This is a genomic window from Krasilnikovia sp. MM14-A1259 (genome assembly GCF_047159535.1).
GTDB lineage: Bacteria > Actinomycetota > Actinomycetes > Mycobacteriales > Micromonosporaceae > Actinoplanes.
This window is the reverse complement of record NZ_BAAGAJ010000004.1, coordinates 54,989-108,969: the sequence shown is the minus strand read 5'-3', so window position 1 is coordinate 108,969 and position 53,981 is coordinate 54,989. Positions and strand designations below refer to the sequence as shown.

Genomic DNA, 53,981 nt, shown 5'->3' with positions numbered 1-53,981 from the left:
TGTGCTTGACCCACAGGGTCATGGCCAGCAGCAGGATCAGGCCCAGCAGGCCGGCAGCGACCAGCAGCGGCACGGCGTAGTCGAACAGGAACGTCGTCAGGTCCGCCCAGCTCACCGGGCATCGCCTCCCTCGACCGGGTCCGATGACGCGGCCAGTTGTGCCGCCTTCTGGCGCTCGTCGCGCAGCTGCGCCAGGTACGCCGGCAGCTGGTCACGGTTGCTGATCGCCAGCAGCAGCAACGCGTCGATCAGCTCGTGCTTCTTGATCTTCGCCTTGCGGTCCAGCCACTCCCGGTCGACTACGTCGTCGAACCGCTTCTCCATGTCGGCACCGTGGTACAGCGTGTTGCGCTTCATCTCGGGAAAGGCTGAGTTCGTGTCTGTGACCGGCGCGCTCATCGCAACTCCCCCGGGGCTCGATGACGTCATCATGATCGCGGAAGCGTATAACACGTAGGACACGGCGTACGGGTACAACACGTGTTACGCGACCGCCTTCGCGAAGTCCCTGGCCAGGGCGTACGCCTTGGTTCAACGCGGGCCTGGTGCTGATGGAGACCCCCCTCCGTCTGGGCAGCTGCCGGAACAGGTCGGGGCTTCTGTGCGAGGCGCGGGCCCTCGTCCGCAGGTCAGCCGGACGGGCGCTCGAGCGCGGCGGTGCGCTGCTGGCGCAAGCTGGCCAGGCGCTGCTGCAGCGGCCTTGCCTGCTCGGCGATACCGTCCACCCGACACTCGGCGAGGGCATCGACGGCATAGCCCAGCAGCACGAACGTGTCCTTGCCGTACCGGTCCTCTCGAAGGTCGCGGCGGACTTCGGACAGTTCGTCAGCGGTCTCGTCGTCCACGACGTCGTAGAAGGCGACCACGTCGCCGGCCAGCTGCAGGACGTCGTCGCGCGCCGCGGCCAGCCACTCTGCCTCCGCGTCGCCCTCGCCGCGGCCGGCGGCGCGGTCGGCCCGGGCGAGTTTCTCGTCGGGCCGGCCGGACCCGGCGTCGGCCAGCAGGGCGTGCAGGCGATCCGCGCGATCTCGGAACCCTTGCCGCGACCGCATTCCGAACATGGCGCCGAAGTCGCGGTGCGCTACGCCGAGCCGGTCCGCCGCGTTGAGCAGCCACCTTTCCCGGTCTGCGGCCTGCCACCACAGGTAGACATGCAGGACCGCGGCGTCGAACAGGTCGTCGACCCGCACTCCCTCGGGGAGGCCGGAGCCGTGTTTGCGCAGGTAGGACAGCACCTCGGCAGGCTCGGAGCCCAGCTCGCCACGGTGCGGATCGTCCACACGGCGATGACGCTCATGAATCGCTTGGACGGCCTGCGCCGCCCGCTCGGCCGTCACGCGCGGAGGGGTCGCCATCCTGTCAGCAAAACACTGACGGATGATCACCTCAACCGACCGCGCTTTACCGGGTCTTCGGGCCCCTCTCAGGCGGCGGCCGGAACCCCCCTCTCCCCCAATCCCCCCTTCACCCCGCGGCGGCCCAGCGGGAAGTCCCGTCGGGGGGGGGCGCTGGGGTTGGGGGGCGCGTCACAGCCCCCCTCTCCCCCCTGTTGAGCGACGCTGGCAGCGGGGGGCCCACGCGCGCAACGGGCGGGGGTGGGCTCTGTGGCTTAGCAGGTGCGTTAACCGATGGATGCAAATGCGTCATGTGTCGCGTGTGCACCTAGGTCGCCGCAGTTGTCCTAGCGCGTGTCTCCTACCTGGGGTTGGTGTCTCGTCACAACGCTTGTCACAACGCGTGTCTTAGGTCGCGTAACAGCCGACGTCCCACGGGCGGTGATCACTGCTGGCAGACCCTGCGGTTGAATGCGCAGTGCGTCATGTGCACAGGCAGGGGCGCTTGTGGTACGGAGACAGCACACAGTAGTGACTACGCCCGTGAAGGGGGCCCGGAAGATCATGCTCGCCCGGATAGACGCGCCCGTGCCGTACAGCAAGGGTGCATGGCTACGCTCGGTCGGACTCAATCCGGTCGACCTGGCCGGCAAGGTCTTCACCAGCGCCTCGTACAAGGGCGGCATCGGCAAGACGCTGATCGCCTACGAGCTGGCGTTCCTCATTGATGGCATCTTGGTCGATCTCGACTGGGACAAGGGCGGCGCCACGGTCAAGTGGGGCTACGACCCGGACCTGCGCGTCAACGCGCCGTTGGTCGACCTGGTGGAGAAGGGAAGGATCCCGAAGCCACTGAGCGGGCAGCTGTGGCGTCCCGACTTGGTGCCGTGTACCCCGGACCTGAAGTACGTGGTCCCGCCGGCGAAGAAGTTCACCGACATCCTCGTCAAGCTGGCGCAGGAGCTGGGTGAGAAGTATCAGAAAGCGGTGGTCTTCGACACTCATCCTGGCGGCGGGCCGGAGGCGTTCGCTCCGATGGCAACCTCGAACGTCGTGCTGGGTGTGGTGGAGCTCGGTCAGCAGGAGATGAGCGCCGGCGAGCAGATGGTCGACGAGCTCAAGGCGTACCCGCTGCTGCTGGTGCCGAACCGGGTCACCGGAACGGCCCAGGAGGACCGGTATCTCGACTGGCTGGACCGGGTGACGGAGGAGGCGGGCGTGCCGGTCGCCCCGCCGATTACGGACATGCGCCACTGGGTGAAGGTCCGCAAGTCACGGATGGCGATTACCGCGAACAGGCCCACGGCGAGGTTTGAGCGGCTCCGCCAGGATCTGCAGGCGGTCGCAGGAGCGGCGGTGAGCTATGTCCGCGCCGCTGCCTGACGCGACGGAGGGCGGCGGCCTGTCGGAGCAGGTGGACGGCCGGGCCATTGCTCGAGCGAACCGCGAGGCACGCAAGGCCGCGGCCGTCGCCAGGAAGGCCGCAGCGCAGGCCAAGAAGGCCGGCGCCGAGGAGGAGCCGGACGACCCGTCGCAACGAGGCGGGGAGACGGCGTCGAGACGGCAGCAGAACATGCCGCACCCGCGTAACCCTCGGCCGGCACTCTCGGGGCCGGCGGCGAAGTCGGCAGCAGCGCCGGCGGCTGAGTCCGTCTCCACAGCAGAGGCCAGCCGCGGCACGACCGCCGCAGCGGCGACGTCTGCTCCTGCGGCTATCGAGGTGTCCCTCGGAGCCGACCGCGACACAGGACCTGTCTTAGGTCATGACACAACCGTTGTCACAACGACTGACACAACTGCCGAGGAGCCTCTGACCTCCGTGAACGTGCAGGTGGACGAGCCGGCCGAGGTGCTGGCGCCGTCCGAGCCGCGACCTGTGCCGGCCGACGATGACCCTGCCGCGTTGCTGCCGGTGGTGGTGCAGTTCAACATCGCCGATGGGACCGTGATGGCCCGGTTCCGCCGCGCCACGGACCGCAAGGGCGTGACCTTCACCGGCCTGGTGTTGGACGCTCTCCGCAAACACCAGCACGAACTGGCCGACCTGGTCGCACGTCGACGCCCACACGCCGATCCGAACGATCTGTTTCCCCATCGGGCAACACCGCGGGGTGGGCCGTCAGTGCCCGGCGGAGGCGTGATCCGAATCCGTCCGACGGTCGGGGAGCTAAAGATCATCGACGCTCTGGTGGACGACACGAGCAAGAAGATCGTTCGTGGACGGCTTGGGGTCAAGGCAGTGTCGCGTTCGGAGCTGGTGACGGCGGCGCTCGACGGATATCTGCCGAAGCCCAAGAAGGGCGAGGTCGCGAAGTAGGCGTGGGGGGACTGGTCCCCGCTGGCCCTCGCCCCCTCGCCTCTCGACTGACCGGGTGCCCTCAGGCGCGCCGGCGTCCGGCCTCGGCACGTTCCGCGCGTTCGCGTTGGGCGGTGGTCTCGGCGCGCTGCTCGGCGAGTTGCTCACGCAGCTGGGTGACCTCGCCGGCCTGGTGCTCGACCTGCTTGCGAGCGGCGTCGCGATCGGCGGCGGCCGCGGCCGCGCGCTCTCCGGCCTTGGCCAGGTCGGTACGCAGGCCAGCGGCCTGCTCGCGGAGAGCGTCGCGGTCGACGGTCGTGCTGTCACGGTCGGCGGTGACGGCGCGCACCGCGGCGCGCAGCTCGGCGAGTTGCTCACGCAGCTGGGTGACCTCGCCGGCCTGGTGCTCGACCTGCTTGCGAGCGGCGTCGCGATCGGCGGCGGCCGCGGCCGCGCGCTCTCCGGCCTTGGCCAGGTCGGTACGCAGGCCAGCGGCCTGCTCCCGCAGGGTTTCCCGGCCGGTCTCGGCGGTCTGCAGCTGGGCGCGCACTGCGGTGAGCTGCTCGGACAGGCCGGCGACCGTGCGCTGCTCGGCGGTCAGCTGCTCGCGTAGCTGAACGGCCTCGGCGGCCTGACGCTCGACCAGCTTGCGGGCGGCGTCGCGATCGGCGGCGACCGTGGTCAGTTCCTTGCCCTGCAGCGCGAGCTGTTTGTCGAGGTCGCGGTTGCGGGCGACCGTTGCGCGGGTCTCCTTCACGGCGGCCTGGCGTTCCTCGATCGCGTGGGTGGCCGCGAGGGTCTGCGCGCGGGCCTCGCGCTCAGCCTTCTCCCGCTCCTGGTCGTGCTGGTCGCGCTCACGCTCGGCGGCGCGGATCCGGTCGGCGGCTTCCTTCTCCGCATCGCGGGCCATCCGCTCGGCGACGCGCCGGGCCTCGTCAGCCTGCTTGTGGGCGGCCACGGCGTCACGGCCGCTCTTCTGCGCCTTGTCTCGGGCGTCGGTCTCGGCCTCGGCGCGGGCGATCGCCTGCCGCATCTCCTCCTCAGCGGCCGCGGCCCGCTCCAGGGCGGCGCGCTCGACATCGCGGCGCGAGAGGTAGCCGGTCAGCAGGCCAGCCAGGGCCTCGATCGCGGGCTCGATCTGAGCGGAGTCCTCCTGCATGACCTCCATGGGCTGTTCCAGGCCGGCGGCCCGCAGCGCCAGCCGGCGGGCCTTAGCCCGGCCCTGACAGGTTCGCGGCGCCTCCGGCCAGGTCCGCTTGCAGTATTTGCTCCGCCGATTCGCCGTGCGCGGCTCGGTGAACGTGTCGCCGCAGTATTCGCAGGTCACCTCCGCCATGAGCACGTCGCTGCCGCTTCTGCCGGGCACTGGCTCCACGCTCTCCGTCGTCATACGAACATGATACCATAGAATCTAGTTTCCGGGAACAGTTACTATCTTTCTGTTTCCGGAAACTAGCTTTAGGTTGGTCGACATGGCTATTGTCTTCGAGAATTCGGCCTGTATGGCTCTCAGAGCCAGTAGATTTGAGTGGCGGATACAATCCCCAAGCGCCTGACGTCAAACCTTGGCTTGTAGGCCATCTGAGCGGGTCAGATTTGCCCTGTTGCGAGGGGGCGTCGCTGAATCTGCGCGGCGTCTCAGTGGATCTCTGATCCAGGCTTAGCGGCTCTATCTCTCCAGGTCAGCGGGGAGAGGCCGTCGCCGGGCTGGCGCGTGGCCGGCCACTCGCACTCGTCCACCTCGACCGGCGCCCGCGCCGCGAGTTCGGCCCGGGCCTGGGCCATGCGCTCGGCGTCGACGGGGCCGCCGTGGCGGCGGTTCGGGCGGGACGCGGTGCGGCTGCCGGCGGCCGCGGCTGCAGCGGCGGCCGCCCGGGCGGCGTGCCGCCCGGGCTGGTCGCCGGTGCGGTCGGCGGCCGCCGCGGCGTCGCGCTGGTCTCGCTCGGCGCGCAGCGCCGCGGTGCTGGCGGCCGCGGCCGCCAGCTCGGCGGCCAGGACCTGACGTTCGTAGCCCTTGCGGACCGGGGAGTGGTGGGGCACGACCGCGTCCGGGCTGGTCAGCGCGCGGTCCAAGGTCCGGGCGAGGTAGCTCAGCGGGGAGTGGGCGTCGCCGGCGGCGATCACCGTGCGGACCTCGGCATAGCGGCCGGTGAGCCCGTGCCGCTCGACCAGGCGGACCACGTCGGCGGCGGTCCAGCCCGGGCCGAGCCGGGCGCCGAGGGTGGCCGCGATCTGCCGCAGCGCCAGGCCACGCGCCCGGGCGGCCTGGCGCTCGTCACGACCGCCGGCGGCGGCATCGCTGATGAACCGCTGCAGGAACTCCCACCGTCCGGACAAGGCCCGGGCCAGGGGTTTCGCCCATGACATGACCTCTGAGCGGCGTAGACTGCCCGGTGATGTGGCGGACAACCGGTTGGCCGTCCTAGGACGGCTAGACCCTGTGGGCTGAGCCGCTCCCTTGGTCGGTGCTGGGCGCGAAGCGCCGCCGTTGTGCCCTTCACCCCGGCCGTCAGGCCGCTGGGTACCGGCTATGGGTGACGTTGGCCGAGAAGAAAAGGTCAAACCCCTGAAACCGGAAGAAGATCGCCTCCTAGACCCCGTTCGGGGAGGGTCGTAAAAATTCGTCATGCGTGAAGCGACCTCGAACGCGGTCTCCACGCTGGCCAGCCCCGCCCGCAGCGCCGCCATCCGGTCGCTGTCCTGGGCGGACCTCACCGTGTACGCAGCCCTGACCAGCCGGGTCGCCCGCTCTCGTACGGCCCGCGCGGCCTTGGCCGCCTTGTAGGCGTCGTCGGCGAAGTCATCGCTCACCTGCGCCTGCAGTTGCAGATCCTCGGCGGTCCGTTCCGCCACGACCGCCTCCGCCTCGAGCACCGCCGCCTCCGCGGCCGTCGCCGCCCGCTGCGCCTCGGCGAGCACGGCCTGGCGCTCGTCGACGAGCTCCACCGCGCGCTGCAGCAGCCGGGCCACGATGGTCGCCGCCTTCGGCAGGAACGGCGTCAGGTCGAACGGCGACTCCTCCAGCGGGGCGAAGTGGTACACGCTGCGCCGGCGCCGCAGGCCGGTCTCCTCGCGCTCGGCCAGGCCGCATGTACGGCCCACCTCGTCGCGCACCGTCGCGCCGACCTGCACGCTGTACGCCCAGGACGTGGTTACCGTCTTGGTCACCACGCCGGCGAACAGCGCCGTCGGGCCGAGCCCGGCCATCGACCGCTGCCCGGCCGCGGGGTCGGCGGCGATCGCCATCACCGCCACCACCAGCGGGTGCTGCGGCGGCCGGCCCCGGCTGCTCAGCCCACGGGTAGCCCGCTCGTCGGCCATCCGGGCCAGGAAGTCGGCGACCAGCCACACCGCACGCGCCTGCCCACCCGGACCCTGCCGCATCTGCAGCCGGCCCCGCGGACCGGTCTTCGTCAGCCGCGGCATCGCCTCGACCACCCCGCCGACCCGGTCCCGCCAGCGCTGCACGTAACCCAGCCGCTTCAGCGCCCGCGCCACGCGCCGCATCGCGGCCCGGTGCACCACACGCAGCTCGTTGACGCGCGCCGCCTCCGCGCCGGCCTGCGCCTGGTCGTCGTCGTGGACCGCCCGGGCCGACGCGATCCAGGCCGCGTCCGCGCACTGCCAACATCCCGTACGCCGCGGCGGCGCCGGCCGCCGCGACCGGTCCCGGCCCCGAGCCTGCTGCAGTCGCCGCCAACGCCGGCGCTCCTGCACCGCAGACGGCGGCAGGTCCGGTGTGGTGGGCGGCTGCGGCCGGCACGCCTCACAGGCCAGCTGCTCGGCCAGCTCCGCCACCCAGCCGGCTTCCTCCGGCGTCAGCGAGCCGCGCCGCGGCGCGCTACGCTGCCGGCGCCCCCAGCAGGACAGGCACAGCGCAGGCGAACCCGGCCCGTCGCGCGACACACCACGCCGGTCCAGGCCCGCGGCCGCGCACGGACCGCACGGCTCCTGCTGCCCCGTGTCGTACAGCGCCCGCAGCGACGGCGGCACCGGGTCGACGTCCAGCATCGACAGCTGCCCGGGCAGCACCGGCCGCGGCGCCAGCAGCCGCACATGCGTACGGCAGGCCGAGCCCGCCACCGGATCCACCGCCGGCACCTGCAGGCCCGCCGCGTAGCACGGCACGCACCAGCCGATGCCCTGCAGCGCTGCCGGCACCGTCCGCACAGTGGCCAGCCGCCCGCCAGCGGTGGGCTTGAACGAAGACGTCGACACCGCGGCGGTCACGACCGACCGCCCCACCGCGCCACCACTGGCAGCCGCGGACACGACACCGACCACTCAGCAGCCACGCGCGCATCGCGCCCGGCCGCCAAGATTTCTTCCCCCACATACTCACCAAGCGCATTTGGGGTCGCCTGGAGTACAACCTGCAGGTCAGAGCCGGTGCAGGAGAGCCGCGCCCGGACTCGGCGCCAGCCGGGCAAGCTCGGGCTCCTCTGCAGGGGCAGCGAACTCAGTGCGCACCAGACCGCGCCAGCCCGCGACACGCGGGCGATCGCCCGACTGGACGAAATTCGGCCATAGCCAGGACAGGCAAACCAGGCCGAACCACGGCAAGGCCCACAGGGGCGCCCGCAGAGCGGGAAGACAGGGAAAACCGCACGTCGCGCCCAGCGACGCTCGGAAACCTGAGTCGAGAAAGGGGCGGTCTCAACCAACCGCGAAAGCGTGCCCAAGCACGCGGGCCGTGCACCTGCAGAGCGCCACGAGAGGCGATTTGAAGGCAGCACTCGGCCCGCCCACCGGGCAAGTGCTAGCCTGATGGCAAGCCTCCGGTGTGCAAGCCGGGGCACAACCAAAGACCCTTGGGTTGGCAGCCTGTAGGGGGTCTCGGTTGAACACCGGTCACGAACGGTATGTAGTTATCTGGGCAACGCCCCGGCTCTGAGCCGGGGCGTTTCTCGTTACCGAACCATCACGTCACTTCCTAAGCAGCGTTCTGCTGACCGGGACTCAGCTCGAATCGGAGCTGCTCGTTTGCCGTCGACTCCGGGCTCGGCCACAGCGGGCAGCCCTGGTCGTCGATGGGCAGGAACCGGATAGCCCGGCGAATGACCTCAGCCACGCTGATGCCGGCCGCCTCGGCTGCCCGGAGCAGCTTCATCGCCTCATCCGGATTGTCGAACTTCGCCCCCGTGAAGTACGGCTTGCCCGACGTCGGGTCGTACGTCGGCGTGTAGCCGCCATATCTCGTCCCGGGCTTCGGTCCCCGCTTCCGTGGCGATCCGTTCATGCGGATCATCATGGCAGACACGGCTCATATCTCATTAACTGTTTATCGGCGTGTCGGCAGAGGGTCTCACGAGGACGGTTGTTCGCCGTAACCCATGCTGTGCCCGCGGCACGGTGCGATTGGCGCCGAACCGGCATCAGCCGCGTACGGTGACGAGCATGGGCGAGCGGTTGGAACCTGCGCAGTGGTACGCGAGTTTGCCGAGCTTCCTGGCGTCCGCCTGCATGCTCATCACCGACCCAGGTGGGGCAGTGCTCGCCGTGAAACCGAACTACCGGCCGTGGTGGAACGTGCCCGGCGGAATTCTGGAGGCCGACGAGCCGCCGCACGAGTGCTGCGCCCGAGAAGTCGCTGAGGAGCTCGGCATCCAGCGGGAGGTAGGCCGGCTGCTCGTCGTTGACTGGGTTCCTCCGAACGCACAGCGGCGGGCGTGGTTCGGCTACGTCTTCGACGGCGGCGTACTCGACGACGCGTCCGCGATCACGCTGCAGTCCGACGAACTGGATGCGTTCACGTTCTTCCAGGCCGGCGAGCTGCGCGAGCACCTGACGGCCAACACCGCCGATCGGATCGAGGCCGCGCTCGAGGCCAGGGCCCTCGGAGGAGTGGTGTATCTGCACAACGGCGTCCGAGTCGACCCCGTCAGCTCCGTGTCGGGCCGACGGTAGACGCCCACGTCGATCGTTCACGCGGCCGCCGCCAACAGCTCTCTCGCTTCGTCCTGCCACGCCTGCACGACCGGCGCGGTTCGGTGAGCCGCTAGGCCGCCGTGGTATTCACGGATTCGCTCGCGCAGCCGACGGGAGCGAATCCGGGCGGCTGCGTGCAGTGCCGTCCGGGCTGTATCGCAGGAGTGCTCGACGTCGCCGAGACTGGCCTGGACTCGGGCCAGCAGGATCTGGTGCAGCGCGCGGGCGCGGACGTTGTCGGTGGGCAGGTCGAGCGCGGCGGAGCCGTAACGAGCGGCCTCGGCGAACCGGCCGAGGTCGTACAAGCAGTGCATGGTGGACCCGGCGTGGTGCGCCGGGCTCGACGCGCCCAACCACTCGGGCGCTTGCTGGGTGGCGGCGCGATCGAGAGCCTGCGCCGCGCGGTCGAGGGCAGCGCGCACCTCGCCGGTCTCCCCAGCAAGGGCGTGGCCACGAGCCTCGGTGGTGTGCAGCCGGGCCAGCAGCGCTGCCGGCGCGTTCTGCGAGGACATCCATCCAGCCCGGGCTACCTGTGCCGCCTTCGGCCCTTCGCCGAGGTAGACCAGTTGGGCGGCCATGTTGCTCATCACGTAGGAGCCGAACGCGGCGTCGCCCGCCTGCTTGGCCAGGGCAAGGGCCTGGATGCTGAAGCGCTGCGAGAGGCCGTGGTCTCCGTCATCGAAGGCCATGTAGCTGACCGTCTCGGTGAGCACCGCAGCGGCGGCGAACAGTGCGCGGCCGACGCTGTCGCGGTAGGAGCCGTGCAGGAGCGGCGCCACCTCGCGATCGAGGTAGTCGGTCAACCAGGCCCGCGCGTGTCCGCGCCGTGCCGGCGGTCGAGGTCGGCGAAGTCCTGCCTGGCCGCCAGCAGCCGCTCAACGTCCGCCATCCCCACCCGACTGCTGCCGGTGGCGGTGACCTGCGCGGTCGTTGGGGCGAAGGCCCATCGCCAGCCCGCTTCGAGGCCAGCGCCGGCCATGAAGGAGTAGGTCAGGAAGTCACGGCGGTGCACGGTCTGCCTCCACAGGGCGGTAGCCGAGTCGGCTGCGGCGGACGCGCTGGTCGGGAACTCCAGGAAGGCGTCCCCGGCCCCGAACACCTCAGCGGCGGTGACCCGCCGGTTGAGGCGGCGGGTCAGCACCTCGGCGATCAGTGCCGGGGTCGGCGCATCGGGTATTGCTCCCCGAAGCCAGCGGTTCACGGAGCTGGAGTCGTACCGCAGGTGTAGTTCGCCGTGCCTGGGCTGCGCACCGAGTTGGTTGACGTGCCGGGCCAGTGCCGCATTGGACAAGCCCGCCTCGCCAATCAACGCCGCGAGGTACGTGTTGCTGGTCGTACGACTGCCCACGGTCAACCTCCCTCCCGACGGGCCGCAGCTCAGCGAACTCCCATGGTCGACATGGTGTCCGTCACGCTAGTGGCCCGCGTCTGTCTGTGGTGGGTTCGGTACGCAGTGCACAACCCGGCACAACCTCGCACCCGGGCACGCATCTGCCGATCTTGGTCATCCTGATCGTTTCCTCAAAGGACGGCACGGTTCTTTGAGAATTCAATGCAAAACGTCACGTAGCACCCGTCGCGCCGCGGTAGGCGGCTGGGCGCTCGAAGCAGGCGGCGGACGGGGTGAAGTGGTTCGGCACGATCCTGACGAGGCGGAAGCCCCGGTTCAGGTAGTACCGGTGGAGCTCCCGGTTGGTGGTCCAAGCATCGAGGCGGACCCATGGCAGGCCGTCCGTCTCGGCTTGTGCACCCGCGAAGTCGAGCAGCTGCGCGCCGATGCCGCGGCCCGCGGCGGCCCGGTTGATGGTCAGCCGGTGTACGAACAGTGCGCTCGCTTCCTCCTCCGGGCTCCATAGGCCGCGGTGGGTTCCCCGGTTGATCGTGATGGCCGCGAGGACGTCGCCCGTGCGCTCGGCCCGGGCGAACCAGGTGGAGCCGTCCTGCAGATCTCGCCGAAACCCGTCGATCATGGTGTCGGTGTCGGGGAAGTCCTGCGACCACTGGTCTTGACCATGGGCTTGCAGCCATGCGGTTGTGTCGCGCCTGAGCGCGATGACGGTGGCGAGGCTCTCGGGGGTGGGGGCCGCCTGCATGATCCTCACCGTGTCTCGCTGAGGTTCAGGGCGTATTTGGCGGTGAGGTCGCCGGACTCGTACAGGACGACATTGCGGTCCGCGGGGAGCAGCTCTTTCGTCAGTCGCACCGGCCGCTGGTCTGTCCACCCCACACGCTGGTAAACGATCATGCTGGCGTCCTGGCTGATGCCGAAGGTCCGCGCCTCCTCCACGGTCGCCGGCCGACAGGAGACCTCATCGGCCCAGCCGATCTCCCGGAATCCGTGGGCGGCCAGCCGCCGGACAGTGCCCTCCTTGATGTCGTGGGGCGTGTCCAGGCCGGCCGCCGAGGCCACCTCGTACGGGTAGAAGCTCACCTGGCATGACCACGGCACGCCGTCGACGTAACGGAGCAGGTCGCGAACCACGACCAGGTCATCGACCTGGACTTGCAGGCGATTCGCCACAGCCGGAACTGCAGGGATGATCCGGAAGCTGAAGTCGTGGCTGGGTGTCCGGCCGGACCGGGTTACTTCCGAGTGCCAGGAGTCGGCCGTTCCCTTACGGTCCGGATGTTCGGTGTGAGCACTGTGCTCCAACACGCGGAGGCGACGCACGAAGGTGCCGTTGCGGCCGCGGGTCTCGATCAGCCCCTCAACGGTCAGCGACTGGAGCGCTTGGCGAACGGTGCCTCGTGAGCACTCGAAGTGGCCGCCGAGCTCGGGCTCAGTGGGGAGGCGCGCTCCCTCGCTCAGCCTGGTGCCGAGCAGCTCCTGTTCGCCGAGGATTGCGTCCCGCAGCTCGTCGGCAATCTCGCGGTAGCGCGGCGTGGTTCCCACCCGTCACCCCTTCCGTCATTTCGTCTATACGAATCTAACGCAAAAGCTTGACTCCGCAGTACCGAAGGTCCATCGTTTGATTCGTACAGACGAATCAAACCATCTAGTTGATCTGGAGGCAAGAAACAGCGAGGCCCGGTGCGGTCACACCGGGCCTCGCCTTCAAACAAGGTCGTCCTGCCCTCGGAAAGGAAGTAACGACCCCATGTCCATGCTCGCAGTTGAGAACCGGACCGGCGACGCCGGACCCCGGGGGCGGGTATCCCCGCCGGTCCCAGCCAGCAACTCCAATCCGCGGACTCTGATTGCCGCCATCGAGCACCACCGCCGTGAAGGCCGCCGACTCGCCGCAGAAGCCAAGCATCACCGCACCAAACTGCGCACGCTCTTGCAGCAGCGCAATCACCACATCACAGAGTTGCGCACCACCGCTGGTTGGAGCCTGACCCGCATAGGCACCTTGTACGAGCTGACCGCCGAGCGGATCGGCCAGATCACCGAAGCGCTCCGGCCCAGCGCCGCCCGCGATGACGTGACCGGCGTGAAGGCAGGTTCCGCCTCGGCAAACTCGGTCCTCGCTGGAACAGCCACCAGGACTGCTGCCATCACCCCTGCGACACGGGGGGTGACCGCATGATCCCCGAAATCCTGACCGCCGCGATGGTCGGCTCCGCCATCACGGCCGCCTCGGCTGCGGTTCTGCTGCGGCGGACGCGTGCCGAGCTCCGCGTGGCGCGATATGACGCAACGCATGACCGGTTGACCGGCCTACTGGGCCGCGCCGGTGTGGACGCCGCGCTGGAGGAGCGGGCCGACAGCCGCCGCGCATGGTCGATGATCATGTTCGATCTCGACGACTTCAAGCAGGTGAACGACAACTTCGGACATGACGTCGGCGACGAGGTGCTCGTCAAGGCGTCGCACCGGCTGTTCATGGCGTTCGACCAGCCGGGCGATGTGGTCGGCCGGCTGGGTGGTGACGAGTTCGTGGTCTTAACCGACAACGGCCCGTACCTGCCGTTGCTCACCTGGCTGCGGGCTCTGAACGGGTTGATCGCGGTCCGTGAGGCGATGGGGCTGGCGTCGGGTGACGAGGTCACGGTGACGGCGAGCGTCGGTGTGGTGTCGGTGCTGCCGGGTGCCGAGCTGCCGCGGGTGCGGCGCTCGGCTGACATCGCGACGTACCGAGCCAAGGCTCGCGGCGGCAACCAGGTCGTCGAGTACGGCTTGCCGGGCGAGCTGGCCACGGTGCACTCGCGGCGGCCGAACCCGCGGCTGCGCGACATGGCCACGGCCGCCCGGTCCCTGCGGACGGTGACGCGATGACCACGTTCGCCGTTCCCCCGGCCGGTGCGCCGGCTTGGCGTGAGATCTACCTGACGCCGCCGGATGTGGGGCTCGACATGCCGGCCGGGACGCGGTGCCCGATCGACGGCACGGCCCTGCGGCCGCGTCTGGACGGTTGGGCCTGCCCGATGTGCGGCGCAGCCTGGGACTTCCGAGGGTTGGGCGGGCGTTGGCTGCCCGACACCGCTGTGGTGGCCGCGATCGAGCCGACGTTGCGCCGGCGGGTGTCGCCGGTGGCCGTGGCGTTCGTGCTGGCTGTGGTGGCCGGTTGCGCGTTGGCCGCCGCCGGGCTGGTCTCCGTCATGAACGAGTTCGACAAGCGTCTGCTGTGGTGGCTGGCCGCTCTGGTCGGCGCAGCCGCTGTTGCGGTCGTGCTCGGCGCGTTCGCCGGCCGGTTCCGCGACTGGCTGCGCTACCGGCACAACCGGGTGGTGCGCGTGCTCGGCGAGCGCGTGGCTGACGGGGACGTGGTCCGGTGAGCATTGAGCTGCAGGTCAACGTGACAGTTCAGTGGCGCGACCCGGTCCACTACGACGCGGAGCATTCGCTGCCTTGCCGGGTGTGCAAAACGCCGACGCACATGCGTGACAACACGGATCTGGCGTGCCACCCGCGTTGCGCGGGCGACGAGCTCGCCCGGGAGATCTTCCGGTTCGGTCAGCGGCTGGCTGACGAACGGTTCCGGAGTTCGGTAGCCCGTCGGGCCGCGCTGGCGCAGACCGCGGCGCCGACGGCGCCGCGAGTCGCCGACGAGCGGTTCGACGGCGGGCTGCAGCCCGGCCAGGTGTCAGCGGGGGTTGCGCGATGAGCATCGATTTCGAGGCCGAGCTGGTGGCGTGGCCTGCCGCGCCGCAGTTCGTACGACGTGACGGCGGGCTGCTGGTGCCGGACGACCTGGGCACAGGGACGGTGCTGGCCCCCTATGAGGCGGTGCCGGGCTGCGAGCTGCAGCCGCCGACGGCGGAGCTGGAGCCGGTCGTGGAGACCAAGCTGGTCGAGCTGGACGCCGACGGTGACAGCTCGGACCCCGATGGTGTGGACCGGGTACAGGTCCGGCGTGCGTGGTGGCGCCGGCGGCCGGTGGTCACGGCCAAGTCCGCGGATGTGCTGTACGAGCGGCTCGAAGCGGCCCGGGCGGTTGTCGAGGTCGGCCGCGATGACGAGCTGGCCCGGCGCATTTCCGCGGCTGAGCACCAGATGGCGCTCGACGGCGTGGACGAGCAGGTCGCCGCGGTACACCGCGGCCGCCAGGAGCGGGGCCGCGACGCGATTGAGGCGGAGAAGCTGGCGGCGCTGTACCGGCACACGGCCAGCGCCGGCGAGCGGGCCCGGATCGCGGCCGAACTGGCCCGGACCGGGGAGATGCGGGCGCTGCGGATCGCCAAGGTGCAGCGGGTCTCGCTGTGGATCGCCCTGCTCGGGCTGATCGGTTTCGGAGCCTGGTCGACCGCGGGCGTGCACGCCGGGCTGGTCAGGCTGCTGCACCTGGAGCAGGCATCGGCGTTGTGGTGGGCCGGCTGGGCCCTGGAGCCGCTGGTGATCGCCATCGTGGCCGGACTGATCGTGCTGCGCCCGATCCTGCGGATGTCCGGCGGCGACACCGACGGGCGGGCCCGGCGGGCGGAGGTCGTCGCGCTGGGCGGCTCGGTCGCGCTGAACCTGTTCGGCGGTTGGGAGCCCAACGCGGGCGGCTGGACCGTCTCGCTGGCCCAGGCGCTCGCCCACTCGTTCGGCGCGTTCGGTGCCGCGGGCACCGCCTGGCTGATCGGCGTGGTGATCGACTACACCACCGCAGCGCGGCCCTGGGACGGCGCTCCGCGGGTCGCCGATCTCGGTCTGCGCCCTTCCGGAAATCCTTCCGGATTTCCTTCCGCGCCAGCTTCCGAGCGGACGGCGCACACCGCGATCGGGCGGCGAAAACGTGCTCCGCTGCCGGTCGACCGGACGGCTCTTCCGGCGCACATCCGGAAGGTTCTGGACGCCACGCGCGCCGCAATCACGGACGGGCGACTGACGGCCGATCCGTCGGCGCACGCGATCTACCAACACGTGATGAAGCGCAACGGAGCACGGGAGCGGTCGAGCCAGGTCGCGGAGCTGGTCGCCGGGTGGCGGCCGCCGTTGCGCGCGGTCGACGACGTCGACGCCGCGACCGGATGACCGGGGGCCGGCCCGGTGGTGTGGCAGCCCATGCCGGGCCGGCTTTCCCCTCTCGATCGCGGCCACATCATTCGGGCCCTCGTCTCGGGGGGCGACAACCAACACACGGAAGGGCAGGCCGGGCGGTGAGCGCACTCCCTGCAGAAAACTACCCACAGTCACCGTCGCCGGTTTTTCCAGTCCGGCCGGAGGCGCACGTCGTGGACCTCGCCGATCGCAGGTCAGCGGCGCGAGAGACCCCTCCCCCACCGGACTGGCATCGGGATGAAACAGCACAAGAGGTCGGCGCCGATTCCGGCCGCCAGTCCGGCCCCGGAATCACCCTCAGCGACATTCCGGGGGATTGGGACAGCGTCCGTGCGATCTGGACGGGCACGCCGGAGCCGCTGAGCGCGCTGGCCGGCCAGGTCCGGGCGGCGCGCGGCAGCGAGGACCCGCGGCAGGTGGCGATGGCCTGCTGGTCGCTGCTCGTGCTGATCCCCCGCGTGGTGCTGCACGGGGCCTCCTGGTTCCTGCAGCACCCGGCCCGGACCGCCGCGGCGCTGCTGGTCCTCGGCGTCCTGATCGGCTCTCTCACCCTCTGATTTGGAAGGAGGCACTTCTCATGTCCGGTGCACTGACCGTGCTGCTCGGCATCGCGTTCATCGCGCTGTCGCTGTTCTTCAAGTTCACACCCCGGCTGCGCGTTCTGGTCGGCCTGGTGGTCGGCGCGATGCTCGCCGGGGTCGTCACCCACTGGATCACCCACTGGTTCGCCCAGGGCGTCGGCGCCGTGTCCGGGCCAATCTCGCAGTCGATCGGGCAGAGCACCCACGCGGTCGAGGTGGCACTGCCGAGCGTGGTCGGGTTCGTCCTGGCCGTGATCGTGGTCGTCCACCTGCGCGGCAAGGGCGGCAAAGGCGGGGGCGGTAAGGGCGGCGGCGGCAAGGGCGGCGGCAAGGGCGGCCTGGCGCACGCCGCGCTGGTTTGCGCGGTGCTCCTGCCGATCGTGGTCACCTCGCTCGGCAGCGTGATCAGGAGCGTGTCCTGATGGACCCCGTCACCCTCTTCACCATCCTGGTCTGGCTGGCGGTCGCGAAGGGCGCCGTCTACATCCTGGAGGACGCCGCCTACGGCGTCGTGCGCGGCAAGCAGTCGCCTCGGCAGCGGGAACGGGCCGCGCACCAGGCCGCCGAACGCGCCGCGGCCGCGGCGGGGCAGCCGGCCCCACCACCGAGCGGCAACTGGGGCAGGACCAAGACCGCGGTCGGCGACTACCTGGCCGGGGTGGTCGAGGACGCCACCGCCACCGCCCGCTCACGTAAGCGCCGCGCGCAGGCCCGCCGTGCGGGCGCGCAGGCTACCGACGGTGTCTTTGTCGATCACGACGAGGACGGCTTCGTCGCCGACTGCGACATCTGCGGCTGGTGCTCGCGCCGGTTCCGGATCGAGGCCAACGCGCTCGCCGCCGGCCGGGAGCACACCCGCACCGAACACCCCGAGCAGTACCACCCGGACCCCACCCCGGACGAACCCACCGAGCAGCCGCAGGGCGCGGGTCAGGCAGCGCCGGACCCCGACGTGGTCGACATGGCCACCGTCCTGGCGTGCGGGCAGTGCCCGCGGGGCGTGATCCGCGAGGGCCAGTGCGACGGGTGCGGTCGGATCGTGCCGCAGGCCGGTGCGAGCGCGGGAGAACGTCCGCAGCTTCGGGTGATCCCCGGTGGCGCCAAGGCGACTCCCGCACCGGGCGGCACCCCCGCGTCCGCGCCGCAGCCGGCCGGAAGTGCGGCCCAGGCCGGCGGTACGACGCCGCCGGCCGACGACAGCGACCTGATGGCGCTGGTCGACGCCACCCAAGACTCCGGTGCCGGCACTCCGGCCGGCACCGGCCAGCACAACAGGAAAGGGAACACCACTGTGAACTTCGAGGCCATGGGCGCTGACGAGATCCGCGCGGCTTTCGCTGACGCGATCGCGGACGCCGACAACCACGCCAACGAGCTGGACGAGCTGGCCAAGGGCCTGGCCGCGGCCGCCGAGGACTACGCCAACCGGCAGATGGCTGCAACGACCGTCGAGGAGATCACCGAGGCGTCCGAGGCGGCGCAGGTCGCCGTCGCCCAGCTGCAGCAGGCCAAGGAGCACCTGGAGACGGCCCTGGCCGACTTCAACAAGCGCGACGGCGTCGTCGCCGACACCGTCACCGAGGTCGGCAACCTCGCCGACAGCACCGTCCTGGTCGGCAACTGAACCGGCTGGGTGAGGGGCACCGCCCGGGCCCCTCACCCAGCGTCTTTTTTCTCGCTTTTCGCCCTGGCCCATCCGGTTGCAGGAGGACGTCATGTCGAACACCCACAAGGGCCGCACGGTCGCCGAGATCCGGGCCCGGCGGGCCCGGCAAGCGGGCATGTTGTTCGTGGCCGCGGCCGCCTGCATCGTCCTGGCCCTGCGCTGGCTGGTCCGCCGGACCTGGCGGCGGGCGCTGCCGCTGTACTGGGTCGCCGCCGAGCTCGCCCTGGTGTGGCTGTCCGGCCCGCTCGGAATCCCGGCCGGCACGGTGGGCGTGGCCGCGCTGGCCATCCTGATCACCGCGCTGGTGTGGCCGGCCCGCAGCTGGACGGTCCGTGGCTGGCGGGCCGCGATCGCCGGGGTGCTCGGCGGCTTCGCCCTCGGCACTGTCGCCGCAGGCCCGCACGCGCTGGCCACGCACCCGTTCGTGACGGTGTTCCTGCCGCTGCTGTCCTCGATGGTGCTGGGCTGGCCGTGGTGGCACCACCTGCGGCACGCCACCGCGGCGCCGGCGGAGCCGGACGTCGGACCGCACCCGATGGCGCCGAGGGTCGACCCGCTCACCGAGCACTGGGCCGGCCGCTGGGACGCCGAGGTCGCCGGCGTGGGCGTGTGCGCCGACACCCGCGTCATCCGGGCCGTCGAGCCCCGCGCCGGGGTCACCGAGCTGCTGCTGCAGCTGATCCCCGGCCGCGGCGTGACCGCGGACGCGATCGTCAAGAAGGGCTCGGAGGTGGAGGTCTGCCTCGACCTCGACGCCAGCAGCGTCGGCTTCGCGCCCACGGTCAAGGCGTCACGGGTGCGGTGCTCGCTGACCCACACGTCGTACGTGACCAACGGCGTGGCCTGGACCGGCCCGACCTACCGCGACGGCCGCTGCGAGATCATCACCTACGTTGACGGGTCGCCCGGGATGTGGACGTTCAACCCGCCCGGCTTCGGCGCCAAGAACGGCCTGGTCGTCGGCACCACCGGCTCCGGCAAGAGCCGGGCGCTGGGCGTGCTGATCGCCAACCTGCTGCACGCCGGATGGATGGTCGTGGTCGGCGACAGCCAGCACGGCCAGTCGCTGCCGGCCTGGCGGGACAAGACCGAGTACCACGCCGGTCCGGACGCGGTGAACCTGGTGGTGCGCCGCTTCCACGCCGAGGCCATGCGCCGCTCGCGGTTGCTCGCCGACGCCGGCGTCGAGGTGTTCGACGAAAACGACCCCCGGGTCAAGAAGCTGGGCCTCAAGCGGATGGCCCTGGTCATCGACGAGTGCCAGCTCATCGCGATTCGCGGCAGCAAGATCGTGGAGCTGCTACAGGAGTGCGGCGAGACTGTCCGCAAGCTCGGCATGTCCCTCATCCTGGCCACCCAGCTGCCGCAGATGGCGTCGCTGGGCGGGTCGATGCGGCTGCGGGACGCCCTGGTCGGCGGTAACTGCCTGATCCTGCGGGTGTCCAACCGGGGCAGCGGCTCCACGATCCTGCCCGACGACTTCGTGGGCGATCCGTACAACATCAAGCCGGAGGACGAGCAGGGCCGGCCGACCGCCGGCATGGGCTACCTGCGCAACACCTTCAAGGTCGGCATGATCGGCCGGGTTCCGAAGCTGGACGAGACCGCCGCGGCCGCCGCGGCCCCGCGCGTCGAGGTGGTCTGGCAGGTCGGCCCGGTCGACCCGGCCAGCCCGATCATCATCGGGTCCGCCGCGGCCGCCACCCGGACCGCTCCCGCCACCGCCGCGGCGGCAGCCCCCGGCGGGCTGGTCAACAAGTGGGCGGTGAAGTTCGGGGTGGGCCGCGGCAAGACCGAGGCCCCCGCCGCACCGTCCAACAGCACCGAGTGGGTCATCGCCTGTCTGCAGGCCGGGCCCGCCTCGGCCAAGGCGCTGCTCGACCGCCCGGACTGCCCGGTCGGCAGCTCCCAGCTGTACGCGCTGCTCAAGACGCTCGCCGAGCGGGGGGCCATCGTGCGGCCCGCTGAGAACAACGGCGCCTACACCCTGCCCACGGTCGTCAGCGCCGGGCGCTGACCGCCGCGGTGACGGCTGGCTCTTCCCCGGCCGGCCGTCGCCGCGACCGCCAGCCCTCGCCCCCAAAGCCACAGCTCGACCCGCTGCCCGGACCTCGTGCTGCCCAGAAACGGAGACCGCCCGATGGCACGCCGCCGCAAGCCGCAGGAATCGAAACCCGAACCCGCCGCGTTCGGCCCGATCGCCCGCGCCGCCTGGCAGGGCATGAGCACCGGCACCGGCCGCGCCGTCCGCGGCGTCACGCCCCTGGCCGACGGCGCCGATCGGGGCGCCGGCCAGCCACACGACAGCCTCGGTACCGTGCTGCTGCTGGCCGGGCTGCTGCTGGCCGGGGCGATGTTCACCCACCCGGCCGGTGCCCCCGGCACGGCGCTCGCCGCGATCGCCGCCCTCGCGACCGGCATCGGCGGGATCCTCGCCTACGCCGCCCCGGCCGCCCTGATCTGGCTGGCCGTGCAGGTGCTGCGGCTGCCCGACGGCCTGGCCAGCCCGGCCCTGATCCGGCAGACCGGCGGAACCGCCCTGGCCGGCGCCGCCATCGCCGGCGTCGCCGAGCTGGCCGCCGGCGCGGGTGGGCTGCTGGGCCGGATCACCGGCACCGCGCCGGCGTCGCTGGTCACCGCCTGGGTGATGCTGCCGGTCCTGGTCCTCGCCGGCACCGCCGGGCTGATCACCGTCACCGGGTTCGCCATCCCCCGCCCCCGGCGCCGCGTCACGGTAACGGCCACCGACGCGCTGCTCGACGGCCTCGACGAGGATGAGCCGTTCCCGCTGCCGGCCACCCCGGCCGCGACCCCGGTCTCCCCCGCCGCGCCGGCCGCTCCCACCGCGGCGACCGCACCGGGCGTGTCCACCGGTCCAGCTGCCGCGCCCGGCCCGCGGCCACCGCGCCCAGCCGGCACGTCCGCCATGCCCGGCGCAGCCGCGCCGGTCGTGGTCGGCAACTGGCGGCTGCCGCCGGTGAGTCTGCTCGGCGCCGGTGACCCGCCGAAGGCACGCAGCGCCGCCAGCGACCAGGTCAAGGCCAAGCTGCAGGGCGTCCTCGAGGAGTTCAAAGTCAACGCCAGCGTGGGTGGCTACCGGCGCGGGCCGGCCGTGACCCGTTACGAGATCGCCATCGGCGCCGGTGTCAAGGTCGAGAAGGTCGTGGGCCTGCAGAAGAACTTCGCGCTGGCGCTGGGCACCCCGAACGTGCGGATACTCTCGCCGATCCCGGGCAAGAGCGCGGTCGGGGTGGAGGTCCCCAACAGCGACCCGGACACCGTCACCCTCGGCGACGTCATCGCCGCCTACGCCGCCTGGTCCAACCGCACCAGCCACCGGCTGCTCGTCGGCCTGGGCAAGGACGTCGACGGCCGCGCGATCGCCGTGGTGTTGGCCCAGATGCCGCACCTGCTCATCGCCGGCGCCACCGGCTCCGGGAAGTCGGCAGAGCTCAATGCGCTGCTGGTCAGCGTCCTGACCCGGGCCACGCCGGACGAGGTACGGCTGCTGCTGATCGACCCGAAACGCGTCGAGCTGGCCGCCTACAAGGGCCTGCCGCACCTGGTCATGCCGATCGTCACCAACCCCGCCAAGGCCGTCGACGCCCTGCAGTGGCTGGTCGCCGAGATGGAGCGCCGCTACGACCGGCTCGAGGCGGCCGAGGTGCGCAACATCGACGACTTCAACCACCAGGCCCGCAAAGCCGGCACCGAGACGCTGCCGTACCTGCTCGCGGTCGTCGACGAGCTCGCCGACCTGATGATGGTCTCCAAAGCCGCCGCCAAGGCCGCCAAAGCCGCCGGCGACGACGACGGTGAACCCACCGTCGAGGACCTCATCGTGCGGATCCTGCAGCTGGCCCGGGCCGCCGGCATCCACCTGGTCCTGGCCACCCAACGCCCGAGCGTGGACGTGGTCACCGGCCTGATCAAGGCCAACCTGCCCGTCCGGCTGGCGTTCGCCGTCGCGTCGCTGGCCGACTCGCGGGTCATCCTCGACACCCCCGGCGCGGAGAAGCTCCTCGGCCGCGGCGACGGCCTGTTCACCCCGGTCGGCGCGTCCACCCCGGTCCGGCTGCAGGGCGCCTGGGTCTCCGACGCCGAGATCGCCGCGGTGGTCGAGCACTGGCGCCGCCAGCAGCCCGCCACCGGCACCACCACCCCTGCCGCGGCCCCGGCCGACAACCAGACAGCAGCCCCCGCCCCGGCCGCGCCCGAGGCGCCGGAACCGGTGAGCACCGTCGACGCCGGCGCCGACCACGACGTGTTCCTGCAGGCCGTCGAACTGGTCGTGACCAGCCAGTTCGGCTCCACGTCGATGCTGCAGCGCAAGCTGCGCATCGGCTTCGCGAAAGCCGGTCGGCTGATGGACCTGATGCAGGACGCCCGGATCGTCGGCGCGTCCGAGGGTTCCAAGGCCCGCGACGTGCTGGTCAAGCCCGACGAGCTGCCGCAGATCCTCGCCCGGCTCGACACCGACAACGACACGGACGCGGGCACCAATGTCGTGCCGTTCCCGCAGCGGCAGCGCCGCTGACCTCCCCCTTTTCCTGCGCGGGCGGCCCGTACGCCCACGACAAGCCCCGGGCCGCCCACCACCTCACAGAGAGGCACCCCCATGATGACCGAGCCCACCATCGCCACCACGGCGATCACCGCCGTGGTGTTCGCCGGCTTGCTGACCGGGCACATGATCGGCGACCACCCGATGCAGCCCAACGCCATCGCCGCCGGCAAGGGCCGCCCGGCCGACGAACGGCTCGCCGCCGGCGTGCACCCGTGGACCGGCTGGATCCACTGCCTGGCCCACGTGTCCACCTATCTGGCCTGCCAGGCCGCCGCGATGGTGCTGCTCGCCCTGGTCGTGCCGCTGACGCGCCCTGGCTTCGTCGCAGCCCTCGCGGTCAGCGGCGCGACCCACGCCGTCATCGACCGGCGATGGATCGTGCGGAAAGTCGTGGCTCTGCACGGCGGCACGAGCTGGTCGGAGTTCAACTATCACGTCGATCAATCACTGCACTACGCCGCGATGCTGCTCGCCGCCGTCGCCGCCGCCCGCGCCACTACCGGCCTGTCCGCGGCCGTCGTCACCGCGGCCGCCGCCGCGCTGATCCCGGCCGCCCTGGCCGTCGAGCGCCACCAGGGACGCCGCGCGGCCGCCCGGACCACCAGCCGGGGAGCGTGACGGGATGCAGCGCGCCACCACGCTGACCGTGGTCCGCCACGACGACACGGTCCAGGAGTACACCGACGTGCGGTACACACTGACCCGGGCCGGGCTGCAGATCCTGACCGGCACCGGCGACGAGGTGCACGTCGACGCGCACGACGTGCTGACCACCCACGCCACCGCGCAGCAGAGCGAGCCGGGCGATGCCTGACCCCGGCGAACCCGCCAGCCTCCCGGACCCGCAGCGGGACCGGGCCGTGCTGGCCGTGTACGAGTGCCCGGCCGGCGGGCTGTGCGACTGCAAGCACCAGCCCAGCAGGCAGGGCCGGCTTCCCCGCTGCCCCCGCTGCGGCTGCAGCTGCCCGCTGCCGGACCCCGACACCGCCCTGGGCGACCCCGACGCCTGCCCCTGCTGCCACGACAGGACCAGCTGATGACCACCGTGATCGACGCCGTCGGCCCGGAACAGATCCGGGCCGGCTTCACCGCCGCCGCGGCCACCAGCGAGACGCAGGCCGCCGAGATCGCCGGCATGGCCGCGGTGCTGGCCAAGGCCGCTGACCTGTTCGAGACCCAGGCGATGGCCGCCACCACCCTGGCTCCCCTCCGCGACGCGGCCACCGCGCTGGCCGGTGCCCGCCGTCACCTCGACACCGCCGGTGAGCACCTGCACGCCGCCCTCGCCGACTTCAACGCCCGCGACGGCCGCGTCGCCGACGCCGTCGCCGACACCGGCAACCTCATGCGACCCGGCAGCGAGACCGAGACGTTCACTCTCGGTGCCGGTCCGGCAACGCTGGCACAATCCACACAGGCGGGTGGCCACCAAGCACCCGATCCCGAACGGCAGGAGGAATCAATGGCCACGGCCGAGCAGGGCAACAAGTCACCAGTGGCCGAGCCGGTAAGGTCCGCCGGCCGCAGCGTCGACGGCTACTACCAGTGCGACAACTGCCGCTACGTGGTGGGCCCGCGGCAGCAGCAGCCCGGCGGCTGCCCGAGCTGCCAGCACAGGCCCGCGACGTTCACGCCGACCGAGACGTTCTTTCCCGACCGGCCCAGCGACGCCGCGATCAAGGCCGACACCCGCGAGCTGGAGGCCGAGATCCGCGCCGCCTACGGGCGGCTGGCCCGCGAAGACGGTGACGGCGTGCCGCTGGCCGACCTGCGCGACGCGCTGCCCGCGCACTTCGACCGGGAGAGCGTCGACGCCGCGCTGTTCAAGCTCTGCGGCCACAGCGACGTCTCCATCACCCCGCACACCGACCAGCAGCAGGCGGGCGAGCGCACCCAGCACGCGGCCCTGGCCCTGGGCGGCGGCTACCAGCACACGATCCGGATCTACCGCAACCGGAACCTGGCCGACACCCTGCAGCGGATCCGCTCCACCGACCAGGTGCAGGCCGAGTCCATGCTCGCCCCGCTGTCCGACCGCGACGTCGCCTACCTGGCCGAGCGCATGGACGTCGACACCAGCGGCAGCCCCGCCCAGCTGCGCGAGCGGGTCGCCGCCCGCGCCGAGCACAACCATCGGGCGTGGCTGGCCGACGCCGAGCAGGGCCGCCTCGACGGCACCCTGCTGTACCGGGCGGACAACGAGCCCGAATGGGTCGCCTCCTGGACCGACGACGACCGGCGAAAGGTCGCCGCGGCCGCCGCCCGGCTGCAGCACCGCGCCGCCACCGAGGACAACTGGGCGTTCGTCAAGGACCGCGCCGACCGGTGGGCCAACCCGCAGCCGACCAGCTCGGCCGCCGCCACCTCGTACGCCGGCGAACAGGCAGCCGCATCGGCGGAAGCCGCGGTCAGCCTACTGAACCAGATCCGCGAGCAGACCCGCGCCGGCGACGGCGGCCAGTACACCGAGGCCGGCGTCGCGCAGCTGCTCGCCGGCCTGCGCAATGCGGACCTGCACGCGGTCGGCAAGGAGCTCGGCATGACCACGTTGCGCGGCAACCGCGACCAGATGATCCGGCAGATCTTCGACCGGATGATCGGCTCGGTCCGCCGGCATCAGGGCCTACGGCTGCGGTAGCCGGCACCAACCCTGACGCGATGAAGCCCCGACCTTCTTGGGTCGGGGCTTCATCGCGTCAGGGCAGGCCACACCGCTACGCGCCGGAACGGCGAGCCTCAACCCCCGCCCGTCCAGGAGGGCTGCGCGGCTCGTCGGCGTGCTTGTCGGGTGTGCTGGTCAGTCGCCGGACGGGTTGCCGTCAGGGTTGCTCAGGGTGCCGGTGTCGGTTTCGGGCAGGGGCCGGATCACCGGCGCGGGCAGGGCGGGCGGGGTCTGCTGCTGATCGGTGCTCATGTGGGGTTCCTTCCTGGTGTTGGCGGCGGGCCGCCGGGGTGGTTGCCGCACGCGGGGCAGTCGGCCCGCTGCGGCGTGCTGTGGTGCACCGGTGTCGCGGCCGGGTTGAGCAGGTTGATCGTGTAGACGGTGCCGTGGTGCAGGGCGGGGATACCGGTGAGCAGGGAGATCGCCAGGTGCGCGGCGAGGTGGCCGGACATCCCGGCGGAGACGGCGTTGACCGCGTTGGGGTGCACGGCGGCCGCCGCGGTGTCGGCGCCGACGGCCCGGATGGCGCGGTGCCGGTCGGCCTCGACGGTACGGACGCATTCCCAGCACGCGGAGGTGCCGGGCGTGTAGGCGCTGGCCTGCACGAGGGGTCCGTGGTAGCCGGCGTCGACCCACGCGGTGCCCGCCTGCAGACAGCCCCGGTTCACCCGGATCCGCAGGTCGCGCGGGGTGTCCGCGCACAGCAGCAGCACGTCCGCGGCGGCGGCGAGCGCCGCGACCTCGGCGGGCAGCTCGACGCGGCGGGCCTCGACGTCGACCGCGATGTCGCGGTTGAGCGAGCGCAGCCGGGCCGCGGCGACCTCCGTCTTCGGCTGGCCGACGTCGGCCTCGGTGTAGAGCACCTGTCGGCCGAGGTTGGACAACTCGACGTGGTCGCCGTCGACCAGGACCAGCCGGCCGACCCCGGACGCGGCCAGGGCGGTGGCCGCCGCGGCGCCGGTGCCGCCCACGCCGAGGACCACGGCGGTGCTGGCGCGCAGCCGGGCCTGCGCCGCCCACGGCTGTACCCCGGGCCGCGGGTCCATCCAGCGCAGCAGACGGCGGCCGCGGTCGTGGCGGATCCGGTCCCGGCTGGTCACCGCGGCCGGGGCGGCCGCGCCGGCGTCTTCCAGGTGCGGGGAGGCGCACAGGGTGTCCAGCCAGGACTCCAGCCACTGCGGGTCCAGGTCCGGGTGCACGCCACGGACCGTGGTGAGGATGTCGTGCGGGCTGCGGGTGCCGTCCGCGGCGCCCAGCATCGTCCACACCGCGCCGGTCGGGTCCTCGAGTTCGGCTGCGGCGCCGTACGCCACGCCGCCGATCCGGATCCGGGCGCCGGCGGTCCGGTACGGGGTGTGCTCGGGCTTGACCTGCGGGCGCTGCACCATCTGCACCTTTCACGCCGTCGTGGCTCTCCGTTGTAGACCCGTGACCGATAGCGTAGGCCCGTGGACTCCTCCCTCGACTTGCGTGCGGCGCTCGTCGCCAAGTTGACCGCCGCCGATGTCATCCGGTCGGCCGCCGTCACGGACGCGTTCTTGTCGGTGCCGCGGGAGGACTTCGTGCCCGAGATCGCCGCGCGCCGTGGGCTGGCCGCGGTGTACGCGGACGTGTCGCTGATCGTGCAGGAGCGCGACGGCGCGCCGACCAGCTCGTCGAGCCAGCCGTGGATCATGGCGGAGATGCTGGAGGCCCTCGACGTTCGCGACGGCCACCGGGTGCTGGAGATCGGGCTCGGGACCGGCTACAACGCGGGCCTGCTGTCCCGCCTGGTCGGCGCCGCTGGCCGGGTCACGTCCGTCGACATCGACCCCGGCCTCGTCGCCGACGCCACCGCGGCGCTCAAGGCCGGCGGGTACCCGGTGGCGACTGCCGTGGCCGACGGCCGGGCGCCCATCGACGGCGGCCCGTTCGACCGGATCATCGTGACCGCCTCCACCGACCACGTGCCCGACCACTGGTGCGCGCAGCTCGTCCCCGGCGGGCTGCTGATCGTGCCGCTGCGCGTCAGCGCCCTGCAGATCATCGCCGTGTTGCAGCGCACCCCGGCGGGGCTGCGCAGTGTTGCCCTGATCCCGGGCGGGTTCATGCCGCTGCGCGACGACGTCGCCGCGCCGGTCGACGCGGTCGCGTCGCTCACCATCCGCCAGGCCCTGCCCGGCACCCCTCTGATCGACATGCAGGCGTACGGGGCCGGGATCGTCACCTGCACCGTCGCGGCCCGCCGCGCTCTGCCCGGCCGCCTGCTGCAGGGCCCGACGGCCACCGCCGAGGTCGGGCCGTTGCCCGCCTGGCCCGCGGTGTGGAACCTGCTGCTCGGCACCGACTACGCCGAGCAGATCGCCGTCTACGGCGGGCCCGGCGCCGGCACCCGGTTCGGGCTGATCGAGCCCGAGACCGGTGCCTGCACGCTGCTGCACGCCCACCGTGACGGCGGCCGGCCCGACTGGGTCGTGACCACGGTCGAGTCCTACGGGCCCGCCGAGCACAGCCAGGCCGAGGTGCTGCGCCGGGTGAACGAGTTCGCCGCGTCCGGGATCACCTCGCTCGACCAGCTCGGCATCGAGGTCACCGACGCCGGCCGTCTGGTGATCGGCTGGCACGGGTTACCCGACCCGGACCGCCGCTGACACACCCCGTCGCACTGCCCACCCGGGCCGCTGCGGGCCATGCCGCTCGTCATCACCAGCGCGGGTCCGCCTCGCGCCTGCCCCGGGCTGGCCGCCCCGCAGCGGCTCCCGGTTTGCACCCTGCGGGGTACGCGACCGCGCACCCGCCCGGCGATAGTGGAGATCCGCGGTGATCACGACCCGCCGCGGCTGGTCAACGGGGGGAAGGGGCCGTCGGGTGCACATCACCTTGGTAGTGGGCAGTCCGTGGGAGCGCTGGATCCTGATCGCGGCCCTCGTCGTCGCCGTCGCCTCGTCGATTGGTGTCGAGGCCGCGGAAGTCCTGCGGTCGCGCCGCCGGCCGCCGCGCTCGCCCGGCCTGCCGCATCCGGCGAACCGCGCCGCAGCTGCGGCGGGTGCCGATCGGCGCGCCAAACGCCGCGTACGGCAGCTCCAGCACGGCGCCCACGTCGGCGCGGCTCCACGCCGGTAGCTCCCCCGACGCGGGAAATCCACCCTGCCGGCCCGGGTTCTTAGCGGCATACCCGGGCGGGCGGTCACGATGCCGTCACACGATGTCGAGGTCAGATAGAGAAGACGCTGGTCGTCGCATGTGCGGGCACTGCGGCTGCAGCGGGGCGGTGAACGGGGTGCGGTGGGTACGGCCCATGGCCCGCCAGAAGCCGCGGGCCTCGTCGTACTGGGCGGTGGTGTACCAGGTGTAGCCGTCGGTGGGCAGGCCACCGGCGGTCAGGCAGGCGCTGACCAGCAGTGTTCCCAGGCCGACGCCCTCGTACGGGGCGTACGCGTTTACCTTGCACAGCAGACCGCGCCGGCACTGCGGGCAGGCCTGGTACCCGGCGCGGCCGATCACCTTGTCGTGCAGGTGCGCCTCCACCTGCCCGTAGTCGGCCACGGTGGCCGGCTCCCGGTATCGGATCTGCACCCCGGCCAGTTCGTCGCGGCGGCGGCGCCACGAGGAGCGCAGCCGACGCGGCTTACGCAGCCAGCGGGTGTTGTGCAGCGACGTCTGCAGCCAGCGGCGGGCCCGCGTCGCCATGCTCGGCTCGGAGAACCCGGCGGTGTCGCGCTGCGCCCGGCGCAGCAGCCGCTGCCGGGCGGCCGGGCGTACGTCGGCGTGGGCTCGACGGATCATGGCGATCGCCGTGTCGGCCAGTTCGGCCCCGCACGCGTAGCCGCCCGCGTAGTCGCTGTGCGGGTCGTCGCCCTGCGCGACGGCGTGGGCGGCGATCTCCCGGCACTGTCGGGCCGCCTCGGCGAGCCGGGAAAGGTCCGCGTCGAGTTTGACCAGAACGAGTTTGGCGTACAGGTTCACCTGTCGTTGCCGGGCGGCTCGTTGCTCCTCGCTGAGCGGCGCGGGCAGCTCGTCGTGGTCCCGGTCGATGTGGACGTTCATCCCGTAGGCCCAGACTTCTCGGGTGTCGTCCTCGCGTGTCTGCGGCAACGCATCCATGGCCGGCACCATAAGCGGCGCATCCGACAGTTTTGATGCGCGAGCCCAACCAACCGCCAAAGCATATTATGTCTTGTGATAGCATCGGGCCGTTTACCGACCTGCGGGACATCGCCCCGGGTCGCCCCGATCGACGGACAGGAGCGGGCGGTGAAGGACGAGACCCTCGGCGGGCGGCTCCGCCGGTGCCGCGTGGCACGCGACCTCACGCAGCGCGGGATCGCCGAGAAGTTGTTCGAGGCCGAGACCACGGATCGGGAGCAGACGCCGTCGTTGACCGAGGCGGCCCGGCGCATTGCCACCCTGACGGTCGCGGTGAGTCAGTACGAGGCCGGCCGGCGGCCCTCAGCGCGGGTGTTGCGGGTACTCGCCGACCTCTTCGAGGTCGACGTTGCCGAGCTCGCCGGGCTGCAGGTCCCCGGCAAGGCCGCTGAGGGCAACGGCGAGCCCGCCGACAAATCCGACGCGAGGACCGGCCCGCCCACGCTGCAGGAGCTCCGGACCCGGCGGGGCATGACGCAGGCCGAGGTCGCCCGAGCGCTGGGCATCACCCGCGCCGCGTACGCCTTTGTGGAACAGGGACGCAGCGGCCTGGCCGAGGCCCATGCGCCGATGCTGGCGCAGTTGCTGCGGGTGACCCCGCAGCGGCTGACCTTGGCACTACCGAAGCTGTCCGAGCCGACGGCCCCGGCCGACCGCGCCGGCGCGTAGCACCGACGCCGCGGCGGGTCAGCTCGAACCGGGTGCACGCCGGGGCCCGGCCCGCCGCCGTCAACATCTCTAGCGCCGGCCGGTAGTTCGGCGTCAAGTTCAGCGAAACGCATCGTCACCCCAGCCGCCGCGCCGCGGCCAGTCGGCTTCGCCGGTCATCCTCGCTCTCGAGGTCGGTCCACCCAACCCGCCGTCTATCGTCATGCATAATATGCTTTTAGATAGAGGACTGCGGGCGCGGCGACGCGCTGGCCAGGAAGGACGTCCATGACCGCCGCCGTGCACCGCCGCACCGCCGCCAGCCACGTCAACGAGCAGGTCGCGCATGACCCCATCGCCCCGGCGGCGTTGCGCGCCCGGTATGCCAAGCTGCGGGCCTTCGCCGGCGCCCGGCTGGGCGACCCGATCGAGCAGGCGCTGGCACGCCGGCGGATGCAGGACCTCGAGGGCCGCTATCCCGACATCGCCGCGGAGGCCACCGAGCCCGAGTGCATCGATCCGTGCAGTGAGGACGCCCGCAGCTGGGGGCATGTGGACGTCTCGGGATCGGCGGGGCTGGGCCGCATCCGCACCGACGTCGCGATCGCCATCATCACCGCGCACGACGTCGACACCACGCGGGTGGACTGGCGGCATCGTGGCGGTGATACCCGGCTGGCGTTCTACGGGCTGCGGCCGGTGGTCGAGCACCTCACCGCGAGCCTGCCCGGGGTGCTGCAGCGGCTGGACGCGGCCGCGCTGGCGGCGACGCGCCGGTACCGGGCGTGGCTACGGGTGGGCGAGGACAGCGAACCGGCCTGGCACGCCAGCATGTGCCGCTGGTGGCGGCGTGACTACCTCGCCAGCGCCGGCGCGGCGTACGCCGCGGAGCTGCGCCAGCTCGGCCGGCCCCGCGAGCTGGCCGCAGGGCCGCAGGAACCCGCGCCGGCCACGATGGGCCACCACAACGCGTACGAGATCGCCGGGCAGGACGTCCGGCTGCTGGAGCAGGCGCCGAGGCGGGCCGCGCACGCCGTGGTCGTGGCGACGCAGGCTGCGATCGCCGCCCACCGGCGCCGAGCGCTGACCGGCCACCCGGGACACCCGGTGCTCGAGCAGCCGCCGCGGCGCACGACCGCGACCACCCCGCCACCTGCAGACCCGTGCAATGGCGCAGGTAGCCCGCCAGGGACGCCGGAGCAGGGCCAGGCCTGACGGGGCTCACGTCCCGCGTCGCCACCGCCGCGAAAGACCGGATCAATCCTCTTCCCTTCCTATCGCAGGTCATATTATGGTTTATGATAGCGATCGGTTGGGGAGGCGACGGGGGTCATGGATCAGATTCCGAGCATCGGGCGGCGCCAGCTGTCGAGGCTGCTGCGCGAGGTCATGGATGACATGCCGTTGGACGGCGTCGAGATGTTCGGCCTGACGCATCCGCTCGGCAGTGCGGGTCCGGCCGTCGTGGTCGGCCCGCCGTCACCGCTGGCGGCCGGGCCGTGGCGGGCGCCCGACCCGCGCCGGGTACCCGCGATCCGGGGCATGATCAGCCACTGGCTCAAGATCGAGGGCCGCAACTTCTACCGGGCGATGATCGAGTCCGGTAGCCAGTCGCAAGGCGTCGACCGCAGCGCCTCGCTGAAGGACAACGTCGCCACGCTGGCCCACCAGGAGCACGCCCGGGTCGCCGACGGCTCGCTCTACTGGGTGAGCCCGGAGATGACGCAGCTGGCCATCCACGCGGGACGGCAGTTGCCGCGCCACGAGCTCCACCCCTACGACCCGCCGTCTGAGCGCGGCTTCATGGTCTTCGCCGAGCCGCTGGCGGCGTTCCCGTCGCAGTGGGGAACGTCGATCGAGATCGCCGCGGTCAGCTGGGGTCCGTGGGACGGCCCGACACCGCGGCCGCCCGCGTGGCACCCGGGCGGGGTGTGGTTCACCTTCTGGGCGGCGCAGCCGCACGCGCGCTACCTCCGTGAGTGCCGGCGGACCGCCGTCGAGTTGGGACTGGCTACCGCCGATCCGCTGCTGCCCGACAACGAGGCCGGCTGGCCTTTCGGGGAGCTGCCCCGCATCGAGTTCCCGCCCGACTCGACGGCCGCGTGGGCGCTGACGGTCCGCGCGGCGTGGCTGCTGATGCAGCAGCCCTTCGCGCAGACGACCCCGGCGGCAGCCCCGCCCACGCTGAAGCCCAAGCTGCGGCGCGCACGGGTCAGCACCGACGGTGTGCAGATCATCCGGATGCGGCCGCGTCAGCGCACCGGCACCGGCCCGGGCCGCACCAGCGGCTACCGGTGGACCCACCAGACCGAGGTCATCGGGCACTGGCGCCGCTACCACGTCGGCCGCGGCCGGACCCGGGTCGAGCACCGCTGGATCGATCCCTACTTCGCCGGACCCTCCGACGCGCCGCTACGCAAGATCGAAACCGTTCGCGTCTGGAACCGCTGACCGGCACCGCACCCGGGCCGCGACACGACGCGGCCCGGGACTCCCCCTTCTCGCCCTGGAGGTCGTGTGCCCATCCACCTGTCCGCCCCCGCGCACCGGCCCGGTGGCCCCGACGGGGACGGCTGGAACCGCCTGTCGCTCAACGCCCACATCGGCGCCGACCGGGCCCAGTGCGCGCTACGGCCACGCAGCTATCCGACGCTGGTCGAGTCGCAGGACACCCGCCGGGCGCGGTGGGGCGGGTACGGTCCGTGCGCCGCCACCGGCGAGTGCCTGGCCTGCCCGGTGCTGACCGCGGAGCCCCGCCGGCTCGACGTGCCCGGCGATCGGGTCCTGGTCCGGCTCAAGCCTGGGCGCCTGTACGGGGCGGGCCTCGGCGCGCAGGTCACCCCAGAGCAGCCGTTCGTGATGGACGATCCCGAGCGGGGATGGCAGGCCGGCGCCGAGCCGTGGAGCTGGCAGCAGCTCGCCCGCGTCCCGGGCTGGCAGGTTGGACGCCGTCACCACGACGCGCACGGCCCCGGGTTCTGGCTGCACCGCGCGCAACCGGTCCCCCGACAGCGAATGTCGATGGCGGTCGTTGACCAGCAGCGGCACACTTGATGTTGAGGCCGGCGCTTCCCCCGTGGCGCCGGCCTCAACGCTGCGATGTGGACGAGCAGCACCAGGCCGGCCACGACAGCGCCCGCGCGGATGACCGCCGAGCCACACCACACCGGCGCCCGGCCGACCGTCTCGACCGGACAGTCCCGGTCGACAGCCGCCCCACGGCACGAGCTCGTCGACCTGCGCCACTCGGCCGCCCACCGGCAGCGAGGGAGTGCGCGCTCCGCGGAGGAACACCGATTCGCGACCACCAGGTCCGCCCTGCCCCGACACCTTCCCCTTCTATCGCATTACATATTATGATCTGCGATAGGACATGTGAGATGCCGCGATGCGGCCTCCGGTCTGCAGCTGGACCGGAGGGCCGCACGAGCGCGGCTCGACCAGGGAAGAGGCACACGTTCGATGCAGCAGCAGGTCATGACCGCCGCCGGGCGCCGGCTGGCGTTCACCGCCACCCCGGATGAGTACGGCCGGGTCGTCTACCAGGTGGCCAAGGTGGGCGCGTTCACGGTCGAGCCCGACGCGTACTCCCGCGCCCCCGACGACGACACCGGGCGGCGGGTGTATCTGCGCTACGGCCGGGTCGACGGCCCGATCCCCTTCTACCGCGACCAGGACCTTCCCGACGCGCCGGTCGTGTGCACCGTCGTTCTCGCCGGCGGCGCCACGTTCGGCGTCGAGCGCCTGGACGAGCCTGGCGGGCGGTGGTTGTCGGTGTGCCGGGTCGGCGGCGCGGACGCCCCGGACGGCACCCGGCGACGGACCGCGGACATCGTGCGCGCCCTGGTCACCGACTGGCTGGCCCGCGACGACCACGAGGAGCTGCGCGGCTTCCACGCCTGGCACCTGGCCCCGTCGAGGATCGCCGATGCCGGGCACAACATCGACCGGCTCCATCGGGTGATCGCGCCGCGGATGAGCGAGCTGGCGGCCGAGTTCCACCGTCGTGGCCAGCAGCTCGCCATCCGCGGCGAGGCGCCGGCGGAGCCGGCGCAGTTCCCGGACCCGCAGACCCGTGACGGGCAGGCCATCCTCGCGCTGCACGCCGAGCTCGAGCGCCTGCGGCGGCAGCACCGGCGGCTGCACGCCGCCGACATCGCGGAGGTCGTGCAGCGGTGGCTCGGCGCGCTGGGCCTGCCCCTCGACGTCGCATGAGCACCACCGTGAAGAAGTCCCCGGACCTGCGGGTGACGCTGACCGACTGGACGTTCGTCCTGGCCAAACCCTTGCGGGGTACCGCCCGCGGGAGCTTGCACGTGGTGAGCTGGCGCCGGCCGGCGGCGGCGCTGTGCGAGGTCGCCGTCGTGAACGTCGCGCCCGACGGGGACAGCGGCGACGCGGACGACGGCGAGTGGTTCGCCGTGATGGTCGACCAGCAGGGGCCGGCGTTCCTCGCCGGGCACGCCCAGGTGGCGGAGGCGACCGAGGCGACCTGCCGCCGGTGCTGCTCGATCCTGCGACGCCTGCCGGTGCGCGCGTTCCCGCTCGTCGTGCAGCACACCGTCGCCCTGGCCGAGAACGCGCGGATCGACGCCGAGCGCGCGGAGGCGGCCCGGCTCGCCAAGCGCCTCGCCGCCCGTGTCAAACGCGCCGAGGCCGAACACGCCGCGGCGGTGGCCGCGCAGGTCGCCAGTCTGCGAGCGACCGCCGAGCAGATCGCGGCCGCCGGCGTCACCCCGGTCCCGGTCCGGCAGACGTGGCACGCCGCCGGCCGCCCCGCCCTCGCGCTGTACTACGGCCGCGACATCGACCCCGCGCGTCCCCTGCTGTCCCGGTTCTCCGCCGACGGGTGCCGGGTGTTCGACGCCGTCACCGGCGCCGCGGTGGCCCACTACGCCAGCGCCGTGCCGATGTGGCTGGCGCCCGCGACCGTGCTGTACGACGCCGATCAGCTCGCCGAGGCCCGCACGGCCGCCGCCCGCATCGAGGAAGACGTGGCCGCGTCCATCCGGACGCTCAAGGTCGAGCCCACCCCTGCCGTGCGGTACACGGCGCTGAACCACCAGCAGCAACTCGCGACGCAGCGCGGGCACGGCGCCCTGGCCCTGGCCCTGGCCGAGCGGGTCGCGGACCTGCAGGAGGCGTACGACGCCGCCCAGAGGGCGCGGGCCCAGCAGCGGGCCGAGGACCATGCCCGGATCATCGCCGAGCGGGCGGCCGCCGCGGACCCGCGCGAGGTCGTCGTCATTCCGTGCGGCAGCCGCAAATTGGACCGGCCGGCACCCGCGGGCGAAATGTACGTCGGCAGCTATCACCGGGCGTGCGCGCGGGCCGCGGCCACCCGCGGCGGGCGGGTGCTCATCATCTCGGCGAAGTTCGGGCTGCTGGACCCGTCGACCGTGATCGAGCCGTACGACCTGCGGATGGGCCAGCGGGGCAGCGTCACCGCGAAGCAGGTGCGCGAGCAGGCGGCCCGGCTGGGCGTCCTCGACGCGCCGCGGGTCACGGTGATGGCCGGCCGGGCGTACGTCGCCCTGGCCAGCCAGGCGTGGGGCCGAAACGTCGAGCAGCCGCTCGGCGGCACCCGCGGGATCGGACAGCAGATGGCCCGCCTGGCTCTCCTCGCGATCACCCCACGGAACGTGCGCGGCCGCGACTACGTGCCACCGCCCCCGCCCGCCGGGCCTCGCTTTCCCGGGCAGCTGGCCCTGTTCGATGTCGATGCGGCCGCAGTTCGGGGACGCAGGGCACCGCCCAATGAGGACCGATGCTGACCGGTGGCTTCCCGCCGCACCTGGACCGATCCCCTACTCATCGCAAGGAGCCCGACATGGGTCACTGGCCCGGCCGCGAGCCCTACCCCGGCACCGGCACCGGCGCCGACGGGTGCCGACGATCCGCGCAGAGAGACCGCGACCAAGCCGACGCCCTGCTCGACGGCAGCTCCCGGCGCCGGGCGCTGCTGGAGTCCGCCGAGCGCTGGCAGCAGCAGGCCGTCGACCTCGAGACCCAGACGTGGAGCACCCACACCGCGCCGGCCCCCGGCGACCGCGTGCGCGCCTGGGTGCCGTGCTGCCCCGGCCAGAGCGTCGCCCTGCAGCCGCCGGCCGACGACCGGCTGGTCCAGTGCCGCGCCTGCCACAGCACCTACCGGCTGTCCCTGGTCGACGAGCTCGACGGCGGCTGGGGCGCAGCTTGGACCGCCAATCCCCAGCTCGACGTCCTGATCACCCGCAAACACGGGGTGCAGCCCGCCTGACGGCCCTCGATCACCCTTCCCGTCTATCGCATTTCATATTATGATTTGCGATAGAGGAAGGAGCATGACGATGCCTGACGGCAACACCCCCGGCGCCACGTTCCCGGATGTCCTGCCGATCGCCTTGGAGATGGCGGTGCCGCTGCACATCGGGCGGCTACGCCACGTCGACGCCGCCCGCCGGATGGCCGAGGCGGCCGACGCGGCCACCGTGATCGGTTCGCACGGCGACGATCTGCAGTACGGCGGCAAGCACTGCGCCGACGCGTTCAACGCCCTCGCCCGCGGCCTCGCAATCGGCGCCTACCAGCCGGGCGGGATCACGTTCGCCGGGATGCACTGGTGCACGACCATCCACGAGGGATGCCCGCAGGCCCGGCCCACGGCGGGGAAGCGGTGACTCGCGTGCTGCCCTCGACCCTCACCCGTGAGTACGGCCACGACGGACGGTGCGTCGGGTGCGCCGCCCACTGCGACGTCGACTGCCTGGCGCTCTGCCCGTTCCGCACCGGCCGGTTCGGGACCGGCGTGGTGCTGCGCGCCGCCGCGGCGAGGCTGGACGAGCGCCTGTTCGGCTGCCGTGTCCGGGACTCGATCGCCACGGCCGCGCTGCGGCTGGGCGGGGGCGACGCCCGGCGGATGGCCGACGCCGCGGTGCAGGCGTTGGGCGCCTACCTCAGCGGCCAGGCCTCCCCGGGTTGCGCCCTGACCGGCGAGGAACTGGTCGCCCAGCTACAACTGTCCCTGCCCGCCCATCAGGTCACGCTGCTGCTGTACGCCGCGGCCGACCACCACGAGCACTGCGCCACGGGAGGAAGACCATGACCACGACCGGTCCTGAGCACGACGTGACGATCGCCAGAATGGTCACCGAGTCCCTGCTGGAGTCGGCTCAGGAGGTGGAGCGGGCCCACGCCGCGGTCCTGATGGACCCGGGGCTCGGCCCGGCGCTCGCCCGCACCGCCGATCTGGTGGAGCAGGCGGAGCTCGTCGAGATGGCGCAGGCCGACGAGCAGCGCGACATCGTGGAGGCCCACAGGCGAGGGCTGCCGGTCGGCGAGTGGCGCGATCAGGTCGAGGCGGCGATCGCCTACCTCGAGAGCCCGGAGTACGCGCAGGCCGTGTGGGAGCGGCAGGGCGAGGAGCACGCGGACGAGGAGCACACCGGCGAAGAGCGCACCGGCGAGGACTGGGAGTCCCAGGCCGACGCGTATCGCGTCGAGTGGACGGCCTGACCCGCCCCACCGATCGGAAGCTCACCCCGCCGGTTCTGCCGGCCCTCGGCCGCGGCTGGCGACCGTGAGGATCTCGCCGACCACCCTCGCGGCGGCGTCCGGTCGGCCGTGCGCGGCGGCCGCTTGCGACATCGCGGCACGGCGGCGGGGGTCGGTCAGCAGGCTGGTGATGGCGGCGTGCAGCTGTTCCGGGGTGGCCTGGTCGCCGTCGAGCATGACGGCGGCGCCCTGGTCGGCGAGGTGCCGCGCGGTGATGCGCTGCTCGTCGCCGGCGGACACCGGGTAGGGGATGAGCACGGATGCCTTGCCGAGGGCGGTGAGCTCGGCGACGGTCCCGGCGCCGCTACGCGCGACGACGATCGCCGCGGCGGCGAGCACGTCGGGCAGCTCGTCATGGATGAAGTCGACGACGCGGTAGCGGTGCGCCAGCTGCGGTGGCAGCTCACGCGCCGCTTGCTGCATCTCGGCGTGGTTGAGGCTGCCGCACTGGTGCACGATCTGGCAGTGCGGCAGCAGGCCGGGTAGCGCCCCGGCGAGCATCCGGTTGATCTGCTGGGCGCCGGTGGCGCCGCCAGTGACCAGCACCAGAGGGATGGCCGGGTCAAGGCCGTACGCGGCGAACCCCTTCGCCGCATCGCCCCGCAGGACCGCCGGCCGCACCGGATTTCCGGTGACGACCGCACGGCGGCGGGACGGCGCGGGGAGGTGCTTGAGGGACGCCTCGTGGCTGAGCAGGATACGGGTGGCGACCCGGGCGAGGATGCGATTGGCGAGGCCGAGACTGAGCGTCTGCTCGTGGAGGAGGTAGGGCACCCGGAACAGGCGGGCGGCCAGGCCGATGGGGACGGACACGTAGCCGCCGGTACTGAGCACGACCGACGGCCGGGTGCGGGCCACGGTGAGCGCGGCCTGGGCGACGCCGTACGGGATGCGGAAGGCGTCGACGACGTTGCGGGCCAGCTCGCGCGGGTTCGGCGAGCGGCGCAGCCGGCCGGTGGTGATCGCCCGGAACGGGATGTGGTGGCGTTCGGCGATCGTGGCTTCCAGGCCGTCGGCGACGCCGACCCAGAGCAGCTCGGGCGTAGCGCCGGTCTCGGCCAGCCGCGCCTGCAGGGTGGTGACGGTGGTCAGCGCCGGGTAGGTGTGCCCGCCGGTCCCGCCACCGGTGACGATCATGCGGAGTTGGCGCAGGTGCTGGGTGCCGTAGAGGGACATGCCTCGCCAATTCGGGATCGTGGGGTGCCAGACCGGGTTCGGGGCAGTTTAGCGACCCGGCGCACGCCGGTTTCTGGTGATGGTGGGCGTTATGCCAGGTGTTGATCGGCGCCGTGGGCGATCAGCGCGGCGCACGCGACGAAGTCGGCGGGGGTCTTTCCCCACGGGTCGGGGACGTCGGCGTGGGGCAGGTAGAGGCGCAGCTTGCGCCGGTCGCCGTTCCGGGCCTGGAGGTGGTCGAGGATCGTGCGGTCCATGGCCAGGACGGTGTCGGCCCAGCGCAGCATGTCGTCGGTGAGCTGGACACCGCGGTGGCCGGTGAGGTCGTAGCCGCGTGCCGCGCCGGCCTCGACCATCAGTGGGTGTGCGGGTTGGCCGGCGAGGCGGCCGGCGTGCAGGGCGGCCGAGCGGACGGCGACCGACGGGCCGCCGCGGTGGGCGAGGATCGCGGCGGCGAGCGGGCTGCGGCAGTGATTGCCGAGGCAGACGACCAGGATCCGGCGGGCCGGTGATGCTGGCGGCATCGGGCCGCCCCCTCTCTCGTGGCGGTCGGGGCAGCCCGGGCCGCCGCGCGGCGCCGGCCCGGGCCGGGGTGGGTCATCAGAGGCAGTCGAGGTAGCGGCGCAGCCGCTCGGCGAGCTGCCGCGGCGAATAGGGGTCCTGGAGCGGCCGGTAGCCCTGACCGTGGCGGGGCTGTTCGGTGTAGACGTCCGAGCCGTCGCGCTGCCAGCTCCCGATGATCACCAGCGTGCTGACCGGCTGCGTCGTCTTGACCGGCGCGACGCGGTGCAGCTCGTGCAGGTCGAAGGTGTAGTGGGTGTGCTCGGCGAACGTGGCGTCCAGGACCGGGGCCAGCCGGACCGTGGCCACGCTGCTGGCGTCGTAGGCGAATCCGCCGCCGAGCTGCCACGGGTAGTGGAAGAACGGCGCCCCCTCCGCTGAGAGGCGGTACGTCTGGAACCTCAGCGCGCCGGTCATGATCCGGGAGCCGAAGCTCCAGGCGTGGTTGTGCACGTCCTCGAGGGTGAGCGGGCTGTCGGGCCACCACACGTGCAGGCGGACGCGGTGGCTGGGGTGGCTGTTCTCCAACGGGACGGAGTCGAAGCCGTTCGGGTGCGCGAACGACTGCGCGGCGATCTCCGCCAGGTGCTCGTCGTCGGCCAGGACCCGCTGGATGGTGTCGACGGTCCAGCCGGGCAGGCCGGGGTCGGCGACGACCTCGCGGATGGCCGACAACTGGGCCGACGGCTGGGCGGCCAGCCGGCGCAGGTCGGCGCCGAGCGGGGCCGGCAGGACCTTGGCCGTGGTGGGGATCAGGGGCGGGGGCGGCTGCTGGGTCGGCAGCATCAGAGGAGCTCCGTTCAAGAGAGGGGCGGCCGCGGCCGCGCCGGCGGGACGGTGCCGGCGTCAGCCGTGGAGGGCGTCGCGCAGGGCGGCGACGACCTGGTCGACGTCGTCGACGGGCAGCGAGGGGTGGAACGGCAGGCTCAGCACCCGCGCGCCGATCTGTTCGGTGACCGGCAGGCTGGTCGTCCAGGCCGCGAACGCCGGCTGCAGGTGGTTGGGCGGGTAGTGCACGCCGACCCCGATCCCGGCGTCGTGCATCTGGTGGAAGACCCGGTCGCGGTCGGGTACCTGGACGACGAGGTTGAACGGGATCGTGTGGTCGATGTCCACGTCGGTCAGCGCGACGTCGGGCAGGCCGGCCAGGGCCGTCGCGTACCGATGCCACAGCCGCCGGCGGATGGTGCACACCTGATCGAAGTGGGCGAGCTGGGCCGAGCCGATCGCGGCGTTCAGCGACTGCAGGTGCGCACGCAGCCCGAAGCCGATGACGTCGTAGGTGGTCGACGCCGACCGTTGGGCCAGGCTCTGGGCGATGCCGACGGTCCGCATCCGGCGCAGCACTGTGGCCTGCTCGGGGGTGCGGGGCACGATCGCGCCGCCCTCGCAGCAGGTGAGGTTCTTCATCGGCCCGAACGAGAAGCAGGTGAGCAGCTGCGGGTTGCTGCCGACCAGCCGGCCGTGCAGGTCGGAGCCGAAGGCCTGCGCCGCGTCCTCCACGATGGCGATGCCGCGCTCGTCGAGGTGTGGCTGGATGGCGGTGAGGTCGACGGCCCGGCCGCAGTAGAGCACCGGCAGGACCGCCTTGGTCGCCGGGGTGAGCGCGGCCAGGACCTCGTCGGCGCGGACGCACAGGCTGGTCTTGTCGACCTCGACGAACACCGGGCGGGCGCCGGTGGCGACGATGGCCTGGACGCTGGAGCAGAACGTCAGCGACGGGACGATCACCTCGTCTCCGGGGCCGACCCCGGCGGCGAGCAGCGCCAACTGCAGCGCGACGGTGCCGGTGGCGACGGCGACGACGTCCGGCACGCCGAGGAACGCGGCGAGCTGCTGCTCGAAGCGCACGGTGAGCGGGCCGTGGCCGTAGTGCCCGGCGCGCAGGGCGGCGGCGGCCGCGTCGATCTCGGGTCCGTACAGGATCGGGCCGGCGTTGCGGCCGACACCGCCGGGCAGGGTGATGGTCATCGGGGTCCTCCGACCAGGTCGGTGACGGGCACCGGGGCGGGAATCGGCCGGACGGCGGCGAGGGGTGCCGGGCCGGCGGCGATCGTGTCGACGTACTTGATCAGGTGGATGCCGGGGGTGAAGCGGAGCCGGTCGTGGTCGACGGGCCGGCCGAACAGGCCGCCCAGGAACTGGCCGATGAGGTCGGCGCCGGCGGCGACGCTGACCGGAAACGCGCCGGCGATGCGCCCGTTGACCTCGGTGATCACGACCCGGGCCGGGCCGTCGCCGTCGCTGACGAAGCCCTGGACGCAGCACAGGCTGGTCATGCCGAGCGCGGCGAGGGTGGTGGTGACCGTCTGGGCCACCTGGTCGTCGTGGAACGTGGCGGCGGCTATCGCCAGCCCGTTGCGGACCGCCAGGCGCCAGCGCGGGATCACCGAGACGGTGCCGGCGCGGTCGATGAGGCAGTCGGCGGTGAACTCGCTGCCGGTGATGCGCTCTTGCACGATCGGGTCGTCGACGAGCTCGCACAGCACCCGCGCCTGCCTGACGGTGCGGCAGAACTGCACGTTCTTGGCGCCGTGCCCGCGCCGCGGTTTGACCACGAGGTCGAGGCCGTCGGGGATCCGGTCGAGCTCGTCGGGCAGCCACGTGGCCGGTGTCGGGACGCCGTGCTGACGGGCACGCTGGTGGAACTCGGCCTTGTCGTGGCAGGCGGTCATCGCCGCCGGGGTGGGCAGCCACGTCCGTACGCCGAGGACGTCCAGGTGGTCGGAGATCTCGGCGAGGCGCAGGATCTCGCCCTCGTCGGTGGGGATCAGCGCGGCCGGGCGCAGCGTGCGGCAGATCTCGAGCAGGGCGCTGGTGTACTGGGCGTCGCTGCTGTGCGGGATCAGCCGGGGAGTGAGGCCGGGCAGCAGCAGCCCGGCGGCGTAGGCGTTGGCGTCGGTGCCGATGACCTGATAGCCGCGGTGCTGCAGCATCCGGGCCAGGTCGAAGCCGGGGGCTCCGCCGACGGCGGTGACCAGCACCGGCCGGTCGGTGAGGTCAGCCGACATGACCGGCCCCACTTCCCGCGCCGGCGCCGATCGTGGCCGGCTGCCGGGTGTCCCACCGGTCGGGGTTGTCGCGGTACCAGCGCACGGTCTCGGCCAGGCCGTCCGCCAGTGTCCAGGCCGGCTGGTAGCCGAGGTCGGCGCGGGCCTTGCTCGTGTCGATGGAGTAGCGGATGTCGTTGGAGAGCCGGTCCGGGCCGTACTCGACGCGGTCCCAGCCGGCGCCGACCTCGGCGAGGATCAGCGCGGTCATCTCCTTGTTCGTCAGGTCGGTGCCGCCGCCGATGTTGTACGCCTCGCCGGGTACTCCTCTGCGCATGACCAGGTCGATGCCCTGGCAGTTGTCATGCACGTGCAGCCAGTTGCGCACGTGCTCGCCGCGGCCGTGCAGAGTCACGGTCTGGCCGGCCAGCAGACCGGTGATGAACGCCGGGACCAGCTTCTCGGGGTGCTGGCCGGTGCCGTAGCTGTTGACCGAGCGGGTCACGCACACCGGCACCCGGTAGGTGTGGAAGTACGACAGGGCGATCTGCTCCGCGGCGGCCTTCGACGCCGCGTAGGGCACGCTCGGGCGCAGCGGATCGCCCTCGCGGGCCGAGCCGGTGCGCAGCGGCCCGTACACCTCGTCGGTGGAGACGTGCACGAACTTGTCCACCCCGTGCGTGCGGGCCGCGTCCAGCAGGTGGAAGGTGCCCACCACGTTGGTCTGCACGAAGGAGCCGGCGTCGCCGAGTGAGCGGGTCACGTGCGACTCGGCGGCGAAGTGCACGACGACGTCGCAGTCGGCGACCAGGCCGTCGATCAGCGGCCGGTCTTCGAGTGCGCCCTTGACGAAGGTGACCCGCGGGTCGTCCAGGGCGGCTCCCAGGTTCCCCAGGTGTCCCGCGTAGGTGAGCGCGTCGACCACGGTGATCGTGCTGTCGCCGGCGGCCAGCAACCGCTTGACGTAGTGCGCGCCGATGAACCCCGCACCGCCGGTGACCAAGACTCTCTGCACGGCCAAATCTCCCTGCTGCCAGGGCGCAGCTGCGCCTGGCTCTACCAGGGACGCTGCGCCGGATCGGGTGTTGCCCGCCGAGACTGGCAGCAGCAGAAGACGACCAACAGATCGTTGAAAGTCGATGGCAGGGTGCGTGAAAGGTGCGCGATGGCGACAAGCCCCTAACGATCTCTCGCGGGCAGTAACCTACGGACCCGGCACCGCCCCTCGGCACCACCACGTAGCGAGGAGGACCATGAAACTGCCGCCGCCGGAGCGCATCGCGAACCCGGTCCTCGCCGTCCTGATCGCGCGCAGCGGCTACCCATCGCTCGACGCGTTCGGGTCCGCCGTCGCGGATCTCGGGTCGGCGCGCCACGATCTGGTGCTCGGCTACGACCACACCACGGTCAAGCGGTGGCTGGCCGGCAGCGACTGCCAGCACCCGGACCTGGTCGCCGCGGTCCTATCCACGGCGTGGGAGGTGACGATCCCCGTGGATGTGATCTGGCCGCACCTGCGCGACGGCGCCCCGGCCGCCTCGCCGCAGCAGATCCCGTGCGTCGCCGGCCGTACGCTCGAGGAACTGGCGTCGACCATCGGGAGAGACATGCTCACCAGGCGACAGCTGTTCGCCGGCGCGGTCACCACCGCGCTCGGCACCGCCCTGGCCGACCCGCTGCTGCGCTGGCTCGCCGCACCCACGATCGGCCTGGCGGCCCGCGAGCACACCAGCACGCCGCGGCTGACGCTGCCTATGGTCAAGAGCATCGAGCGGGCCACCGCCCGCTTCGGCGCCGAGGACGCCAGCGACGGCGGCGGGCTCAGCCGCGAGGCCGCAGCCGGGCAGCTCAAGTACGCCGTCGATCTACTGCGCGAGTCGTCCTACACCGACACGGTCGGCAACCGGGCCCTGGCGGCCGTCGCAGAGCTGGCGGGCATGGTCGGCTGGATGAGTCACGACGTGCAGATGGAAGGCCCAGCACAGCGGTACTTCGTGCTCGGGCTGCACGCCGCCCGGGAATCCACCGACCCGCGCGCCACCCTGCTGCAGGTGAGCCTGCTCGCCGACCTGGCCCGGCAGGCCCGGGCCCTCGGCGACCCGGCCACCGCCCTGCGGCTCGTCGACGCCGGCCTCGACACGCTCCCCCGCGGCAAGTACCGGGCGGCGCAGGCGATGCTGTGGAACCTGAAAGCGCGGATGCTCGCCGCGACCGGACCCGGCGCGCTGCCCGAGATGCGCTCCGCGCTCGAGCTCGCCGACGACCTGCTCGCGCAGGCAGACCTCACCGCGGACAACGCCCTGATCGCCTACACCGGGCCCGCCGAACTCGCCGGCAACGCCGCCCTCGCCTGGCAGGACGCCGCCGGCCACTGCCGCGATCTCGCCGTGCACGCCGAACGGCAGGCCCTCGCCGCGCTCGCCGCCCGCCCGCACGGATTCGGCCGCTCCACCGTCTTCGACACCATCAGCCTGGCCACGGCCCGGTTCACCGGCATCGACCCGGACCAGGCCGCCGCCGACGGGACCACCGCCCTGAAGCTGGCCGACGAGATCGCCGCCTCCCAACGGGTCCAAGCCCGCCTCGGCACCCTCATGGTCCACTCGCAGCCGTACGCGGACCGGCCCGCCGTGCGGGACTTCCGCGACCGGCTGCGCCTGCACCTCGCCGCCTGAACACGTCTCAGCCGACCGCGCTCCACCGCACCGTCCGGTCACCGGCACGCAGCGACGCGATCCGCAGCGCGGCCTGGGCCGCGTGCGGCGCCGACTCCGGGGCACGCCGGATGTGCGCCGCCACCGACCGCAGCTCGTACACGTCGTACAGCACCCGCCAGCCGGGCACGCCCGTGAGGTCATCGCCGTACCCGGCCAGCAGCTCCTCCAACAGCTGCGGGCTGCCGCCGAAACGCGGCTCCACCGCCGTGGGCACCACATCCCACAACAGGGGCGCCAGGGCCACCCCGTCCCAGTCACCCAGCACCGCCCGGCCGCCGACGGCGGCCAGGACGTTGCCGAGCTGGGCGTCCCCGTGCACCAGCCCGACCGGACATTCGGCCGGGCCCGCGGCGCCGTCGAGCTCGGCCTGCAGGTGCGCCGCCCGGTCGAGCAGCCAGTCCCGGTCCGGCTTGGACAGCCACGTGCTGTCGCTCGCGGCGGCCACCAGCCGTTCCAGCGGCCGGAAGAACGGCAGCTCGAACGGCGGCGCGGGCAGGTGGTGCAGCCGGCGCAGTAGCCGTCCCAGGTCCGCGGCGGCCGGCGGCCTGTCCTCGACGTCTACCTGGCGCCAGAACGTGGCCGCCCAGTGTCCGCCCGCCTCGTCAGCCAGCAGGACCGGCTGGTGCACGCCCGGCAGCGGTTCCACCGCCGGGTAGGCGATCCCCACCAGCCACCGGGTACAGGCAACCGCCCGGGTCGCTCGGCCGGGCGCGTCGGCGCCACCGCCCACCCGCACGACCACCCGCTGACCCGGCAACAGAAACACCGCGTTGCTGTGCACCCGCAGCGGCCTCAGACCCTCCGGCGACAACCCCGCCTGCAGCACCGCCCGCCGCGCCAAAGCGGCCGCCGCGATCAGCACACTCCCACTCCGTTCTCCGGACGCAGAGCGCCGACAGGCGGGTGACCTGGGCCGCTGCTGAGCGCACCGGCACGCGCCGCAGGGTCGGGGTCTACGTGGCCGGCTCGTCCTGGTCAGGCTCGCCCAGGCGCGCCGCGTCCAGTGGCACCGTGGTTCCGGCGGGCAGCAGCCCGGCCAGCGTCGCGCGGGCACCGTCGCTGATCTTGGTGACGACGGCGTCGGGGTTGCCGGCGAGGACCGCGGCGGCGTGCCGGGGGCAGCCGCACTCGTCGTAGGCCAGCTCGGGGAGGTACACGAACGTCTTGTCAATGTGGGCGGTCATGCAGGGCCGATCGTCGTCGACGATGCCAGCGCTGACCAGGCCGCAGGTGTGGCCATAGGCGGTGGCGGCGTCGATATGGCGCGCGGCTTGCTCGAGCGCGGCCTGGGCCGCCTGAAGCCGGCGCCAGGCGGCGGGCCCGAATCCGCTGCGCTCGTGGCCGTCGGTCAGTTCGTCGCGCAGCCCGGTGACGGCGTCGAGCAGCTCCATGAGGTACCGGGTCTTGTCGTCGTCGTCCTCGAAGGCGTCGAGCCGGCGTTGTTCCGGGTCGGCGGGCAAGGCCGCCTCGCCGATCACGCCGGCGGTGGCCAGGTGCCGGCCTCGCAGGGTCAGCACGGTGGTGGAGGCCAGGTGCCGGTGCACGCCGCCGTCGGGGTCGGTCACTTCGTGCACGGCGATCCGCTCGCCGGGGCCGGCGGGGGCGCCGTCCTCCCCGGCGGGGACGGCGGTTGCCTGTGCCAGCACCACCCAGGTGTCCTGGTCGTCGGGCTCGGCGCCGGGTTCGATTTCGTCGGGCTCCAGATAGACCGGGGTGGCAGGGTCGACGGCGGCGGCCGCCGCCGCGAGCTCGCCTGCGGTCGCGGTGATGCGGGGACCGGTTCCCGGGGTCATGGCCGTCCTCTCTGCACTCGGCGTGCTGGGTCGATGCTGTCAGCTGGCGGCCGCGGCCATGACGGTCGCCCAGTGCGATCTCGTCGTCGACCACGCGGAACCTCGGCGTGCCGCCACTCGGGAAAGGGGAGCCCGAGCGGGCAATCTCGGCGCATTCAGCGTGCCGTCAGGGAGTCCTCGGTCATGATGAGCGCAACCTCTTTCGCTGAGGTGGGCGGCCCTACGTCGTGGCCCGATAGTGGGGCCGCCCGGAGCCACCGATCGCAAGAACGGCAGGCGGCGTCTCCGCCGACGGCTTCCGCCGGTCAGCCGATCGGCAGCGGGATCTGCTCCAGTCGCAGCTCCCACTGCTCCAGATCAGCCGCGCGGTTGGCCCGCCGCGATTGGCGGCCGGTGTGGACCTCGTCGCGCAGCCAGAGGCAGATGGCGTGCATCAGGTGGCGGGCTCGCATCGTGTCGCCCGCCTCGATCAGTCGCTCGATGCGCCGCTGGGCGTCGCGGTAGGTGCGGGCGTCGACGACGGCCATCGGCCGGGTCGGGTCGCGGTGCGGCTCGCGCAGCCGGTCGCAGAGCACGACGAACCCGAAGATGAGCGTCATCGCAGTCACCGGCAGCGCGGCGAGCAGGATCGTTCTCATCGCTGGTCTCTCTTGGCGCTGAGCGCGATGGTGTCGAGCATCTGGAACGCGTCGTCGAAGCTCTGGACCCCGGCGGCGGAGCTGAGCGTGCCGGTGACGAGCCTGAACCCGTACGCCGTCTTGTGCCAGCCCTGGGGTGAGCGGTCGTAGACGAACGACGCGGTCCACATGAATTCGGGGCCGCCGGCCGGAGCGGCCGTGCCGGTGGCGTCCATGGTCGCAGCATCGAAGGGGCCGCCGAGCTGGCGGTTCTCGTCGGCGGTCAGACCCATCCAGCCCTCGGCGAGCAGGAAAGCGTTGGCTTCGCCCAGGACCAGGTCCATCGGCGGACCGGCGGTGACCTGCACGTGGAGCATGTTGTCGCGGGGCTCGTCGGGCAGCAGGCCGGGGAACTCGAGGTTGCCGTGGATGTCGGGCCGCCGCGGCTCCCAGACCTCGCTGGGCTGCAGTTCCTCCAGGTCGCGCGCGCAGCTCTTGCACCAGCGGTCCAGCGACACGTTGAGACTGGCGAGGTGCCAGAAGGAGTCGCCGCAGCCCACGCAGAGGAAGCCGTGGCGGTCCCGGTTCCACCGCGGGATCGGGGCGGTGCTCATCGGGGCGTCCGACCAGGACGTCAGCCCGATGGCGGTCTTGGCCTGCTCGGCGATTTCGTCGCTCAGCCAGGAGCTGTAAAACTCAGCGACCTCGTCGCGGCCGAAAAGAAGCCACAGGATTTCGAGCTGCTGGACCTGGCGGTCGTAGACGGCCAGGTCGACATGGTCATCGCGAGAAGCGCGCAGGGGCGCGGCCGCGATGATCCGGCTCAGGTGCTCACGGACCTGGGCGCGGCGAGACAGGGCGGTGATGGTGGGCATGGTGCTCCGTTTCGTGGGGTCGATGCTCTCCCGGCGCAGGTCCTCGTAGACGGTGTCGCGACTGACGCCGGCCGTACGAGACAGCTCGGCGACGTTGCGGACGCCGGCGCGCCAGGCCGCGGCGAGGAGTCGCTGCCGGGCGGTGGCCTGGTTCTGCGCCCACTCGCGGAGATCAGCGAGCGCGGCGGTACGGGGGTCGAACGTCGTCACTCCCTCACCGTAGTGTCGACTCGTTCGACATGTCGATACAGTCGACACTTTTGGCATGGATGGCGTACGACCTGGACCACCGCGGAGCTGCTTCACCGCGGGGGCGCGGGAGTGCTGCCGTCAGCCGTACGGTGATGCCATGATCATCAACCCCGGCACGCAGCCCGTTCCCGACGCTCGCGAGGACCTTGCCGCCGCGGCGCTGGAGCCGTTCCTCGCCGCCGTCCGCGAGCGCGCGGTCGAGCTGGAGCAGGTGCCGATCCGGTACCGGGAGGCCGGCATCGACGGTGACCCGGTCCGGGTGCCGGAGGCGGACCAGGACGGCCGCTTCGCCTGGGACGTGCCGTTCTCCGACGGCCGCCGGGTACGTCTGCGCGTCCCCGGCGTGGAACTCGACGCGATGCGTGGCCTGTCCGCCGCGGTGCCGTGTCTGTACGTAGGCGCCGAGGCGGCCTGGTGGCACGACGCGATCGGCTTGCTGGCCGGCGAGGGAATGCGCCTCAAACCAGATCAGCCTGTCGAGCGGTGAGCCCCCGCCTGTCACCCGTTCGTGGTCACGGCGGGTCGCGGATGGCCGCTGTTTGGGTAGCCTTCCGCTGTGCTGCTGGCCTACGTCGACGAGTCGTACAGCCGGGACTGGTACTACATGGCGGCGATGCTCTGCGACGGGCCGGGCGCCCAGGCCATCACCTCCGCGCTGGACGCCGCGGTAGATAAGGCGGTCAAGGGCTTCGGGGTGCCGGAGGTCGCCGAGTTGCACGGCTACGAGCTGTTCAACGGCACCGGCTGGTGGAAGGGCGTTCCGGTCCGCGCCCGGATCGGCGTCTACAACGAGGCGTTCGCCGCGATCGGTGAGCACTGCACCGGGCTGGTGTTGCGCGGCATGAATGTCGCTGGCCAGCGGAGCCGGTACGTCTCCCCAGATCCGCCCCACCAGGTCGTATTGCAGCATCTGTTGGAACGCGTCGACGAGTACGCCAGCAACCGTGGCAAGCACGTGCTGGTGATCGCCGACGAGGTGGGTGAGCAGTCGAAGCACCGTGCTGACCTGCAGCGCTACCTACGGCGCGGCACCGCCGGCTACCGCAGCCGGCGACTCACCCACATCGTCGACACCATGCACTTCGCGCCGTCCTCGGCGTCGCGCCTGGTGCAGGCCATCGACTTGGTCGTCTTCCTCTACCGGCGGCGGCAGTCCCACACCGAGACGGACGAGCGCGCGTCCCGCGCCAACGCCCAGCTGTGGGCCCGGGTCGAGCCGAAGGTCGTCCACCGGCATTGCTGGTACCCGTGATCGGCCCCCGAACGCACGAAGGCCCCGCACGCGGCGGGGCCCAAGGCTGGGTCGGAAGCCGTGGCTTCCTAATCACCAGGCTAGCCGTCTCCACCAAGAACGCAACGCGCCACCAGCCGAAGTCCCCTCACCCATCCGGGTGAGACCGCCATCGGCTGGCCTCATCCAGAAGGCACTACGGCCTTTCGGAGGACCTGCGCCAGCTGGTCATTTCGGCCGTAGTCCTGGCTGTGGAAGCGCGCCTGCACGAACTCGTCGCGCAGCGGTGCACCGGGCGCGAACTGCGTCGCGTCGATTCGGTAGCCGGCTTGTTCTGCGAGCTGGGAGAAGAAGACGAACTGCGTGCGCGTGTTGCCCTCACGGAAGCTGTGGATCACGTTCAGCTCACCCCAGCTCTCTGCGAGAGCCTCGACGAACGCCGTCAGGTCCAAGCCGCGCAGCAAGTTCTTGGCGGCGAGCTTCGCGTACTCCCTCTCGGCCGCGTCTGTTAGAACCTGGCCTGCCTGGTAGTAGCGGTGCCCTTCCTTGAGCATCCACTGATCTACTGGCGCGACGCGCTCCTGGCCGGCCCACGCGTAGACGTCTTGGAACAGGTGGCGGTGGATGGCCTTCATGTGGTCGTAGTCGAACTGGCCGTTGATCGGGTTCGCAGCTAGCTCGAGCAACCGCACAGCGGAGGCGGCCTCCTCCATCGCCTGCAGCTTCTGAGGGTCTGGTTCGCCGTGAGGGCTGCCCGGCAGCGTGAATTTGTTCCTCAATACAGACGTACCTGGGATGAAGTAGTCATCCCAGGTACGAAAGATGTGAGAACGGGGCATTTAACCCTGTACGTGGCGACGAATCGCGGCGATTGCGTCATCCCCCGTCAGCTCTTGGTGTGCTGCACGCTCGACGATCTCGCGCAGGGCGGGGTCGGTGACCTCGTGGCCGGCGAGGGCAAGCGCCGCGTCCGCGAACGCCAGGCGCTCGTCGACCTCAGCCGACACTGGCCGAGCAACTGCCATCGTGCGGGCCATGATCCACCTCTTCCCTTAGCTGCTCCCAAGCTTACCGGTCGGCGCACGGCGTGACCAGGCGAAAGGCGCTCTCTGGGTTGCCGGGCGCGTTCAGTCATGGCGAGCAACCGCCTTCGCCCCGCGCGGGCCGATCCGTTGCTGTCGTCAAATGACCCTTTGCCGACAGGCACCGGATCCATTCCGCGACCCGGCCTCCGACCATGGCCCGAGGATCCCGCAATCCAATCCGAGCCGTTCAAAGTTGACGACAGCCTTTGATGACAGGTAGACCTTGATCCGGCGCTGGAACGGATCGAAGGACGGGGTGGCATGGCGGATCTGGTCTACACGCGGGTCTCCACCGACGAGCAGAGCACTCTGCGCCAGACGTACCTGCTCCGCGAGGCCGGGCTGGTCGACGGCGCCGACGGGGTGCGGCTGTTCAGCGACCCCGCCACCTCCTCCAAGATCCCGGCGCTCGAGCGGGCCGGGTTCATGAAGCTGGCCGGCTTCGCCCGCAAGGGCGACCGGCTGACCGTCTCCGAGCTGTACCGACTGTGCCGGGACCTGGCCGACATCATCGCCGTGCGCGCCTGGTGCCAGGAACACGGGATCCGGCTGCGGGTGCTCTCCGGCGCCCTGAGCAACCTCGTCGACCTGGCCGCCGGCGACGCGACCACCACCATGCTGGTCAACGTCGTCGTCTCGGTCGGGCAGTTCCAGCGCGACCTGCAGAACGAGAACACCCGCGACGGCCTGGCCGCCGCCTGGTCCGAGGGCAAGACCTCCGGCCGCCGGCCCCGGATCGCCGAGCTCGGCGCGACCGAGCAGATCCGCCGCGCCTACCGCGAGGGCGGGGCCAGCATCGCCGCCCTGGCCCGCGAGCACCGGGTCAGCCGCGGCGCGATCCGGACCGCGATCGCCGACCTGATGCCCGGCCAGCCCGAGCGGCCCCCGGCCGCCGCCGTCGCGCCGGTGCGGGTGGAGATCCCCGGCAAGGTCGCCGATCACCTCGCCGGCGTCGACGACCTGAGCGAGACGCAGCGCGACGTTCTGCGCCTCGGCCGCACCGTGCGCCGCGGCCAGGGCTACAGCCTGCACGTCACCGCCCTGCCCGAGGTCCACCAGGAGCTGCTGACGGCCGCGGCCGCGCTCGGCGCCGACAGCGCCACCTCCGCCGACCGCAAGGCGTACCGCATCTACGCCGACCGCCTCCGCGCCAACCGAATCGCCGCGCTGCCCCCCGATACCCGACCCGGCCCACCGTCCGTCAGCCAGTACGACACCCTGCTTCGCACCCGGCCGGAGACGTCGTGACGCCGATGCCACCTCTCGAAGACCCGGACCGTGCCGAGCCGGCGACGGAGTGGGCGCCGCGGGTTCAGTGGCCGCGCAGCGACGACAGCGGCCTCATGAACGAGTGGACCGGCGCCCCGTCGGAAGACGAGCAGTGGACCCGGCGCATGGCCTACTACCTGGCGGGGAAGGTCCCTGGGGCGACCGGCTCAGTGGTAAGACGGTCGGTCACCCGGACGAACTGGGCGCCAGGCGACTGAGCGGATCTTGACAAGAAGTGTTGTCACCTACCAGGGTGGGTGACAACACTTCTTGTCGAAAGGGGCAGAGGGTGCTTACGCCCGAGCAGCACGCAGCGCTGAAGATCCAACTGGTCGACGTCTTCGGTGCTGCCGCCGCCCAGATCCTGCAGGTGCGCGACCGCGGTGACGTGGCCGCTCTCCGGAGCGGTGCCGAAGCCAAGCGCGCTCACCTGGCCGATGTCGCCGCTGCGATGGCGGCCGCCGCGATCGCCGAGGATTGGGCGAAGACCGAGGCCGCCGCCGCGGCCCAGCTGGGAGCGTCGTACACCGAGCTCGGCGCCGCGGCCGGCATCACCCGCCAGGGTGCCCGTAGCCGCTGGCCGGGACTGGCGGAGCTGGCCGCGGCCGCGCGCCGCGCCGGCCGGCCGCCGGCTCCGGAGTCCACGCAGCGCGAGGTCGGCCGCGCCCCGACCGGCGGCCGCGACGAAGAGGTGGAGATCGAGTTCGAGCACACCGTGACCGCCTGGACCGTCGGCGATCTCCGTACGGCACTGCTGCCTCCGCCGGCCGATATGCCCGTGTGGGCGATCACCGCTGAGGAGCCCGGCGGCGAGGTCGAGGGCGAGACTCAGATCGTCAAGGGCACCTTCCTCAGTGCCTCGCCGGTGGTCGCCGACGAGGGCAAGAACCGGCTCGTTCTGCTGCTCGACTTCCCGACCGGCACCTACCAGCGGCGGATTCGGGGCCCATTCGGTCGGTCGAGCCGTGGCGACGAGTTCCAGCACGAGGCCGAGCCGATCACCGTCGCCGCCCTGCTCGCCGCGCTGGAGGATCTGGCCGCCGACATGCCCGTGCTCGCCTGGCTCGCCGACGAACCCGGTTCCGATCACGGCGACCAGCAGATTGTTTTCGACGGCGCCATCGGAGTGGACTGGTCGCCGCCGGTCCGTGGCGAGCGCGACGGCGAATGGGTACCGGGCAACCACTTCGACCTGCAGCTCGAGTTCGCCACGGGCAGGTACTCCCGCTACGTGCACCGCTGATCCGGCGGGGCGAGTCCGGCGGATCGGGTCAGCCGGCCTCGGCGTCCCGGCGGACCTCCATCGTGGCGATCGGACGCTCGCACTGCACGCACCGCAGCTCGTAGCGGTTAGTGGGATCGACAAGACCGACCAGGATGCGGGGATGCTCGTCGTGCCCACGCCGGCCGGCGAGGCGATCGAGCGCGGCCCAGAACCGCTCGCCGGCAAAGACGTCCTGCGCAACGAGCAGGTGCTCGGGCTCCTCGCTGCCACTGGTCATCGCTGAAGTCTGCCTTCCGGCTCGAGTCATTCGGTCGGCCGGTCAAGCCGGCGATGCGGGGAGCGGCACCCCGGCCAGGCCGTGTAGGAAGGGCGGCAGGATCTGGGGCAGCAGCTCGAACTGGCCGTCGGGCACCAGCTCGCGGA

The 53,981-nt window shown here is 72.1% G+C and carries 59 protein-coding genes (1 of these 59 cut by a window edge); 34 read left to right on the top strand and 25 right to left on the bottom strand.

Going from position 1 to position 53,981, the window contains the following annotated elements; all coding sequences use genetic code 11:
- Nucleotides 1–111: 111 nt before the first annotated feature.
- Together ACMCNK_RS36455 and ACMCNK_RS36450 are read right to left on the bottom strand one after the other, a co-directional pair.
- The gene (locus ACMCNK_RS36455) at nucleotides 112–399 is read right to left on the bottom strand and encodes a hypothetical protein (protein WP_412741269.1); all 288 of its coding nucleotides are present in this window, start codon (nucleotides 397–399) and stop codon (nucleotides 112–114) included.
- Nucleotides 400–629: 230 nt separating this feature from the next.
- Nucleotides 630–1,280, bottom strand: coding sequence for a hypothetical protein (locus tag ACMCNK_RS36450; RefSeq protein ID WP_412741268.1), 651 nt, complete (start codon nucleotides 1,278–1,280; stop codon nucleotides 630–632).
- A gap of 585 nt (nucleotides 1,281–1,865) precedes the next feature.
- Between ACMCNK_RS36450 and ACMCNK_RS36445 the strand changes: the two genes are divergently transcribed.
- The gene (locus tag ACMCNK_RS36445; RefSeq protein ID WP_412741267.1) at nucleotides 1,866–2,717 is read left to right on the top strand and encodes a ParA family protein; all 852 of its coding nucleotides are present in this window, start codon (nucleotides 1,866–1,868) and stop codon (nucleotides 2,715–2,717) included.
- 436 nt (nucleotides 2,718–3,153) lie between these two features.
- Nucleotides 3,154–3,651 (top strand): hypothetical protein, encoded by a 498-nt coding sequence (locus ACMCNK_RS36440; RefSeq protein WP_412741266.1) that lies wholly within the window; start codon nucleotides 3,154–3,156, stop codon nucleotides 3,649–3,651.
- A 61-nt stretch (nucleotides 3,652–3,712) separates the two neighbouring features.
- On the opposite strand, the gene ACMCNK_RS36435 is transcribed toward ACMCNK_RS36440, so the two are convergent.
- The 3 genes from ACMCNK_RS36435 to ACMCNK_RS36425 form a co-directional block, all read right to left on the bottom strand.
- Entirely contained in the window at nucleotides 3,713–5,020 is a 1,308-nt protein-coding gene (locus tag ACMCNK_RS36435; protein WP_412741265.1) for a hypothetical protein, read from the bottom strand.
- A 248-nt stretch (nucleotides 5,021–5,268) separates the two neighbouring features.
- Nucleotides 5,269–7,875: a hypothetical protein gene (locus ACMCNK_RS36430; protein ID WP_412741264.1), complete on the bottom strand. Its 2,607-nt coding sequence runs from the start codon at nucleotides 7,873–7,875 to the stop codon at nucleotides 5,269–5,271.
- Between the two features lie 688 nt (nucleotides 7,876–8,563).
- Nucleotides 8,564–8,869 (bottom strand): ribbon-helix-helix domain-containing protein, encoded by a 306-nt coding sequence (locus tag ACMCNK_RS36425; protein WP_412741263.1) that lies wholly within the window; start codon nucleotides 8,867–8,869, stop codon nucleotides 8,564–8,566.
- A 158-nt stretch (nucleotides 8,870–9,027) separates the two neighbouring features.
- Between ACMCNK_RS36425 and ACMCNK_RS36420 the strand changes: the two genes are divergently transcribed.
- Nucleotides 9,028–9,537, top strand: coding sequence for an NUDIX domain-containing protein (locus ACMCNK_RS36420; RefSeq protein ID WP_412741262.1), 510 nt, complete (start codon nucleotides 9,028–9,030; stop codon nucleotides 9,535–9,537).
- Nucleotides 9,538–9,554: 17 nt separating this feature from the next.
- Here the strand turns inward: ACMCNK_RS36420 and ACMCNK_RS36415 are convergent, their stop codons facing one another.
- The 4 genes from ACMCNK_RS36415 to ACMCNK_RS36400 all read right to left on the bottom strand — a co-directional run bounded on the left by ACMCNK_RS36415 (nucleotide 9,555) and on the right by ACMCNK_RS36400 (nucleotide 12,451).
- Nucleotides 9,555–10,361 (bottom strand): hypothetical protein, encoded by an 807-nt coding sequence (locus tag ACMCNK_RS36415; protein WP_412741261.1) that lies wholly within the window; start codon nucleotides 10,359–10,361, stop codon nucleotides 9,555–9,557.
- Nucleotides 10,358–10,906, bottom strand: coding sequence for a hypothetical protein (locus tag ACMCNK_RS36410; RefSeq protein WP_412741260.1), 549 nt, complete (start codon nucleotides 10,904–10,906; stop codon nucleotides 10,358–10,360). Before ACMCNK_RS36410 ends, ACMCNK_RS36415 begins: the two co-directional genes overlap by 4 nt.
- Nucleotides 10,907–11,120: 214 nt before the next feature.
- Complete coding sequence (locus ACMCNK_RS36405) at nucleotides 11,121–11,651, bottom strand: GNAT family N-acetyltransferase (RefSeq protein ID WP_412741259.1); 531 nt, start codon at nucleotides 11,649–11,651, stop codon at nucleotides 11,121–11,123.
- Between the two features lie 5 nt (nucleotides 11,652–11,656).
- Nucleotides 11,657–12,451: a GntR family transcriptional regulator gene (locus ACMCNK_RS36400; RefSeq protein WP_412741258.1), complete on the bottom strand. Its 795-nt coding sequence runs from the start codon at nucleotides 12,449–12,451 to the stop codon at nucleotides 11,657–11,659.
- A gap of 205 nt (nucleotides 12,452–12,656) precedes the next feature.
- Here ACMCNK_RS36400 and ACMCNK_RS36395 point away from each other — a divergent pair, with 205 nt between their 5' ends.
- The 14 genes from ACMCNK_RS36395 (at nucleotide 12,657) to ACMCNK_RS36330 (ending at nucleotide 25,437) form a co-directional block, all read left to right on the top strand.
- Nucleotides 12,657–13,088, top strand: a complete 432-nt coding sequence (locus ACMCNK_RS36395) for a hypothetical protein (RefSeq protein WP_412741257.1) — start codon at nucleotides 12,657–12,659, stop codon at nucleotides 13,086–13,088.
- Nucleotides 13,085–13,777, top strand: coding sequence for a GGDEF domain-containing protein (locus tag ACMCNK_RS36390; protein WP_412741256.1), 693 nt, complete (start codon nucleotides 13,085–13,087; stop codon nucleotides 13,775–13,777). The genes ACMCNK_RS36395 and ACMCNK_RS36390 overlap by 4 nt, the downstream gene beginning before the upstream one ends.
- The gene (locus ACMCNK_RS36385) at nucleotides 13,774–14,277 is read left to right on the top strand and encodes a hypothetical protein (protein ID WP_412741255.1); all 504 of its coding nucleotides are present in this window, start codon (nucleotides 13,774–13,776) and stop codon (nucleotides 14,275–14,277) included. The genes ACMCNK_RS36390 and ACMCNK_RS36385 overlap by 4 nt, the downstream gene beginning before the upstream one ends.
- Entirely contained in the window at nucleotides 14,274–14,606 is a 333-nt protein-coding gene (locus ACMCNK_RS36380; RefSeq protein WP_412741254.1) for a hypothetical protein, read from the top strand. The genes ACMCNK_RS36385 and ACMCNK_RS36380 overlap by 4 nt, the downstream gene beginning before the upstream one ends.
- A complete protein-coding gene (locus ACMCNK_RS36375; RefSeq protein WP_412741253.1) occupies nucleotides 14,603–15,958 on the top strand; it encodes a hypothetical protein in 1,356 nt (451 codons plus the stop codon). Before ACMCNK_RS36380 ends, ACMCNK_RS36375 begins: the two co-directional genes overlap by 4 nt.
- A gap of 200 nt (nucleotides 15,959–16,158) precedes the next feature.
- Nucleotides 16,159–16,542: a hypothetical protein gene (locus ACMCNK_RS36370; protein ID WP_412741252.1), complete on the top strand. Its 384-nt coding sequence runs from the start codon at nucleotides 16,159–16,161 to the stop codon at nucleotides 16,540–16,542.
- Nucleotides 16,543–16,562: 20 nt separating this feature from the next.
- Nucleotides 16,563–16,988, top strand: coding sequence for a hypothetical protein (locus ACMCNK_RS36365; RefSeq protein ID WP_412741251.1), 426 nt, complete (start codon nucleotides 16,563–16,565; stop codon nucleotides 16,986–16,988).
- Entirely contained in the window at nucleotides 16,988–18,190 is a 1,203-nt protein-coding gene (locus ACMCNK_RS36360; protein ID WP_412741250.1) for a hypothetical protein, read from the top strand. The genes ACMCNK_RS36365 and ACMCNK_RS36360 overlap by 1 nt, the downstream gene beginning before the upstream one ends.
- 91 nt (nucleotides 18,191–18,281) lie before the next feature.
- A complete protein-coding gene (locus ACMCNK_RS36355) occupies nucleotides 18,282–20,249 on the top strand; it encodes an ATP-binding protein (protein WP_412741249.1) in 1,968 nt (655 codons plus the stop codon).
- Between the two features lie 123 nt (nucleotides 20,250–20,372).
- Nucleotides 20,373–22,769 carry a DNA translocase FtsK gene (locus tag ACMCNK_RS36350; protein ID WP_412741248.1) on the top strand — a complete coding sequence of 799 codons (2,397 nt, stop codon included), beginning with the start codon at nucleotides 20,373–20,375 and terminating at the stop codon, nucleotides 22,767–22,769.
- Nucleotides 22,770–22,853: 84 nt separating this feature from the next.
- Entirely contained in the window at nucleotides 22,854–23,417 is a 564-nt protein-coding gene (locus ACMCNK_RS36345; protein WP_412741247.1) for a DUF3307 domain-containing protein, read from the top strand.
- A 4-nt stretch (nucleotides 23,418–23,421) separates the two neighbouring features.
- Entirely contained in the window at nucleotides 23,422–23,613 is a 192-nt protein-coding gene (locus ACMCNK_RS36340) for a hypothetical protein (RefSeq protein WP_412741246.1), read from the top strand.
- Nucleotides 23,606–23,836: a hypothetical protein gene (locus ACMCNK_RS36335; RefSeq protein ID WP_412741245.1), complete on the top strand. Its 231-nt coding sequence runs from the start codon at nucleotides 23,606–23,608 to the stop codon at nucleotides 23,834–23,836. The genes ACMCNK_RS36340 and ACMCNK_RS36335 overlap by 8 nt, the downstream gene beginning before the upstream one ends.
- Nucleotides 23,836–25,437: a hypothetical protein gene (locus tag ACMCNK_RS36330; RefSeq protein ID WP_412741244.1), complete on the top strand. Its 1,602-nt coding sequence runs from the start codon at nucleotides 23,836–23,838 to the stop codon at nucleotides 25,435–25,437. The genes ACMCNK_RS36335 and ACMCNK_RS36330 overlap by 1 nt, the downstream gene beginning before the upstream one ends.
- Before the next feature lie 272 nt (nucleotides 25,438–25,709).
- Here ACMCNK_RS36330 and ACMCNK_RS36325 read toward each other — a convergent pair whose 3' ends face one another.
- Nucleotides 25,710–26,846 (bottom strand): ThiF family adenylyltransferase, encoded by a 1,137-nt coding sequence (locus tag ACMCNK_RS36325; RefSeq protein ID WP_412741243.1) that lies wholly within the window; start codon nucleotides 26,844–26,846, stop codon nucleotides 25,710–25,712.
- Nucleotides 26,847–26,909: 63 nt separating this feature from the next.
- Between ACMCNK_RS36325 and ACMCNK_RS36320 the strand changes: the two genes are divergently transcribed.
- Entirely contained in the window at nucleotides 26,910–28,091 is a 1,182-nt protein-coding gene (locus ACMCNK_RS36320) for a protein-L-isoaspartate O-methyltransferase family protein (protein WP_412741242.1), read from the top strand.
- A 217-nt stretch (nucleotides 28,092–28,308) separates the two neighbouring features.
- Complete coding sequence (locus ACMCNK_RS36315) at nucleotides 28,309–28,563, top strand: hypothetical protein (protein ID WP_412741241.1); 255 nt, start codon at nucleotides 28,309–28,311, stop codon at nucleotides 28,561–28,563.
- A gap of 75 nt (nucleotides 28,564–28,638) precedes the next feature.
- Here ACMCNK_RS36315 and ACMCNK_RS36310 read toward each other — a convergent pair whose 3' ends face one another.
- Nucleotides 28,639–29,544, bottom strand: coding sequence for a hypothetical protein (locus ACMCNK_RS36310; protein WP_412741240.1), 906 nt, complete (start codon nucleotides 29,542–29,544; stop codon nucleotides 28,639–28,641).
- A 150-nt stretch (nucleotides 29,545–29,694) separates the two neighbouring features.
- On the opposite strand from ACMCNK_RS36310, the gene ACMCNK_RS36305 reads away from it, so the two are divergent.
- The 10 genes from ACMCNK_RS36305 (at nucleotide 29,695) to ACMCNK_RS36260 (ending at nucleotide 37,728) form a co-directional block, all read left to right on the top strand.
- Nucleotides 29,695–30,255: a helix-turn-helix domain-containing protein gene (locus ACMCNK_RS36305; RefSeq protein WP_412741239.1), complete on the top strand. Its 561-nt coding sequence runs from the start codon at nucleotides 29,695–29,697 to the stop codon at nucleotides 30,253–30,255.
- Nucleotides 30,256–30,522: 267 nt separating this feature from the next.
- Complete coding sequence (locus tag ACMCNK_RS36300) at nucleotides 30,523–31,449, top strand: hypothetical protein (RefSeq protein WP_412741238.1); 927 nt, start codon at nucleotides 30,523–30,525, stop codon at nucleotides 31,447–31,449.
- Between the two features lie 117 nt (nucleotides 31,450–31,566).
- A complete protein-coding gene (locus ACMCNK_RS36295; RefSeq protein ID WP_412741237.1) occupies nucleotides 31,567–32,685 on the top strand; it encodes a hypothetical protein in 1,119 nt (372 codons plus the stop codon).
- Nucleotides 32,686–32,751: 66 nt separating this feature from the next.
- Nucleotides 32,752–33,288 carry a hypothetical protein gene (locus tag ACMCNK_RS36290; RefSeq protein ID WP_412741236.1) on the top strand — a complete coding sequence of 179 codons (537 nt, stop codon included), beginning with the start codon at nucleotides 32,752–32,754 and terminating at the stop codon, nucleotides 33,286–33,288.
- Between the two features lie 408 nt (nucleotides 33,289–33,696).
- On the top strand, nucleotides 33,697–34,449 hold the full coding sequence (locus tag ACMCNK_RS36285; protein ID WP_412741235.1) for a hypothetical protein: 753 nt from the start codon (nucleotides 33,697–33,699) through the stop codon (nucleotides 34,447–34,449).
- Nucleotides 34,446–36,008, top strand: coding sequence for a DUF6884 domain-containing protein (locus ACMCNK_RS36280; RefSeq protein ID WP_412741234.1), 1,563 nt, complete (start codon nucleotides 34,446–34,448; stop codon nucleotides 36,006–36,008). The genes ACMCNK_RS36285 and ACMCNK_RS36280 overlap by 4 nt, the downstream gene beginning before the upstream one ends.
- A gap of 56 nt (nucleotides 36,009–36,064) precedes the next feature.
- A complete protein-coding gene (locus ACMCNK_RS36275) occupies nucleotides 36,065–36,493 on the top strand; it encodes a hypothetical protein (RefSeq protein ID WP_412741233.1) in 429 nt (142 codons plus the stop codon).
- A 64-nt stretch (nucleotides 36,494–36,557) separates the two neighbouring features.
- Nucleotides 36,558–36,893, top strand: coding sequence for a hypothetical protein (locus ACMCNK_RS36270; RefSeq protein WP_412741232.1), 336 nt, complete (start codon nucleotides 36,558–36,560; stop codon nucleotides 36,891–36,893).
- Nucleotides 36,894–36,898: 5 nt separating this feature from the next.
- On the top strand, nucleotides 36,899–37,318 hold the full coding sequence (locus tag ACMCNK_RS36265; RefSeq protein ID WP_412741231.1) for a hypothetical protein: 420 nt from the start codon (nucleotides 36,899–36,901) through the stop codon (nucleotides 37,316–37,318).
- Nucleotides 37,315–37,728 (top strand): hypothetical protein, encoded by a 414-nt coding sequence (locus tag ACMCNK_RS36260; protein WP_412741230.1) that lies wholly within the window; start codon nucleotides 37,315–37,317, stop codon nucleotides 37,726–37,728. Before ACMCNK_RS36265 ends, ACMCNK_RS36260 begins: the two co-directional genes overlap by 4 nt.
- A 21-nt stretch (nucleotides 37,729–37,749) precedes the next feature.
- Here the strand turns inward: ACMCNK_RS36260 and ACMCNK_RS36255 are convergent, their stop codons facing one another.
- From ACMCNK_RS36255 to ACMCNK_RS36230, 6 genes are all read right to left on the bottom strand, one after another.
- Entirely contained in the window at nucleotides 37,750–38,943 is a 1,194-nt protein-coding gene (locus tag ACMCNK_RS36255) for a UDP-N-acetylglucosamine--N-acetylmuramyl-(pentapeptide) pyrophosphoryl-undecaprenol N-acetylglucosamine transferase (protein WP_412741229.1), read from the bottom strand.
- An 89-nt stretch (nucleotides 38,944–39,032) separates the two neighbouring features.
- Nucleotides 39,033–39,467, bottom strand: a complete 435-nt coding sequence (locus ACMCNK_RS36250; protein WP_412741228.1) for a low molecular weight protein-tyrosine-phosphatase — start codon at nucleotides 39,465–39,467, stop codon at nucleotides 39,033–39,035.
- Between the two features lie 76 nt (nucleotides 39,468–39,543).
- Nucleotides 39,544–40,290: a hypothetical protein gene (locus ACMCNK_RS36245; RefSeq protein ID WP_412741227.1), complete on the bottom strand. Its 747-nt coding sequence runs from the start codon at nucleotides 40,288–40,290 to the stop codon at nucleotides 39,544–39,546.
- 60 nt (nucleotides 40,291–40,350) lie between these two features.
- On the bottom strand, nucleotides 40,351–41,475 hold the full coding sequence (locus ACMCNK_RS36240; RefSeq protein WP_412741226.1) for a DegT/DnrJ/EryC1/StrS family aminotransferase: 1,125 nt from the start codon (nucleotides 41,473–41,475) through the stop codon (nucleotides 40,351–40,353).
- Nucleotides 41,472–42,515, bottom strand: a complete 1,044-nt coding sequence (locus tag ACMCNK_RS36235; protein ID WP_412741225.1) for an ATP-grasp domain-containing protein — start codon at nucleotides 42,513–42,515, stop codon at nucleotides 41,472–41,474. The genes ACMCNK_RS36240 and ACMCNK_RS36235 overlap by 4 nt, the downstream gene beginning before the upstream one ends.
- Nucleotides 42,505–43,509, bottom strand: a complete 1,005-nt coding sequence (locus tag ACMCNK_RS36230) for a dTDP-glucose 4,6-dehydratase (protein ID WP_412741224.1) — start codon at nucleotides 43,507–43,509, stop codon at nucleotides 42,505–42,507. Before ACMCNK_RS36230 ends, ACMCNK_RS36235 begins: the two co-directional genes overlap by 11 nt.
- A gap of 238 nt (nucleotides 43,510–43,747) precedes the next feature.
- On the opposite strand from ACMCNK_RS36230, the gene ACMCNK_RS36225 reads away from it, so the two are divergent.
- Nucleotides 43,748–45,169, top strand: coding sequence for a hypothetical protein (locus tag ACMCNK_RS36225; RefSeq protein WP_412741223.1), 1,422 nt, complete (start codon nucleotides 43,748–43,750; stop codon nucleotides 45,167–45,169).
- 7 nt (nucleotides 45,170–45,176) lie between these two features.
- On the opposite strand, the gene ACMCNK_RS36220 is transcribed toward ACMCNK_RS36225, so the two are convergent.
- The 4 genes from ACMCNK_RS36220 to ACMCNK_RS36205 form a co-directional block, all read right to left on the bottom strand.
- Nucleotides 45,177–46,073 carry a phosphotransferase family protein gene (locus ACMCNK_RS36220; RefSeq protein WP_412741222.1) on the bottom strand — a complete coding sequence of 299 codons (897 nt, stop codon included), beginning with the start codon at nucleotides 46,071–46,073 and terminating at the stop codon, nucleotides 45,177–45,179.
- Between the two features lie 91 nt (nucleotides 46,074–46,164).
- Nucleotides 46,165–47,004, bottom strand: coding sequence for a hypothetical protein (locus tag ACMCNK_RS36215; RefSeq protein ID WP_412741221.1), 840 nt, complete (start codon nucleotides 47,002–47,004; stop codon nucleotides 46,165–46,167).
- A 305-nt stretch (nucleotides 47,005–47,309) separates the two neighbouring features.
- A complete protein-coding gene (locus ACMCNK_RS36210) occupies nucleotides 47,310–47,642 on the bottom strand; it encodes a hypothetical protein (protein WP_412741220.1) in 333 nt (110 codons plus the stop codon).
- Nucleotides 47,639–48,706, bottom strand: coding sequence for a hypothetical protein (locus tag ACMCNK_RS36205; protein ID WP_412741219.1), 1,068 nt, complete (start codon nucleotides 48,704–48,706; stop codon nucleotides 47,639–47,641). Before ACMCNK_RS36205 ends, ACMCNK_RS36210 begins: the two co-directional genes overlap by 4 nt.
- Nucleotides 48,707–48,845: 139 nt before the next feature.
- Between ACMCNK_RS36205 and ACMCNK_RS36200 the strand changes: the two genes are divergently transcribed.
- On the top strand, nucleotides 48,846–49,235 hold the full coding sequence (locus ACMCNK_RS36200; RefSeq protein WP_412741218.1) for a hypothetical protein: 390 nt from the start codon (nucleotides 48,846–48,848) through the stop codon (nucleotides 49,233–49,235).
- Nucleotides 49,236–49,304: 69 nt separating this feature from the next.
- Nucleotides 49,305–50,000 (top strand): DUF3800 domain-containing protein, encoded by a 696-nt coding sequence (locus ACMCNK_RS36195; RefSeq protein WP_412741217.1) that lies wholly within the window; start codon nucleotides 49,305–49,307, stop codon nucleotides 49,998–50,000.
- A 161-nt stretch (nucleotides 50,001–50,161) separates the two neighbouring features.
- On the opposite strand, the gene ACMCNK_RS36190 is transcribed toward ACMCNK_RS36195, so the two are convergent.
- Complete coding sequence (locus tag ACMCNK_RS36190) at nucleotides 50,162–50,692, bottom strand: Fic/DOC family protein (RefSeq protein ID WP_412741216.1); 531 nt, start codon at nucleotides 50,690–50,692, stop codon at nucleotides 50,162–50,164.
- Between the two features lie 126 nt (nucleotides 50,693–50,818).
- Nucleotides 50,819–51,016 carry a hypothetical protein gene (locus ACMCNK_RS36185; protein ID WP_412741215.1) on the bottom strand — a complete coding sequence of 66 codons (198 nt, stop codon included), beginning with the start codon at nucleotides 51,014–51,016 and terminating at the stop codon, nucleotides 50,819–50,821.
- A 309-nt stretch (nucleotides 51,017–51,325) separates the two neighbouring features.
- On the opposite strand from ACMCNK_RS36185, the gene ACMCNK_RS36180 reads away from it, so the two are divergent.
- On the top strand, nucleotides 51,326–52,312 hold the full coding sequence (locus tag ACMCNK_RS36180) for a recombinase family protein (RefSeq protein WP_412741214.1): 987 nt from the start codon (nucleotides 51,326–51,328) through the stop codon (nucleotides 52,310–52,312).
- Nucleotides 52,313–52,622: 310 nt separating this feature from the next.
- Nucleotides 52,623–53,576, top strand: a complete 954-nt coding sequence (locus ACMCNK_RS36175; RefSeq protein WP_412741213.1) for a DUF6225 family protein — start codon at nucleotides 52,623–52,625, stop codon at nucleotides 53,574–53,576.
- Between the two features lie 28 nt (nucleotides 53,577–53,604).
- Here ACMCNK_RS36175 and ACMCNK_RS36170 read toward each other — a convergent pair whose 3' ends face one another.
- A complete protein-coding gene (locus tag ACMCNK_RS36170; RefSeq protein ID WP_412741212.1) occupies nucleotides 53,605–53,835 on the bottom strand; it encodes a hypothetical protein in 231 nt (76 codons plus the stop codon).
- Between the two features lie 42 nt (nucleotides 53,836–53,877).
- Nucleotides 53,878–53,981, bottom strand: the 3' portion of a protein-coding gene (locus ACMCNK_RS36165; RefSeq protein ID WP_412741211.1) for a hypothetical protein. Its footprint extends 1,048 nt past the window's final position; the window shows 104 of its 1,152 coding nt (coding positions 1,049–1,152); its start codon lies beyond the right edge, outside the window; the stop codon is at nucleotides 53,878–53,880.

Bases quoted from the DNA above. Each gene is read 5' to 3' on its own strand.
- ACMCNK_RS36355 (WP_412741249.1), top strand. From the start codon at position 18,282: ATGTCGAACACCCACAAGGGCCGCACGGTCGCCGAGATCCGGGCCCGG.
- ACMCNK_RS36225 (WP_412741223.1), top strand. From the start codon at position 43,748: ATGAAACTGCCGCCGCCGGAGCGCATCGCGAACCCGGTCCTCGCCGTC.
- ACMCNK_RS36385 (WP_412741255.1), top strand. From the start codon at position 13,774: ATGACCACGTTCGCCGTTCCCCCGGCCGGTGCGCCGGCTTGGCGTGAG.
- ACMCNK_RS36395 (WP_412741257.1), top strand. From the start codon at position 12,657: ATGTCCATGCTCGCAGTTGAGAACCGGACCGGCGACGCCGGACCCCGG.
- ACMCNK_RS36425 (WP_412741263.1), bottom strand. From the start codon at position 8,869: ATGAACGGATCGCCACGGAAGCGGGGACCGAAGCCCGGGACGAGATAT.
- ACMCNK_RS36280 (WP_412741234.1), top strand. From the start codon at position 34,446: ATGAGCACCACCGTGAAGAAGTCCCCGGACCTGCGGGTGACGCTGACC.
- ACMCNK_RS36340 (WP_412741246.1), top strand. From the start codon at position 23,422: ATGCAGCGCGCCACCACGCTGACCGTGGTCCGCCACGACGACACGGTC.
- ACMCNK_RS36350 (WP_412741248.1), top strand. From the start codon at position 20,373: ATGGCACGCCGCCGCAAGCCGCAGGAATCGAAACCCGAACCCGCCGCG.
- ACMCNK_RS36375 (WP_412741253.1), top strand. From the start codon at position 14,603: ATGAGCATCGATTTCGAGGCCGAGCTGGTGGCGTGGCCTGCCGCGCCG.
- ACMCNK_RS36250 (WP_412741228.1), bottom strand. From the start codon at position 39,467: ATGCCGCCAGCATCACCGGCCCGCCGGATCCTGGTCGTCTGCCTCGGC.
- ACMCNK_RS36255 (WP_412741229.1), bottom strand. From the start codon at position 38,943: ATGTCCCTCTACGGCACCCAGCACCTGCGCCAACTCCGCATGATCGTC.
- ACMCNK_RS36260 (WP_412741230.1), top strand. From the start codon at position 37,315: ATGACCACGACCGGTCCTGAGCACGACGTGACGATCGCCAGAATGGTC.
- ACMCNK_RS36295 (WP_412741237.1), top strand. From the start codon at position 31,567: ATGGATCAGATTCCGAGCATCGGGCGGCGCCAGCTGTCGAGGCTGCTG.
- ACMCNK_RS36275 (WP_412741233.1), top strand. From the start codon at position 36,065: ATGGGTCACTGGCCCGGCCGCGAGCCCTACCCCGGCACCGGCACCGGC.
- ACMCNK_RS36330 (WP_412741244.1), top strand. From the start codon at position 23,836: ATGACCACCGTGATCGACGCCGTCGGCCCGGAACAGATCCGGGCCGGC.
- ACMCNK_RS36270 (WP_412741232.1), top strand. From the start codon at position 36,558: ATGACGATGCCTGACGGCAACACCCCCGGCGCCACGTTCCCGGATGTC.
- ACMCNK_RS36420 (WP_412741262.1), top strand. From the start codon at position 9,028: ATGGGCGAGCGGTTGGAACCTGCGCAGTGGTACGCGAGTTTGCCGAGC.
- ACMCNK_RS36190 (WP_412741216.1), bottom strand. From the start codon at position 50,692: ATGGAGGAGGCCGCCTCCGCTGTGCGGTTGCTCGAGCTAGCTGCGAAC.
- ACMCNK_RS36300 (WP_412741238.1), top strand. From the start codon at position 30,523: ATGACCGCCGCCGTGCACCGCCGCACCGCCGCCAGCCACGTCAACGAG.
- ACMCNK_RS36245 (WP_412741227.1), bottom strand. From the start codon at position 40,290: ATGCTGCCGACCCAGCAGCCGCCCCCGCCCCTGATCCCCACCACGGCC.
- ACMCNK_RS36455 (WP_412741269.1), bottom strand. From the start codon at position 399: ATGAGCGCGCCGGTCACAGACACGAACTCAGCCTTTCCCGAGATGAAG.
- ACMCNK_RS36240 (WP_412741226.1), bottom strand. From the start codon at position 41,475: ATGACCATCACCCTGCCCGGCGGTGTCGGCCGCAACGCCGGCCCGATC.
- ACMCNK_RS36345 (WP_412741247.1), top strand. From the start codon at position 22,854: ATGACCGAGCCCACCATCGCCACCACGGCGATCACCGCCGTGGTGTTC.
- ACMCNK_RS36180 (WP_412741214.1), top strand. From the start codon at position 51,326: ATGGCGGATCTGGTCTACACGCGGGTCTCCACCGACGAGCAGAGCACT.
- ACMCNK_RS36185 (WP_412741215.1), bottom strand. From the start codon at position 51,016: ATGGCCCGCACGATGGCAGTTGCTCGGCCAGTGTCGGCTGAGGTCGAC.
- ACMCNK_RS36435 (WP_412741265.1), bottom strand. From the start codon at position 5,020: ATGACGACGGAGAGCGTGGAGCCAGTGCCCGGCAGAAGCGGCAGCGAC.
- ACMCNK_RS36170 (WP_412741212.1), bottom strand. From the start codon at position 53,835: ATGACCAGTGGCAGCGAGGAGCCCGAGCACCTGCTCGTTGCGCAGGAC.
- ACMCNK_RS36365 (WP_412741251.1), top strand. From the start codon at position 16,563: ATGTCCGGTGCACTGACCGTGCTGCTCGGCATCGCGTTCATCGCGCTG.
- ACMCNK_RS36360 (WP_412741250.1), top strand. From the start codon at position 16,988: ATGGACCCCGTCACCCTCTTCACCATCCTGGTCTGGCTGGCGGTCGCG.
- ACMCNK_RS36210 (WP_412741220.1), bottom strand. From the start codon at position 47,642: ATGAGAACGATCCTGCTCGCCGCGCTGCCGGTGACTGCGATGACGCTC.
- ACMCNK_RS36285 (WP_412741235.1), top strand. From the start codon at position 33,697: ATGCAGCAGCAGGTCATGACCGCCGCCGGGCGCCGGCTGGCGTTCACC.
- ACMCNK_RS36235 (WP_412741225.1), bottom strand. From the start codon at position 42,515: ATGTCGGCTGACCTCACCGACCGGCCGGTGCTGGTCACCGCCGTCGGC.
- ACMCNK_RS36200 (WP_412741218.1), top strand. From the start codon at position 48,846: ATGATCATCAACCCCGGCACGCAGCCCGTTCCCGACGCTCGCGAGGAC.
- ACMCNK_RS36215 (WP_412741221.1), bottom strand. From the start codon at position 47,004: ATGACCCCGGGAACCGGTCCCCGCATCACCGCGACCGCAGGCGAGCTC.
- ACMCNK_RS36310 (WP_412741240.1), bottom strand. From the start codon at position 29,544: ATGGATGCGTTGCCGCAGACACGCGAGGACGACACCCGAGAAGTCTGG.
- ACMCNK_RS36405 (WP_412741259.1), bottom strand. From the start codon at position 11,651: ATGCAGGCGGCCCCCACCCCCGAGAGCCTCGCCACCGTCATCGCGCTC.
- ACMCNK_RS36335 (WP_412741245.1), top strand. From the start codon at position 23,606: ATGCCTGACCCCGGCGAACCCGCCAGCCTCCCGGACCCGCAGCGGGAC.
- ACMCNK_RS36390 (WP_412741256.1), top strand. From the start codon at position 13,085: ATGATCCCCGAAATCCTGACCGCCGCGATGGTCGGCTCCGCCATCACG.